Annotated in this window: 49 protein-coding genes and 3 pseudogenes (1 of these 52 only partly in view); 19 read left to right on the top strand and 33 right to left on the bottom strand. The window is 61.8% G+C overall.

Annotated features, from left to right (window positions below; translation table 11 throughout):
• Positions 1-45: 45 nt before the first annotated feature.
• The gene (locus tag OWC48_RS07390) at positions 46-510 is read right to left on the bottom strand and encodes a septal ring lytic transglycosylase RlpA family protein (protein ID WP_282519591.1); all 465 of its coding nucleotides are present in this window, start codon (positions 508-510) and stop codon (positions 46-48) included.
• A 454-nt stretch (positions 511-964) separates the two neighbouring features.
• Between OWC48_RS07390 and OWC48_RS07385 the strand changes: the two genes are divergently transcribed.
• From OWC48_RS07385 to OWC48_RS07375, 3 genes are all read left to right on the top strand, one after another.
• Complete coding sequence (locus OWC48_RS07385; protein ID WP_282519369.1) at positions 965-2,761, top strand: hypothetical protein; 1,797 nt, start codon at positions 965-967, stop codon at positions 2,759-2,761.
• A gap of 94 nt (positions 2,762-2,855) precedes the next feature.
• Positions 2,856-5,762, top strand: a complete 2,907-nt coding sequence (locus OWC48_RS07380; RefSeq protein ID WP_282519368.1) for a hypothetical protein — start codon at positions 2,856-2,858, stop codon at positions 5,760-5,762.
• Position 5,763: 1 nt separating this feature from the next.
• A complete protein-coding gene (locus OWC48_RS07375) occupies positions 5,764-6,225 on the top strand; it encodes a hypothetical protein (RefSeq protein WP_282519367.1) in 462 nt (153 codons plus the stop codon).
• Between the two features lie 548 nt (positions 6,226-6,773).
• On the opposite strand, the gene OWC48_RS07370 is transcribed toward OWC48_RS07375, so the two are convergent.
• From OWC48_RS07370 to OWC48_RS07340, 7 genes are all read right to left on the bottom strand, one after another.
• Entirely contained in the window at positions 6,774-6,983 is a 210-nt protein-coding gene (locus OWC48_RS07370; protein ID WP_282519366.1) for a response regulator, read from the bottom strand.
• Positions 6,984-7,109: 126 nt separating this feature from the next.
• Complete coding sequence (locus tag OWC48_RS07365; RefSeq protein WP_404979713.1) at positions 7,110-7,337, bottom strand: hypothetical protein; 228 nt, start codon at positions 7,335-7,337, stop codon at positions 7,110-7,112.
• A gap of 13 nt (positions 7,338-7,350) precedes the next feature.
• Positions 7,351-7,674: a hypothetical protein gene (locus OWC48_RS07360; RefSeq protein ID WP_282519589.1), complete on the bottom strand. Its 324-nt coding sequence runs from the start codon at positions 7,672-7,674 to the stop codon at positions 7,351-7,353.
• A gap of 65 nt (positions 7,675-7,739) precedes the next feature.
• Complete coding sequence (locus OWC48_RS07355) at positions 7,740-8,198, bottom strand: Hsp20 family protein (RefSeq protein WP_282519365.1); 459 nt, start codon at positions 8,196-8,198, stop codon at positions 7,740-7,742.
• 180 nt (positions 8,199-8,378) lie between these two features.
• Positions 8,379-9,299 (bottom strand): non-homologous end-joining DNA ligase, encoded by a 921-nt coding sequence (gene ligD / locus OWC48_RS07350; RefSeq protein WP_282519364.1) that lies wholly within the window; start codon positions 9,297-9,299, stop codon positions 8,379-8,381.
• A 3-nt stretch (positions 9,300-9,302) separates the two neighbouring features.
• Entirely contained in the window at positions 9,303-9,653 is a 351-nt protein-coding gene (locus tag OWC48_RS07345; protein WP_282519363.1) for a hypothetical protein, read from the bottom strand.
• Positions 9,654-9,901: 248 nt separating this feature from the next.
• Entirely contained in the window at positions 9,902-10,153 is a 252-nt protein-coding gene (locus OWC48_RS07340) for a hypothetical protein (RefSeq protein WP_282519362.1), read from the bottom strand.
• Between the two features lie 317 nt (positions 10,154-10,470).
• On the opposite strand from OWC48_RS07340, the gene OWC48_RS07335 reads away from it, so the two are divergent.
• The 3 genes from OWC48_RS07335 to OWC48_RS07325 all read left to right on the top strand — a co-directional run bounded on the left by OWC48_RS07335 (position 10,471) and on the right by OWC48_RS07325 (position 11,986).
• Positions 10,471-10,626, top strand: coding sequence for a hypothetical protein (locus tag OWC48_RS07335; protein WP_212110513.1), 156 nt, complete (start codon positions 10,471-10,473; stop codon positions 10,624-10,626).
• Between the two features lie 175 nt (positions 10,627-10,801).
• Positions 10,802-10,963 carry a hypothetical protein gene (locus OWC48_RS07330; RefSeq protein WP_282519361.1) on the top strand — a complete coding sequence of 54 codons (162 nt, stop codon included), beginning with the start codon at positions 10,802-10,804 and terminating at the stop codon, positions 10,961-10,963.
• 432 nt (positions 10,964-11,395) lie between these two features.
• Positions 11,396-11,986, top strand: a complete 591-nt coding sequence (locus OWC48_RS07325) for a hypothetical protein (RefSeq protein WP_282519602.1) — start codon at positions 11,396-11,398, stop codon at positions 11,984-11,986.
• Between the two features lie 608 nt (positions 11,987-12,594).
• On the opposite strand, the gene OWC48_RS07320 is transcribed toward OWC48_RS07325, so the two are convergent.
• Positions 12,595-12,867 carry a hypothetical protein gene (locus OWC48_RS07320; protein ID WP_282519360.1) on the bottom strand — a complete coding sequence of 91 codons (273 nt, stop codon included), beginning with the start codon at positions 12,865-12,867 and terminating at the stop codon, positions 12,595-12,597.
• The gene (locus tag OWC48_RS07315; RefSeq protein ID WP_282519359.1) at positions 12,864-13,028 is read right to left on the bottom strand and encodes a hypothetical protein; all 165 of its coding nucleotides are present in this window, start codon (positions 13,026-13,028) and stop codon (positions 12,864-12,866) included. Before OWC48_RS07315 ends, OWC48_RS07320 begins: the two co-directional genes overlap by 4 nt.
• Before the next feature lie 536 nt (positions 13,029-13,564).
• On the opposite strand from OWC48_RS07315, the gene OWC48_RS07310 reads away from it, so the two are divergent.
• Positions 13,565-14,545 carry a hypothetical protein gene (locus tag OWC48_RS07310; RefSeq protein ID WP_282519358.1) on the top strand — a complete coding sequence of 327 codons (981 nt, stop codon included), beginning with the start codon at positions 13,565-13,567 and terminating at the stop codon, positions 14,543-14,545.
• Positions 14,546-15,579: 1,034 nt separating this feature from the next.
• On the opposite strand, the pseudogene OWC48_RS07305 reads toward OWC48_RS07310, so the two are convergent.
• From OWC48_RS07305 to OWC48_RS07285, 5 genes and pseudogenes are all read right to left on the bottom strand, one after another.
• Positions 15,580-16,479, bottom strand: a pseudogene (locus tag OWC48_RS07305) (IS3 family transposase); the annotation flags it as partial.
• A gap of 22 nt (positions 16,480-16,501) precedes the next feature.
• Positions 16,502-17,845, bottom strand: coding sequence for an IS110 family transposase (locus OWC48_RS07300; RefSeq protein ID WP_282519357.1), 1,344 nt, complete (start codon positions 17,843-17,845; stop codon positions 16,502-16,504).
• Positions 17,846-18,078: 233 nt separating this feature from the next.
• Positions 18,079-18,333 (bottom strand): annotated as a pseudogene (locus OWC48_RS07295) (transposase); the annotation flags it as partial.
• A gap of 392 nt (positions 18,334-18,725) precedes the next feature.
• Entirely contained in the window at positions 18,726-19,280 is a 555-nt protein-coding gene (locus tag OWC48_RS07290; protein ID WP_282519356.1) for a hypothetical protein, read from the bottom strand.
• Positions 19,281-19,311: 31 nt separating this feature from the next.
• A pseudogene (locus OWC48_RS07285) lies at positions 19,312-19,494 on the bottom strand (hypothetical protein); the annotation flags it as partial.
• 125 nt (positions 19,495-19,619) lie between these two features.
• On the opposite strand from OWC48_RS07285, the gene OWC48_RS07280 reads away from it, so the two are divergent.
• Together OWC48_RS07280 and OWC48_RS07275 are read left to right on the top strand one after the other, a co-directional pair.
• Entirely contained in the window at positions 19,620-19,823 is a 204-nt protein-coding gene (locus tag OWC48_RS07280) for a CsbD family protein (protein ID WP_028154667.1), read from the top strand.
• Positions 19,824-20,125: 302 nt separating this feature from the next.
• Positions 20,126-20,629: a hypothetical protein gene (locus OWC48_RS07275; protein WP_282519355.1), complete on the top strand. Its 504-nt coding sequence runs from the start codon at positions 20,126-20,128 to the stop codon at positions 20,627-20,629.
• A gap of 101 nt (positions 20,630-20,730) precedes the next feature.
• On the opposite strand, the gene OWC48_RS07270 is transcribed toward OWC48_RS07275, so the two are convergent.
• Both OWC48_RS07270 and OWC48_RS07265 read right to left on the bottom strand, forming a co-directional pair.
• Positions 20,731-20,964 (bottom strand): hypothetical protein, encoded by a 234-nt coding sequence (locus OWC48_RS07270; protein WP_282519354.1) that lies wholly within the window; start codon positions 20,962-20,964, stop codon positions 20,731-20,733.
• Between the two features lie 467 nt (positions 20,965-21,431).
• Positions 21,432-26,723: a hypothetical protein gene (locus OWC48_RS07265; RefSeq protein ID WP_282519353.1), complete on the bottom strand. Its 5,292-nt coding sequence runs from the start codon at positions 26,721-26,723 to the stop codon at positions 21,432-21,434.
• An 815-nt stretch (positions 26,724-27,538) separates the two neighbouring features.
• Here OWC48_RS07265 and OWC48_RS07260 point away from each other — a divergent pair.
• On the top strand, positions 27,539-29,194 hold the full coding sequence (locus OWC48_RS07260; RefSeq protein ID WP_282519352.1) for a patatin-like phospholipase family protein: 1,656 nt from the start codon (positions 27,539-27,541) through the stop codon (positions 29,192-29,194).
• Positions 29,195-30,322: 1,128 nt separating this feature from the next.
• On the opposite strand, the gene OWC48_RS07255 is transcribed toward OWC48_RS07260, so the two are convergent.
• The 7 genes from OWC48_RS07255 to OWC48_RS07225 form a co-directional block, all read right to left on the bottom strand.
• Positions 30,323-30,778 carry a hypothetical protein gene (locus OWC48_RS07255; RefSeq protein ID WP_282519351.1) on the bottom strand — a complete coding sequence of 152 codons (456 nt, stop codon included), beginning with the start codon at positions 30,776-30,778 and terminating at the stop codon, positions 30,323-30,325.
• Positions 30,779-30,853: 75 nt separating this feature from the next.
• On the bottom strand, positions 30,854-31,237 hold the full coding sequence (locus tag OWC48_RS07250) for a hypothetical protein (RefSeq protein WP_282519350.1): 384 nt from the start codon (positions 31,235-31,237) through the stop codon (positions 30,854-30,856).
• A 367-nt stretch (positions 31,238-31,604) separates the two neighbouring features.
• Positions 31,605-34,043 (bottom strand): DUF3987 domain-containing protein, encoded by a 2,439-nt coding sequence (locus OWC48_RS07245; protein WP_282519349.1) that lies wholly within the window; start codon positions 34,041-34,043, stop codon positions 31,605-31,607.
• 147 nt (positions 34,044-34,190) lie between these two features.
• Positions 34,191-34,394, bottom strand: a complete 204-nt coding sequence (locus OWC48_RS07240) for an AlpA family transcriptional regulator (protein WP_282519348.1) — start codon at positions 34,392-34,394, stop codon at positions 34,191-34,193.
• Positions 34,395-34,594: 200 nt separating this feature from the next.
• Positions 34,595-35,965, bottom strand: a complete 1,371-nt coding sequence (locus tag OWC48_RS07235; RefSeq protein ID WP_282519347.1) for an integrase family protein — start codon at positions 35,963-35,965, stop codon at positions 34,595-34,597.
• A gap of 346 nt (positions 35,966-36,311) precedes the next feature.
• Complete coding sequence (locus OWC48_RS07230) at positions 36,312-36,533, bottom strand: RNA-binding protein (RefSeq protein ID WP_282519346.1); 222 nt, start codon at positions 36,531-36,533, stop codon at positions 36,312-36,314.
• A gap of 512 nt (positions 36,534-37,045) precedes the next feature.
• Complete coding sequence (locus OWC48_RS07225; RefSeq protein WP_282519345.1) at positions 37,046-37,204, bottom strand: hypothetical protein; 159 nt, start codon at positions 37,202-37,204, stop codon at positions 37,046-37,048.
• A gap of 304 nt (positions 37,205-37,508) precedes the next feature.
• Between OWC48_RS07225 and OWC48_RS07220 the strand changes: the two genes are divergently transcribed.
• Entirely contained in the window at positions 37,509-37,700 is a 192-nt protein-coding gene (locus OWC48_RS07220) for a hypothetical protein (RefSeq protein WP_028150987.1), read from the top strand.
• Between the two features lie 60 nt (positions 37,701-37,760).
• On the opposite strand, the gene OWC48_RS07215 is transcribed toward OWC48_RS07220, so the two are convergent.
• Complete coding sequence (locus tag OWC48_RS07215) at positions 37,761-38,939, bottom strand: OpgC domain-containing protein (RefSeq protein ID WP_282519344.1); 1,179 nt, start codon at positions 38,937-38,939, stop codon at positions 37,761-37,763.
• A gap of 256 nt (positions 38,940-39,195) precedes the next feature.
• Between OWC48_RS07215 and OWC48_RS07210 the strand changes: the two genes are divergently transcribed.
• The 3 genes from OWC48_RS07210 to OWC48_RS07200 all read left to right on the top strand — a co-directional run bounded on the left by OWC48_RS07210 (position 39,196) and on the right by OWC48_RS07200 (position 41,011).
• Positions 39,196-39,501 (top strand): ETC complex I subunit, encoded by a 306-nt coding sequence (locus tag OWC48_RS07210; RefSeq protein WP_014495449.1) that lies wholly within the window; start codon positions 39,196-39,198, stop codon positions 39,499-39,501.
• A gap of 312 nt (positions 39,502-39,813) precedes the next feature.
• Positions 39,814-40,305 (top strand): Lrp/AsnC family transcriptional regulator, encoded by a 492-nt coding sequence (locus OWC48_RS07205; RefSeq protein ID WP_282519343.1) that lies wholly within the window; start codon positions 39,814-39,816, stop codon positions 40,303-40,305.
• A gap of 406 nt (positions 40,306-40,711) precedes the next feature.
• Positions 40,712-41,011 (top strand): DUF3551 domain-containing protein, encoded by a 300-nt coding sequence (locus OWC48_RS07200; RefSeq protein WP_282519342.1) that lies wholly within the window; start codon positions 40,712-40,714, stop codon positions 41,009-41,011.
• A gap of 75 nt (positions 41,012-41,086) precedes the next feature.
• On the opposite strand, the gene OWC48_RS07195 is transcribed toward OWC48_RS07200, so the two are convergent.
• On the bottom strand, positions 41,087-42,115 hold the full coding sequence (locus tag OWC48_RS07195; RefSeq protein ID WP_282519341.1) for an AraC family transcriptional regulator: 1,029 nt from the start codon (positions 42,113-42,115) through the stop codon (positions 41,087-41,089).
• A 102-nt stretch (positions 42,116-42,217) separates the two neighbouring features.
• On the opposite strand from OWC48_RS07195, the gene OWC48_RS07190 reads away from it, so the two are divergent.
• The 4 genes from OWC48_RS07190 to OWC48_RS07175 are packed head-to-tail and all read left to right on the top strand — an operon-like array spanning position 42,218 to position 47,940.
• The gene (locus OWC48_RS07190; RefSeq protein WP_368860654.1) at positions 42,218-43,390 is read left to right on the top strand and encodes an isovaleryl-CoA dehydrogenase; all 1,173 of its coding nucleotides are present in this window, start codon (positions 42,218-42,220) and stop codon (positions 43,388-43,390) included.
• 24 nt (positions 43,391-43,414) lie between these two features.
• A complete protein-coding gene (locus OWC48_RS07185) occupies positions 43,415-45,019 on the top strand; it encodes a carboxyl transferase domain-containing protein (RefSeq protein ID WP_282519340.1) in 1,605 nt (534 codons plus the stop codon).
• Positions 45,020-45,023: 4 nt separating this feature from the next.
• Entirely contained in the window at positions 45,024-47,027 is a 2,004-nt protein-coding gene (locus tag OWC48_RS07180; protein ID WP_282519339.1) for an acetyl/propionyl/methylcrotonyl-CoA carboxylase subunit alpha, read from the top strand.
• 1 nt (position 47,028) lies between these two features.
• On the top strand, positions 47,029-47,940 hold the full coding sequence (locus OWC48_RS07175; RefSeq protein WP_282519338.1) for a hydroxymethylglutaryl-CoA lyase: 912 nt from the start codon (positions 47,029-47,031) through the stop codon (positions 47,938-47,940).
• A gap of 110 nt (positions 47,941-48,050) precedes the next feature.
• On the opposite strand, the gene OWC48_RS07170 is transcribed toward OWC48_RS07175, so the two are convergent.
• From OWC48_RS07170 to OWC48_RS07155, 4 genes are all read right to left on the bottom strand, one after another.
• The gene (locus OWC48_RS07170) at positions 48,051-48,977 is read right to left on the bottom strand and encodes a dihydrodipicolinate synthase family protein (RefSeq protein ID WP_282519337.1); all 927 of its coding nucleotides are present in this window, start codon (positions 48,975-48,977) and stop codon (positions 48,051-48,053) included.
• Positions 48,978-49,049: 72 nt separating this feature from the next.
• Positions 49,050-50,033 (bottom strand): TRAP transporter substrate-binding protein, encoded by a 984-nt coding sequence (locus OWC48_RS07165; RefSeq protein ID WP_282519336.1) that lies wholly within the window; start codon positions 50,031-50,033, stop codon positions 49,050-49,052.
• Positions 50,034-50,057: 24 nt separating this feature from the next.
• Entirely contained in the window at positions 50,058-51,323 is a 1,266-nt protein-coding gene (locus tag OWC48_RS07160; protein ID WP_282519335.1) for a TRAP transporter large permease, read from the bottom strand.
• The gene (locus OWC48_RS07155; protein ID WP_282519587.1) at positions 51,323-51,931 is read right to left on the bottom strand and encodes a TRAP transporter small permease; all 609 of its coding nucleotides are present in this window, start codon (positions 51,929-51,931) and stop codon (positions 51,323-51,325) included. The genes OWC48_RS07160 and OWC48_RS07155 overlap by 1 nt, the downstream gene beginning before the upstream one ends.
• A gap of 231 nt (positions 51,932-52,162) precedes the next feature.
• Between OWC48_RS07155 and OWC48_RS07150 the strand changes: the two genes are divergently transcribed.
• Positions 52,163-52,855: a GntR family transcriptional regulator gene (locus tag OWC48_RS07150; protein ID WP_282519334.1), complete on the top strand. Its 693-nt coding sequence runs from the start codon at positions 52,163-52,165 to the stop codon at positions 52,853-52,855.
• A gap of 128 nt (positions 52,856-52,983) precedes the next feature.
• On the opposite strand, the gene OWC48_RS07145 is transcribed toward OWC48_RS07150, so the two are convergent.
• The 3 genes from OWC48_RS07145 to OWC48_RS07135 form a co-directional block, all read right to left on the bottom strand.
• Positions 52,984-54,366, bottom strand: a complete 1,383-nt coding sequence (locus OWC48_RS07145) for a hypothetical protein (protein ID WP_282519333.1) — start codon at positions 54,364-54,366, stop codon at positions 52,984-52,986.
• Between the two features lie 484 nt (positions 54,367-54,850).
• Positions 54,851-56,209, bottom strand: coding sequence for a TRAP transporter large permease (locus OWC48_RS07140; protein WP_014495436.1), 1,359 nt, complete (start codon positions 56,207-56,209; stop codon positions 54,851-54,853).
• On the bottom strand, positions 56,206-56,610 hold the 3' portion of the coding sequence (locus tag OWC48_RS07135) for a TRAP transporter small permease (protein WP_282519332.1). Its footprint extends 150 nt past the window's final position; 405 of the gene's 555 nt are visible here — the last part of the coding sequence; its start codon lies beyond the right edge, outside the window; the stop codon is at positions 56,206-56,208. Before OWC48_RS07135 ends, OWC48_RS07140 begins: the two co-directional genes overlap by 4 nt.

Below are 56,610 nucleotides of genomic sequence, written 5' to 3'. Positions count from 1 at the left end.
ACCGGGCGTCGACGCATGCCGTCCTCGCAGGGCGCCGACTTGCGGCTAAAGCACCACTACGCGAACCTGGGCGACGCCACGATCGGTAATTCCTAAGCTGCGAGCGGCGCCAAGCGAGAGGTCGATGACCCGACCGCGAACCCATGGTCCGCGATCCGTGATACGAACGACCACCGATTTGCTGCTCTTAAGGTCAGTAACGCGAACATGGGTGCCGAACGGCAGATTGCGATGAGCTGCAGTTAGCGCATCCCGATCGAACGTTGTGCCGTTCGCTGTCTTCCGTTTCGAATACGAGTAGAAGGAAGCCTTCCCGGAAAACACTCGGTCGAAAGATCGAGTAGTTGAGCGGTCTTCCGAATTTCGCGGCGGTTCGATAGGAGACTGCGTTTGCGGGCTCTGATTGGTCTGCTCCGGTGCCTGAGGGACGGGCTCGGCGTGTGCTTTTGGAATGATGGACCACCTATCATTGAAGTCCTGTGCCGCAGCAGAGTCTACATGTAACCACATCCACGCTGGGACTGTTGCAATGGCAACTATTCTACAAAGAAGACGCATGGTCGGCCTCACCACAATTGTAAAGCAGAAGGACAATGCGATCTTTTGAGGCGCGTTCCTGAACACGCTTTCATGTGTTTGCAAAAGGTGAATGCATACCGATTTTACCGATCGCGAGACGCAATGCAGCAAGCAGCGGTCTCGTTTCGTTGCAGCGCATCACACCGCACCTCTGCATCGCTAGTCCCGCAGAAGGAAAGGTAGGGCGTGTCATCTGGTCGGGCGGGTGTGCGCCGAACGGTCTATTGGGTATTAAATCCGAGAGGGCCTCTGAGTGACGGAAGATCCTGCGCCGTAACTGTTTGCCAACCTCATTCCTCTACAGTCATCCCACGGACGTCTACGCCGCTTCGCCGACGGCACCCACCGCGCAATCCCGCGCATTTCCTCTCACCCCGTCGGCGAAATGAGCTATCCCACCAAATACACGCGCCAATACGACTACGTGGCGTATCAGAACGCCAATCCCAATCGGCCGTTGCCGGCCACGTCGATCCATGCAGATTTGAACGCCGTAGCGCTGTCCACGGTCGAAACGGCCGATTTCCTCAAGAAGTCGCTCCGCTCCGACGGTGCGTTGATGAATGGCTCGGTGGGTGTAGATCAGCTGGACCCGGATTTGTTGGCGGCAGGTATGGCGCCGGCGTACGCATGGGCAACAGGCACGCAGTACGCCGTCGCCGAGGCCGTTATCGCCAACAACGGGCTGTATCGTTGCGCGGTCGCGCACACTTCAGGCGTATTTGCTGCGGACTTGGCGGCCGGGAAGTGGGTTTTTATCACGGCGGTAAGCGCTGGCCCGCAAGGGCCCCGAGGCGCGCAAGGTCCGCAAGGTCCGCAGGGAAACCAAGGCGCCCCCGGTCCACAGGGCGTCCAAGGGCCACAGGGAATCCCTGGTATTCAGGGAGCGCAAGGTACGGCCGGTGTTTTAGGCTCGTACATGCAGACCGAAACGGGCGCTGTTTCTTCGCCGCTCATTCGGCGCTTGAACAACACGTTGTTTGCCTCAGAGTTCGGAGCGGTGGGGGACGACACGACCAATGATTACGCCGCTTTGCAGGCGTTTATCAATGCCGTCGCGTCTTCCGGTAAGGAAGGCCGTTTCGATTCCGGCAAGAAGTATTTTGTCTCAGGGGCCGATCTTACGATTACCAACGGCGCCGGCAACAACGGCTTCACCCTGATCGGTTACGGGGCGCAGCTTCGGACTGATCCGACGCAATTTAGGGTAGGGCTGCGGATTACTCGTCCAACCTATTTTGGGTTTCGCGTCGAAGAGGCGAGAATAACCCTGATTGAGGGTCTTTCGTTCAATGCCTTTCAGGACGCCAATGCGCAGTGGGGTATCGATGCGACAGGCGTCATCAATCTTGTCCTGCGCAATCTCACTTTCACTAGTGGCGCAGACGGCGGGACGGCTCCGAACGTAAACTATGCCGCAATCCGTCTACAACAGACGAACACGACAGACGGCGATACCGGGTGTTTCTGGATTGAGGTCGAGAACTGCCGCTTCAAGGGTGGTGGTACCGGTATGCCGAACGCCATTCGAATGGAGGGCGCAATCAACGCGGTTTCAATCACGAAGAACAACTTCGCGAACGTGGATACCCCTATTCGCTTCGTGGGTGCAGATACATCGGTTGATACTGCTGCTGGTGCCACAGTTGGTAACGGAATTAAAATCCTCGATAACTCGTTCGAGGGCATCATTGAAGGCATCAAGTTCAACGGCAGGACGACTGGAACTAACAAAACCCGGATCGTAGGCCTGATCATCCAGAACAATCGGATTGAGTCGGTCAACGCCCTCGGGGCGTTTTTCCAGTACAGCGGTCTCAATCTAGACAGCGAAACTCCGCCTATCCTCGGGCCCAATTATCTCAGCAGCGGGGATTGGGGCCGGTACATCCTCAACACGAACGCACTGACGATCGATGTGCGAGACGAGCTCGTCAAGAAGGTTACGATCGACCCTGTCAGTCTTGCGGCCAACTCGTCTGCGACCATCGGCACTGTCACTGTTTTTCCGGCGGCGGTGGGCGACCAGGTCAGAATAGAGCTTGGCGTAGACACTGGCTTGCTTGTGACAGGTTACGTCAGCGCCGCGAACACAGTCACCATCAGGCTGACGAACCCAACAAGCGGCGCGGTTGACCTCCCAAGCACTAATTTCTTTGTGCGGGTTAGGCCGCATTACTGATGGCGGGCCAGATCGAACCAGTCTCGGAGATCCTCGGAGTTAGAAAGACGCACCCGACTAACGAGGCAATGCACTTCAGCAATTGGAGCGATCGATGCCCCAGCTAGTCGATTTCGAAGGTCAGCAGCACGAATTCCCCGACGACTTCACGCCGGCAGACATTCAGCGCGCGCTCGCGAGCGTTCCGGCTGCGGCCGCGCCCCCGGCGCCCGGTCTCGGTGCGCAGAACGCGGCCGCAGCGGGGCGCCTCTACGTCACTCCCGAAGCGCCGCAGCCGATCGACCGCCCCGCGTCGCTCCTCCCGAGCAGCGTCGGCGGCGCCGTGCGCGACTTCACCGTTGGCGCCCAAGGTGTCGGCAAGGGCCTCACCGACATCGTCACCGGTCCGTTCGATCTCGCGGCCGGCGCGCAGAACCTCGTCACCGGCGGCATCAACAAGGTCTTCGGCACGAACATCGCGCCCGCGATCCCGGCGTCCAAGCTGGTCGAGAAGGCTACCTCGGTCCTTCCCGGCATCGATCCAGCGACTATGTCGCGAAGTGAGAAGCTTGCCTATGACGTCAACCGGTTCGGGACCCAAGCCGCCGGCACCGGCGCCATGCTGGCGCAGCGCGCGCCGCAGGTGGCCGAGGCCGCAGCACGTTCGGATACGGCAGTCGGCCGCGTCCTCGATCACATGGCCAGGCTATACACTGAGGCGCCAGCGCGAACACTCGTCGGAGATACCATCGGCGGCATAAGTGCCGGCGTCGCCGTCAATGCCGCGGACGACTTCATTCCTGAACATCCTGTTGGCGGAGATTGGATCAAGACCACAGCGAACATTCTCGCTCCTCTCGTCGGGGGCGCGGGTGCAAACACTCTCCAGGGCACCGTGGAAGGGCTTGCTGGCACGATCCGCAACTTGGCGTCCAAGACATTTGCCTCAGCGCCGGCGCCCATCCCGCTCAATCCGAACACCAAAGCGCCGTTCATTATGGCTGACGTCGATCGCGCGGCTACGAAGATCCAAGCCGCAGCATCGGGAGCACCGCGGGCATTGGCGCAAGATGTCCGCGAGAACGCGGCGGCTCTGGCGAGGCCGACCGAGGCAGGCGCCACGCCGTTGCAGAGCTCCGCCATGCCGACTTCCGGGCTGCTGTCCGGGGATCCGGGTCTGATAACGGCTGAGCATCGAGCTCGCCTCGAGACGTCGCCGGATTTCATCAAGCGAGACCAGAACGTGAAGGCCGAGGCCGCCGAGCGCGTGGAGTCCATGCGGGACCCGGAAGCGGACCTGAGCTCAGTCATGCGCCGCGCCGCGCAGGTGCGTGAAGAACGTATGGGCGCCGCGGAGAGCGACATTTTGCAGAGGGAAGATGCGACTCGTGCTGTTGATCGGATCCGGGCAGTTCAAGGCGAGCCGTTCGGCGCACTCGCAAACAGCGAGGTTAAAGCGAATGCTTCACGACGGTTAGACGAAGCACTTGTGGACCGAACCTACGTGCCGGCTCGCGCCGAGAAGAACCGCCTGTTCGATAGCGCCCCCGGCCGGGCCGAGGAGCTTCCGGCAGACAGTGTCTTCGCGGCCATCGATCGCATTCGCGGAAGCGCGAACAACTTGGCGCCGGGCACAGTTCCGGAAGACTTCATGCGACGTCTAAATGCGCTCCGGCCGCAGATAGTGGAACACCCGCCGGAAAGTGGGCAAATGATCAATGTTGGCGGGCCTGGCACAGCCCTCGGCGGCGATCTGGCCGACCTTCGCAAATTCATCGGTCCGGCGCATCAGCAGGCCCAAGCCCGCGGCAATTTCGACCTGGCCGACAACCTGCAAGTGCTCCGGCGCGCGGTGAACCGCACGATCGAGGAAGCTCCGGGCTACGCCGAGGCCAACGCCAACTATGGCCAGTTCGCCGAGCGTTTCCGTCCCGAGCGCAACGACGAGATGGCGAAGTTCACTAAAGAGCTAGACCGCGGCGGCCAGAATGCTGACGGCGAGCTCAATCGCGGCGCGAACCCGCCGAGCGACACGGCCGGCAGGTTCTTGGCGTCTCGGGAGACCGCGGCCACGGTTCCACGCGCGCTTGAAGGATCGCCCGCCGCAGAGGCCGGCCACGCCGCACTTCGCGATTATCTTCGTGCAGACTTCGCCAAATCAGCGCTGAATCCCGACGGAACGGTCAATTCGATCCGTGCAAACGCATGGTCCCAGAATCACGCGGATGTCTTGGCTCAGTTTCCCGCCGTGCGAGGTGAGTTCGACGACATCACCGCCGCCGCGCGGCGTGGAGAGCAGATGTCAGCGCAAGCAAGGGCGGATCTCGAGGCTGCCCGCACAGCACGCAAAGCAACGGAAGCTGAAATTGATCGATCGGCCGTCGGCACGCTGCTCCGCGAGGATCCGCGTAGCGTGGCTCAGAAGTTCTTGGGCAGCAAGTACGGCGCGGACGCAAAGCTCGACGAAATCAATGCGCTCATAAAGAGCGACCCGCAGGCTCTGAGAGGCTGGAAGGCAGCAGTGTCCGAGGTCCTCGCCGACAAGGTCCAAGGCACCCGCCAGATCGGTGAGACCCTGGAAGTCCAATTCGCTCGTCTCGCGAAGGAGTTCAAGGACAACGAAGCGCTGCTCGCGAAGACCTTTTCCCCTGAAGAGATGAACAACCTGCGCCAGGCACACAAGATCCTGTCGTACTTCAAGGAAGCTGAGAAGCGGGCTTCCGTCGGCAGCGATACGGCCGAGAAACTCAACATTCCCGGTTGGGCCCAACTTGCCGTTCGCCACTTCAAAGGCGATCTCGCCGGCGGTGGCTTGATCAAGCGGTTCAAGTTGCTCCTCGAGATGCTACCTTCGAACAAGCAGAATGCTGACGAGATCATTCACATGGCTTGGTTCGATCCAAACGTGGCTGCATTCCTCTTGGAGCGGCCCGTGAAGAATCCGAACCTGCCCCAGTACAACATCGACTTGCGCCGTCTGATCGCAGCTGCGAATGCGTCACGCGAGAGTCAAGGAGATTGAGATGCCTTCCATTGCGGCTTACGATCTTTCTGAACAGCAGCGAGCATTGGTGCGCCTTATCGTCAATGAGGGAAAACGCCCCGAGGAAGCCGCGGAACTGGCTGGCTATCATCCCAAGTCGGTCTATAAGACAATGCGGCTGCCCGCGGTCGCATCTGCAATTTCGGAATCGATCCAGCTCGATCTGGCTGTGGTCGGCGCGCCGCTTGCTTATCGAGTGGCGAAGTCACTTCTCCAGGATGAAAGCGTTAGTGCTCGAGTTCGGGCCGACCTTTCGATCAAGGTGCTGGACCGGGCAGGTCACATCGCGCCAACTCGCAAGGATAGCTCGTCACAACAGAAGGCACTTTCTGAGATGTCGCGGGATGAGCTCGCTGCCTTCATTGAGCGCAACCAAGCTGAGATCGACAAGGTGGAGGGTGAACTGGCATCGCGGGCAAAGGACGTCTCATATCTCGGATGATCTCAAGTCCGAACAGTCGAGGTTGAACACGGAAACGCGGAACCCGATGGCCCTGAATTAGCGATTGCTCGCGATTGCTAAAGAGATGCGGACCTCGATCGTCTCCAAAACGCCGTTACAACCACAAGCCATCGGCTGAAGCGCCGATACTATCTTGTCATCCAGGGCGGCAGCTCGGCGGCTGGCTTAGCCTAGAGGCCGGCCCCCAATACCAACAGAAGGACACCGATTGCCAAAAGGAGAATGCCCGGCCAGTTCGCTCCGACCCCCAAGAATCCCACGCCGCGCCGCGTCGGCTCCAGTGTATCGCCAGCGGGTCGACTAAGCGATCCCCGCCAAATAGTAGCGCGTGCCATGTACAAGATTCCGCCGAGAACAAGCAGGGCGCCAAGTCCTATCAGGACCATTCTCGCCTCCTCAATTCATAGTTGCCATGTCAAGCGCCGGGAGATGCGAGCCGCATCACGCGGATTTGGCCGGCATACGGCCCTTGCCTTCCGCACTTCACGCCACGGCCCGGATAGGTCCTAGGGCCGGGCTCGCGAACTTCAGTTTGGCGGCTTCAGTTCGCCGGCGAGCCAGCCAACCGCGTCAGTTTGCATCGGATCCACGGCGAAGCGGACCACTTCGGTACGCTCGCAAGTCGAGCACTCGAAGGTGCGCTCATTGAATCCGCTGGGGCCGGGAGAGATGCGCGCCAAGGCCATCCCGTGCTTGCACACAGGACACATCGGACGCTCGTTGGTCGAGATAGCCATCCCTGAAATCTCCACGGCCGATGATACGCCATCCGCAGCCAGAGTCTTCAATATTCGCGCACGAAGAACCTCCCGAGGAGCGAGGGAACGAGCCCGAGCCCGGTCGGCTCGGGTTAGCGGTCGTGCTCATGGCCTCACGTCTGCAACAGGCATCGGTGGACCAAGCCTTGGCTCCTTGAAGGCGATCGGGAAGGTCGAAGCGGAAAGGCTTTGCAGAGCGGCCTCCTCCTCGGAAAGTCGCCGTTCGATAAACTGGCGTTCCAAAGGCAGAAACTTGGTACGGAGGAGCCGGCGGTAGCGGCTGATGTTGTTGTGATGGGCACGAAGGCGTGCCAGGTTCTCGTCCATCATCATCTGGCCTCCGAAACTACGCCGCCGCAGCCGCACGTTCGGTCGAACGGAGACGGTAAGGCTTTCCGCCGGGTGGCGTTCGGGGGCCACCGTCTAGTGCGCACAACGCGTCCAAGATCTCGTCGATCGCAACCGGCTTCTTGAGGCCGGCAGGTGCGCGCATCGACGGGCAAGAGGCGATCGTGGACGCGTCGGACGCCCATGATGCCAGAATTGCGCGCTTCTCGGCCAACGTCAGGGCCGGATGATCCAGCACGTCTCTCGGTGCTTGAAACACTGCGCCGGGATGAAGAAGAGCGTTGAAATCGAAAACGTTGTCGTCAGCGGTCGTCGGCCGCATGGTCCTCTCCTTTTCAGTGACGAACGGATGGAGCCGCACGTCGCGCGGCTCCAAGGGCGACAGCGCTAGGCGGCGGCTTTGGCCTCCAGCTTTCGCATGTTGCCGGCCAAGGCGTCGCCGATCGCAATCCGACGGGGCTTCATGGCTTCCGGGATCTCGCGAACGAGTTCGATGGTCAGCAAGCCGTTGTCGAACGCGGCGCCTTTCACCTGGACATATTCGGCCAGGCTGAACTGGCGCCTGAAGGCGCGATGCGAGATACCGCGATAGAGAAAATCACGCTCGGTCTGGTCGGATTTGCTGCCTTCAACCGTCACCACGTTCTGCTCGGCGGTGATGACGATATCCTCGGGTGAGAAACCCGCCACCGCCAGCGAAATTTGGTAGCGATCGTCGGCGAGACGTTCGATGTTGTAGGGTGGATAGTTGTCGTCGCCGGCCCGCTGAGCGGTTTCTGCGAGGTCGAAAAGGCGGTCGAAACCAATGGTCGAGCGCCAGAGGGGAGCAAAATCGTAGGTGCGCATAGCCAAATCCTCCTAAGAGCAAGATGTCTACGAGCGGCACCGGACACAACCGGTGCCCGTCTCTTGGCCCGGGCCCTTCAGGCGCCCGGACGCCATCGTCAAATGGCAACAAAAAAATTAGCAAAGCTGATTTTAGTTTCAAGAGGGGGCTGAAAAATTTTACCACCGATCGCCGCGCCATTACAGGTCCTCGCGCAGCCCCTTGAAGAACGGATGCCGTACTTTCCCCTCGGCGGACTTCGCGCGGTACTCGATCTCTGCCAGCAGCTTCGGTTCGACCCAGATGCCTTTGTGCGCAATTCTCTTCGCGTAGGGCTGGGTCTTCCGGACGAGCGGTTGAAGCTTCTTACGCAGCTCGGCTGCGGATGTCTTGTCGAAGCCGTGATCGACCTTGCCGGCATAAACCAGATCCTCGCCCTTTCGCCGGCCGAGGTACATGCCGTCCCATTTGCCCTCGTCGAGCGCAAAGCCGGCGATTGTCAGCGTCTCGCGTTGGGCGCAGGTTTTCTTGACCCAATTATTGCTGCGGCCGACCGGGTAGACGCTGTCGCGCACCTTGGAGACGACGCCCTCGAGCCCAACCTTGCAGGCATGGGCAAACATCTCGCCCCCGTCGATCTCAAAACTCTCGCTGAACTGGACGTCGCTGCCGGTGATGATCTTCTTCAGCGCGGCCTTGCGCTCGAATAGCGGCACCTTCCGGATGTCCCTGCCGTTGAGATACATCAGGTCGAAGGCGACGAGTACGATCTTAGTCGAGGTGCCCTTTAGCTCGTTCTGCAAGACGGAGAAATCGGTGCTGCCATCGGCGGCCGGCACCACGATCTCGCCGTCGATGATGGCCGAGCTCGCCTTGATGTGCCAGGCGTCGTCGGCGACCTTCTTGAAGCGGCGGGTCCAGTCGTGACCGCGGCGGGTGAAAACCTTCACTGCTTCGTTGGCGAGATGAACGTGGACGCGATACCCGTCGAACTTGATCTCGTGAATCCATCGCCCGCCTGCCGGCACGCGGTCGATCGAGAACGCCAGCGCCGGCTCAACGAAGCCGGGGAAGGGCGCCTTGACGCCGAGCGCTTCAGGCTTCTTTCGTTGAAAGGCCATGGTCTACACCAGGCGCAAGCTGTACTGCCGGGTGTCCTGGGCAGCGTAGCGATCGACGAATTCCTGGAGATGCGAAGGAATGTCGGTGAGCTGCAGATTGCACCGGTGCTGGATTTCGCGAGCAACGTCCTCGGAAACGTCTTCTGACCAGTGCTCCGACGTGTTGAAGGCAATAACCCTGATCGGCCGTCGATACTCGCCGGTGAGTAGATCCTGAATGACGGTCTCGAGATCCGCCGTCTCCATGTCTGTTTCGCGCCACGCACTGCCTGCACGCCCGAAGTCGTCCGCCACCAGATACACGGTCGGTTCATCGGCCGGGACGATGGATGGGGTCCATCGGGACTGACGCATACGCAACTCCACGCAACAGAACCGCGATTCAATTTACTCTGAGCCGATTCGTTCCTCAGGTTGGAACTGCTCGTTACGCGGCGCCTTTAATAACGAGAGACAACCAGCGGAGGATACGTGGCAGTCAATAAACCGACCGGCGACAACGCCCGCAAGGGCGCAGTGAAGAAGCGGTCACAGACCAAGACGACAATTGGCGGCGTTACCGGCTATACAAAGCGGGACAGAACGTCGGGCGAGTTCATGGGCTACAGCCACCGAAGTGACCTCGAACCGGCTTCTCCTGCATGCCAACCCTTCTCTGTAGGCTGATAACGCTCTCCGTGTTTCACCAGCCAGCCACCTTCAACCATCTTCTCTGCCAAAGCCTTCGAGCATGCCGGCTGGTTGCTGCCGGGATAATACAGGCCGTCTCTGCGCTCGACCATAAAGCCGTAGACGCGCACCAGGCGAAGCGCCTTCAGCATGCCGGGAATGAGAACTACGGTCGTGCTAGTCATTGCTCTCCAAGCAACGCCACCACCGAACGTTCCCGAAGAAAATTCCAACGGCAGCGCAGCACTGTGCCCAAATTGGCCGTTCCGGGGCAGTGTTGTGGTTGGCAATTTAATGTGAATGTTCTTGCTCGTCGGATCTTCAGGCGTTTCGGCTCGCTCACCAATGTTCTATTCGCAATCAAGTGCATGTCGCACCCCATCCAGCAGGGTGGCGGCTCGGCGGCGAGTGGAACTGCGGCCACCGGCTCGAAAGGTTATGCGGCGGCACCCTATCGACCGGGCATACCATAAGCGGCACTGCGGGCTACTCCAGTCCCAACGTGGGCAACGCGCTCAGCCACGCAGCGACCGGCGACGTGGATGCTTCCTCGGTTAGTCCGGCTCCAACTTCCCACGACAACGCGGTGGATACGCCCGCCGCCGAACGCGCCATAAAGAACCTGGGCAACACCGACATCGGCATTCTCAAGAAGTAATACAGCTGCGCAGCCTGCGCGAGGCCGAGCGTTTTCTTCCCTGGCGATCCTGCGAGGCCGATCGCGGCCGGGCAGGAATATAGGTGGAGGCATGAGCAAGACGGTGCCTGTGTGTGTGTGTGGCCCTGACAACGCCGCTCCATTTGTCCGATAATCTCGCCCGGCGGTGCGCGGATTGGGGCTGCGGCGGTCGTATCGCCCGCATGCGCCTGCCGACGCGCGCAAGCTGTGCTTTGAATGCGCGCTGCCGTCCCTTGAAGAGAACGACACCGAGCTCGTCACCACCCCGCGCATGGTCGAGGATTTCCACCCCTACATGCAAAAGAAGCGGCACTGATGATCACGGAGGTGCTCGCCCAGATCAAAGCGCCGAACTTCACCGCCGGGATCGTGCTGTTCGACGACGTGGTGGTCGAGACGGCACCCATCGTCCGCTACATGCGGCGATAGCGACAGCCTGCAGACCGACGTCTGCGGGCCTGGCTTCAAGTACATGAGCGACGGCCGGCTTGTGCTGGAGAGCAAGGATGACATGAAGAAGCGGGGGATGCAGAGCCCGGACGAGGGCGACGCGGTAGCGCTGTGCTTCAGCGAGCCGGGCGGGGCGCCTGTAGTCGCCAACAGCAATTTCAACCGACGGCTTGAGTACTCACTCCCTGGATCAATCCCATGCATGGAAGGGGCGCACGGACGACCTGGAGCAGGATGATTGCGCCAGTGAGGACGATGATCTGGAGGAGGTGAAGCTTCAGCGGCCGGAGATGTGCCCATGCGATTGATCCGGCAGTATCTTGGCCGGGTCTGCTTCAAACTGAGCCTGAGCATCGCGTTCGCCGGCAAGAAGATCTCTGGCATCCGACGACAAGGCCCGCCGGTTCACGCTGGCGGGCCCTTCGCGCTAAAAGAACGACCCCAGGCCTGGATCAAGGACCCAGGGCTGGGGCCGCTCCGGCTAAGAAAGCTGTTTAGCCTGACGCGCCTAAAGCGCATGCAAATCAAAACCGGTGCACGGCGACGGTTCCTATTGGACAGTCGGCTTATCGTTCGCGAGCGCGCGTCGCAACAATTCCCTAACCGCGGCCGCCCGGCTCGGAAGACGTTCAGTGAACCAGAAATCGTCGATGGCTTGCTTGTCTTGCTCCGACAATTCCACTTGCAACCGGATGGTGCGATTTTGCTGTTGCATGAGCACCGAACGCAAAGCCGAAATCAGAGTTCCGATTGGCGCGAGTTAATCTTCAGCTTGCGGCGATCCCAATGCGGCGCCTTGCCCTTGGGGTTCAACCTTGGAATCAAAATCAATCATCGTGACAGACGAGCCGCCTTCCAACCTTGCTCGCAAACATTAACTACCGACTGATAGGCTGCAAGGCTTAGGTCAACGTACGCAACGAAAAACGAAAGCTGCAGGTCTATCAAGCTCGAAGGTGGCGTAGGACGCGTCCTGCGGTCGGATAACTTGATGATCTGGGCTGACATGTGAATTCCTAATGCTGGTCTCGGTGATCCCGGCGAATTGCAACCTAGCAAGAATAGCTTGGTTCCTCCATCGACCGTCCCACCCACCTCGCAAATTATCCATGCCTTGGGCCGCGGAACGAGCGCGAGCTACTGCCCGTCGTGGGTGTGGAAAGGCCGATTGCACAGGAAGCGCGACCGGCAACGGCTCACGACCTCAATTGTGGACTTATGAAGCTGGTTGGGTCTAGGGCGTTTGGGATGACGGGTCATTTGGTTCTCTGATAGGTCCGATTATCAGGCGGTAGCTTGGGACCAGAGCAGAATGCCATTTTTCAATTGTCTCGCCGCAGACGGCGCACTCGAAACTACTGAACTCTCGAACGGAGGCCATGCGTTCGGTACGGCGATAAACCGCACCGCACTTGCAACGGCTCTGGTCCTCACTTTCCACGCGCCGAATATGCGCCTTGAATCGATCCTGTGCCAGCCCACAGCGGCCCCGGCAACTCAGTCTTTTGCTGGGGCCGCCGTTGCGCTGGTGCCGATCAGCCGGACATAGGTCCCGCTCTCGTGCAGCTCGAGCCAGCCCTGGGCGACGGCGTGTTTGAGCCCGGCGCCGAACTCGCCGCCGGTGGCCTTCAGCGTGAATAAGAATGGCGCGTTGATCCGTTCGATATAGATCCGGCCATCCTGGACGGCTTCGATGCCGGCGGCGATCTCGACGAGCTTTCGCGCGGCGGCTTCCGGGTCGGCGTAGGGGCGTTCTTCGGTGTGCTTCATCGGTGTGTCCCGTTGGCCGCCTGCCCGGCGGTAATATGTGCGCAGTGCGGGTAGCTCTCGGCCGGCTTCCATTCGTCGAACACGTCGCCGCAGACGCAGCGCCGCAGCGTGCTCGGTATCTCGCTGTCCAGCTTCTCGCCCCGCGCCCGCTTGGCCTTCATTTCGGCGCGCCAGTCGCGATCGTGGCGCCATTCGGCAAAGGCGCTCGTGGGCATAGTTGGGCAGTAGCTGGGACCAGGCGAGATCGAGGGCTTCCCGCGTGGCGTCAAAGGACTCGGCTATTCCGCTTTGGTACTGGCCGGGATGGAGGCCGGGATAAAACCAGCACGACCAGGCCCACTGGTCGGCATGGACGGGCACGCCTGCGCGTTCTCCGATGGTGCCGACGCGGACGTCGTCGAAATAGACGTGCCAAGTCTCCTGGTGCGGATTGTCGCTGCGGCGCGGGTGAGGGCGGCATCATTAGTCATGGGAAGAGGATAAGCACTACTCGGGTGACGAGCCAGCCGCTGGGGCCTGCGCGTCGCGCCTGGGCCTGACCCAAGAGATAGGTCAATAGGCTGCCTGCTTAGGGGGGTGGGCGCACCATCGCCGACGCCAATAATCTTTCTGCATGTCAATTTGCCGCATGAAGCCCAACGAACCCTGCGGCAGATGTTGCTACTAACGACCGAGAGGCTCCGTCGTGGAGGCAATCATGCGCGACAACAAGCCGTTTGGTGAGCCAGGCATACCCCAAGGGGGACAACCTAGCTGGCTGGATGTCAATGCCGAATTGATCGTCTACGACAAAGCGATACTGAAGGTACCCTTCGAATTTGTCGGTTTCCCAATGAATGTTTTCAAGCCACTCCACACTCACTTCAGGTGGCAAACAGTTAAGGAAATCGAAGTCGCTATCGCTATTGACTATTACGTGTACGTCCCAACAGAGGGCGAAGGCAAAGGACATTATAAAATATCGGCCAAATGGTCCGTGGACTACGACGACGATGGGATAAAACTCACAACAATTCGATCAACGCCCGTAGAGATGAAGGGCGAAGGAGACTACGCAGTACATGCCGATGCCGAGTTATATCAGCCTTCGTTGAAAGGGGACCTGCAGAAAACCGTACTTCTGCTCAAATTGAATGGTGGTCTCGCGACCGATGGCGTCACTGTTTCTTATGGACCATTCTCTGCTCCTTTTGGTAAGGCTTCAAAGCAAAGTCTCCAGTCCTACGAATTTATTGTTGTCCAACTTGCGACCGAGCATCCAGACAAGCCGTTGCCTGGTCATCTACTGAAGTACATCGTCTCCTTCGAGAAGGAGGATCAGTCATTTGTGAGTACCGATCAAGGTAAGGAGCTTCGCAGTCAATGGATCGCTCCGCTGCAGAAAGAAGCTCCTGAACTCGCTGATGCAATTAAGGCTGGCAAGTGTCCTATGACGCTGACCGGACATGCAAGCGCGACTGGCCGCACCAAGGTATACAATGCAGGGCTCAGTGCAGAACGGATCACATCCGTCGCGAAGGAGATTAAGAAACATTTTGGCGACAAGATCGCCTACGTGCCTGTTCCTAGAGGACAGATGGACACGACGCAGCGTGGTCCATCGCCCCAGGAAAAATATGTCGAAATCGAGATTCATTCTGACGCTGCTAAGCCGTATATTTCCAAAACGAAGCCGTAGCGGTCTCGCGGCGCAGCTGCCCATCCCGCATGATTCCGCGGCCGGCGCGGGATGGCAAGTCCATCACTCAGGGACTGCGAAAGGCTGGCGTGAAGTCTCGCACACCGCGCGGACTGGATGGGCCTTGCGACCGGCCCGGTGACCACTCCCGGTTTTGCCCCCGTATACCGCAGACTGCCTCATCGGCCACCCGGTTCAAGTTTCTGGCAGGGAAGCGCGACGAACTCAGCTAAGGGGCCAGAAGCTGGGATTGGTATTGGGCCTAAGAGCATGGTCGAACTGAGGCTCTCCGTCCTGACTTAGGGTGATTGAGCTCGCGCCAAGTGTAATGCGGCATCAACGCCGCCATCAAAGATCTGCTGCGCTTCGGCAGCGTCGGGCACGGCGCGCGCAAACTGCTGGGTTGCCCACCGCGAGTCCGCGTTAGGGCCACAACCTGGCGTGCCGCCGTGGCTTGTCCGCGCCGGAGCCCGTTTACGCATTATAGCGCCTGGAGCTGAAGTCTCTAAGGGTGCGTTTTTGCTCGAGCGCTTTATTGGAAGATATCGGAGCTTGCAATAACCGAGGGAAACTCCATGGCAAACGCGCTCATCATCCATAAAGATAGATTACCCGTCGAGCAGAAGTCAAAGCTGGCTGCACAGTATGTCCGCATGTCCACAGACCTCCAGCGGTGCTCGATCGAAAATCAAGCCGCTGCCATTGCTGCGTATGCGCAGACGAACGGGCTCACCACCGTCCACCCGATGCCTCCTGGTAGATGATGCCGTGAACGTCGGCTTCGCCGTTGGCAAATGGCGTAAGTATGTCGGCCGGAGGGTCCGCTGGCCGCTGGTTCGCCGCGTACGACCAACCGCCGGATGGGTCGTCGCTATGAGGCTCGTCGAGGGAAACACTTCAGTGCTTGACTACCTTCTGGTGCCTGCCGCGTCCTTTACTTGCCGGCTGCTATGGCTTTCCGAACACAATCTCAAGAGACACAAGGTGGTCACCTTTCAGACCTTTGAGCTGCTGCCGGTTTGATGGACACCCGGTTAAGCTAATCCCACCTTGCGCTCGAACTCAACCGGGCTGAGATAGCCGATGGTCGAATGCCTGCGGGTCGTGTTGTAAAATCGTTCGATGTAGTCGAACACATCGGCGCGTGCCTCATCTCTGGTTCGATAAATCTTGTTGGCCGTACGCTCGGTCTTGAGCGAGGAGAAGAAGCTCTCCATCGCCGCGTTGTCCCAGACGTTGCCGGAGCGGCTCATGCTGCAAACGATGCCGTGGTCGGCCATCAGGCGCTGGAAGTGCTCGCTGGTGTACTGGCTGCCCTGGTCGGAGTGATGCAACAGCGCATCCGGCTTGCCGCGCCGCCAGACGGCCATCAACAATGCGTCCGTCACGAGCTGTGCCGTCATGGCGGCACTCATCGACCAGCCCACCACGCGGCGTGAGAACAGGTCGATCACCGCTGCGACATAGAGCCAGCCTGCGGCCGTCCAGAGATAGGTGAAGTCGGCGATCCACTTCTGGTTCGGCCGCTCGGCGGCGAACTGCCGGTCAAGGAGGTTCGCCGGTACGGTCTCGAGCTGTCGATCGCCGCTGTCCTTCGGCAAGCGCCGACGTCGCGGCCGCGCCCGCAAGCCTTGCAGGCGCATCAGCCGCTCAATCCGGTGCAGGCCGCAATCCGCCCCGTCGGCGAGCAGGTCACGCCACACCCGGCGTGCGCCATAGGTGCGGTCGCTGGCGGCGAAGCTGGCCTTGACCTTGCCGCCGAGCTCCTCGTCGCTGCGGGATCTGGCGCTGGGAGAGCGGTTCAGCCAGGCATGGAAGCCCGACCGCGACACTCCCAGCGCATCGCATAGCCATGCCACCGGCCAGATCGTCCGGTGCTTCGCGACGAAGGCGAACTTCATGTCGCTTCCTTCGCGAAGTAGGCTGCGGCCTTCCTAAGAAACAGCCATCTCAGCGTCACACGGAACAGCTTGCAAAACGAAAGCCCAGTGACTTGGCGCGCCGCTTCAGATTGGCGAGGACACGGCTGCGATATTGTTCCTCATAGTGGTCCGCACCGGGATCCCTGTAGGTCATGCCGTGCCTGAGGGTGTTGTAGAATAGGACCGCAATTTTGCGGGCGGTCGCCGTCACGGCCTTTGCCTTGCCCGCACGAGAGGACAGCCGTCGATAGAATGCTCCGAGCGCCGTATCGCTCCGCCCGATGGTCGTGGGCGCCAGCCGTAACAGCGCCGCTGCTCGACTGGACGATCTCCGCGTGCGCGAAGAGAGCACCTTGCCGCCGGAGATTTTGTTCCCCGGGGCCAGGCACAGCCAGGAGGTGAAGTGCTTGGCGGTCGGCCATGCCCTGAGATCAGTGCCGCATTCGCCAATGAGCTTTAACGCAAGTGAGGGACCCAACCCATGGATCTCGGTCAGATCGACGCCGAGGACACCGTATAGCGCGGCCCTGACATCGAACGACGGCGTGTTGACCTGCTTGGTCTTCACCCGCGGCCTGGATAGCTTGCCGACCGGCTTGGCCCCTCTGTCAGTCAGCGCCGCTATCAAAGATTCCAGCTTGCGGTCGCAGTCGAGCATCTTGGTCTGGTAGATGTCGTAGAGCTCCAACGACTGGGTCAGCGCGAAGACATGTTCGTCCCGATCGTTGCCGACCAGTGCGGCGCGGATCGTCTCGACGGAGGAATGGCAGCGAACATCGCGATAGGTCGCCAACACGTCGGGATTGCGCTCGCCCGCGACAATAGCTCGGATAATTCGCATCCCGGTCGCGCCGGTAATGTCGGAGACAACGTGATGAAGTTGCAGGTTCATCTCCATCAGGGCTTTTTGCATATGCTGGATATGGGCGGCTGCGTATTCCACGAGTCGCTCCCGCTGACGCAGATAGGCGCGCAGGGTTGCGATCTCGCCATCTGGGCGGAAGCTCCCGCGTAACAGACCGTAAGAATGGAGCTGGCGCAGCCATGCGGCATCGCTGACATCTGTCTTGCGCCCAGGCACGTTCTTGGCATAACGCGCATTGACGAGAATGACCTCGAACCCGCGCTGCTCAAGAATCTCGTAGGCCGGGATCCAATAGACCCCGGTGGATTCCATCGCCACACTGGTCACGCCACATGCCTTGAACCAGTCCGCCAGATCGTGCAGGTCCTGCGTAAATGTGCCAAACGCGCGCACCGGTGCGTCGGTGCAGGTCGGGTCGACCGCTGCCATGTGCATTTTTGATCCAATGTCGATGGCGGCCGCACCAACATTGACCGGCTTCAATTCCGGGCGATCGCCGGTCGTCTTGGACATCACAATCCTCCGTCAAAATATGAACGGGAGGGTCTGGGCTATGCCAATCGTCATCTTCCTAATCGGGATCGCCGCCGAAGCGGCGTCACCACTCTCAAGTTCGCATGCGCCCATGGACCACGTTTTTTAACGGGGACTAACCTCCAATAAGCCGACGGCCGCCACCCTCCGCAAGGCGAGGATAGCACCGGCAGTTTCTACCGCGCGCAGGCGGGCAACGGCCCGTGATAGTTTTTTAGGATATCCCGCTCGGCCTTCAGCTTGGCGACCTCACGGCGCAGCCGCTCGATCTCCTGCTGCTCCGGCTTCATCTGCCCGTGGCCGGGAAAGGCTTGCGCCGGGTCGGAGCCCAACTCCTTCACCCATTTGCGGAGAACATTCTCATGAATATCCAGGTCACGGCCGGCTTGCGCCACCGATACCCCACGTTCCCGCACCAGCTTGACCGCCTCGACCTTGAACTCGCGGCTGAACTTCCGTCTTTTCATCGCCACCTCCGGCTTCATGAAACACCTAATCTCGGTGTCCATCAAACCGGCAGCAGCTCACGATATCACGCTGGTCGCTTAGCGCTCGTTCCGCATATACGGACTGTTCTCCGACACCCAAAGCACTGACGGATCGGAGCTAGGCAGACCCTTGTACGAAGCTTTCGGCAAAGACACAGAGCAAATACTCGCGACCAGAGCCATTGAGGACAAAGCCCCTATCACAATCCATAGCTCCCTCTGCATGTCAGCGTTCCGAAGCAGAGTATCGATGGCAAGGCAAATGCAAGCCTTGACGAGTCGTTCCTATCTAGATGCAGACCCTCCTCGACGCTCAGCGCCGATGTCGGAAATTTTTGTGCTGACACCAAGCTGGGCGCGACGCAGCGCGGTTACTGTTTTGGAGAGCGACATGCTGTCAGCACGATGTATGGAGCGTTGGTTCCGTCTTTTAGCGGGGTAGGCTTGGAGTCAGAACCATCCGAAGTCTCCATCTTGGGATCGGCAAAGCCACCGCCGCCGCCGCCCATCATCCTATCTCGACCGCCATTCGCTTGAGGGACAGTGTTGACGGCAGTGTGGGAATGGCGACCAGCTGGGCGGTTTTCCAGATTATCCAGAGCTGCCCCAACGGTCTTGCCGAGGGTGTCCAAGTGGCTCGGATCGACTCCAACGACGTATCTACCCCGTAGTTCATCCGCGCGATTCCAGCCTTCAGGGCATTCGGCTGCGATGAAGTATGCAATCATATTTTGGGGGATTGAATTGACAACGATGAAATGCTGAAAGCGAGAATAATAGACGCCGGTGGCGAACGCTCCTCCGAGAAGCCCCAGCGCGATGCCGGCGACCCATTTAAGAATGTCGTATCTCTTTTTTAAAGTTTCCAGGGCTCCGAAGGCGCCACCATCGCTGCTTGTGGCTGGCCTGCCATCTCCAGTATTCATTTTGGTTTCCTTCTCAAAATGAAGGTACCGATTATTTACAACTGTTGCGGGCGTGCAAGCAATAGCGTCTGCGTTGGGCCGGGCCGAGGCCGTGCCCACCGGTTGGGGCTCGAGTATCGCCGCGGTCACGCGGGCCGGGGCGTTTGGACGGGTCGCGGCGGTGCTTGGATTGCAGCTCGACGAGATCGGTGAAGTCGTCGGCCTGGCGGCGCATCATACCGTCGGCGCGTCGGTCCACTTTTAGACACTGCGCCCGCGCCTGATTGACGCTATCGTCACCGAGGAACCAAGCGTCGGGGAGCTCCGTTGATCGATCTTAGTCGTTCAAGGAGGAGCGCCATGGACTGGAACCGCGTTGAAGGCAACTGGAAGCAGATGAAGGGCAAAGTGAAGGAACAGTGGGGCAAGCTTACCGACGATGATCTTGATGTGATCAACGGGAAGCAAGAGCAACTCGAAGGGAGATTGCAGCAACGGTACGGCTACGCCAAGGATCAGGCGCAAAAGGAAGTGGATGAATGGTACGGTCGCCAAAAATGGTGATGACGGACATTGCTGGTTGAAGTCCGAAGGGCCGCTGTCTTGGAGCAGCGGCCCTTGTTCATTACTAAAGCGCCCGGAGTAGTGGGTATAGCGAAGGTCGTGAATTGCTTTGCTGCACCATTACGCCTCGCATTCCACCGTGGAAGCAACCGCGCGCTCGCGGCCTCCGCCTGTGGATGTTCCGAAGGGCCGAGGACGCGCTGGCGAGGCTAGTTTGGTGTGTGGCGAGTGCACCCGCCACCTTGTGACTTGCGCGCATCTCTTGGTTGCTCTCAGTAGGACTGTGGTGGTATCGCTCGGAAATGAACCGAGCCATTGCAATTGCCTGCTTAGTGGTCGCTCTTGCCGGTTTCGGCTGGGCCTATGAGCGCGTGAACAGCATCAGCAGTAGGCTGAACCTGTTAGCGGACATGGTCAGTCTTCAGAATGATCGGATTCAGGTCAGAACATTCGCGATCAAGAGTCAGATCGCACAAGCAACTCAGCCGATTGTTTTTGTTGGCGATAGCCTTACCGAAGGCGCTTGGCTACCATCTGCCTTGTGCGGACATCTCGCCAATGCCGGCATAGGGGGCGCAACGGCCGTCTCGTACGCAAAAGTGGTGAAGGGCTTTTCGGCCTCATATTTCTTGTCGTCGTGGCGATCGGCGCCAATGACGCTCTCGCCATCAATCAGACATTTGAGTCTGACTATCGCAACCTACTTGACGCGATCCCAACCCGAAAACTCGTTCTGGTCGGGCTATCACCAATTGAGGGGAGAGCAAAAATTGCCTCTGAACGTCGCGTTCCATTTGTCAGCTTGAACTTTTCGGAAGACACCCCCACAAAGGACGGCATTCATCTTACAGCAGCCGGGTATCAACAATGGCTCCCAATATGGTGAGGGCCGTCGAGAAAGAGTGCGCTAAATGATTCTCGGCACCACGATCCACTCGCCGTCTGTGACCTGGTAATATTCGCCCTTCTTAGCCACGGATGAGGTCTCCAATTGGACGCTCTTGTCGTCCCAAACAGACACGAGTTCAGGCTGCATCAGGCGATACCGTCCTTGAACTTGAGAACGGCGAAGCCGCTCACCCGATTCTTCGGGCCATCTTCTGTTGTAATCGAGAAATGCCTTGTGGTTGGTGTCGGCCACGCACCAGTATCGATGCCGTACCGCGTGCCATTGTAGTCCGTGTATGGCGTAACCTTCTGGCTATGAAGGTGGCCTTGGCGGGCTTTTCTCCCGGGGTGATGCTTCGTGCTATAAGCCATTGCGTCAGCACTGTGAGGTGATAGCCACGTGCTCTAGGGGTGTTGCAATGCAATGCTTCCACCTTGTCTTCCCTCTGGCTGTCGGTGTGCTAGCTGGTCTGTTCTTTGTTGGGCACAGCTGCTTGCGATCTTCAACGCTATGGCGATGACGGAGGTAATCCTGTCGCTCTGAGGAGTCGAGGTTCCAGGCAATCAACCGAGTGGGGGCTCTCGGCATGTATCGTGCGGTCAGGTCTCAGTCAGGATTGCTCTTCTGGCCTGCGAGCCGCTGACAGCGACGGTGGGCGGTACGGGGCTGGACCACAGCGTGGCCCGGTTCGGCGATGCCCCACACTGATGGTTCAGAATTCAGCCGGCGCCTGCCTTTCGGCGAGCGGCGATGCGCTCCTCAAGCGCGCTCGCCAACGGCGTGCCGCATTGCATCAGGATGTCGACGATTGTGGTGAGTTCCGCACCGTCTAGCACCGCCGGCGAGACGGGCGCGCCGAACACTGCCTTGTCGATCCATTCGCACAGGCGCCGCCCGATCCCGTGATCAATCCAGAACTCGGAATTTGCGCCCTGAACCCGCCACCACGCCGCCACCGCACCGGCGATGAACGTCAGTCGATTCGTGTGCGACTCGATCTCCAGCAGTCCGAGGAACGCGACAGCGACAAACGTGGACGCCGCTGCCTGCTCGGTCAATTGCGTGAGCATAGGCAGGAGCGAGTCAGCGCGGGCGGCTCCAAGGGGGGTGACGTAGCAGCGTGGCCCTCGTCCAATTTCGTGCTGCCCCATGAACATCGCGGCAATCGCTCCAGCAATGTGAAGGCTTGCACCCGCAGACCGCTCGGATGCGAGGCGGCGCCATGACGAGGTCGCCACGAGCCGCTGCGCCAGCCCCTCACGGATCGATACGGCTGTGCTGTCCGATAACGCGCCGTCGTTCAGCCACAGCTGATCCAATGCATGCAGCACGGCCTCCGCTGCATCGAAGAAACGCTCTTCTGGCAATTGGGCGAGGGGATCGAGCACATACTCTTTGATGCCCGCGTCTCCGATCGAGACCGCGCACGCGAGTGCGGCTGCGAAATACGCGTCGTTCCATTCGAATGCACGCTCGCCAGGCTCCTGATCTGGCTCACAACCCGCACCATTCGCGCCGCCGGTCCAGGGCCAGCAATGCCGCACCAATGCGCACAGCAGATCGGGACGATTCACTCGCCAGAGTGCGACTGCGAGCGACAACCATGCAGCCGCTGCTGGCGCATGCAGCGCGAAAACGCGTGGTCGAGTAGGGGATCGTTTCTGTCGCGGCCGCGCGCTGCCCAGCGAGATTCTGCGTCGCTCTTTTGGCGGGTACGGATCGGGCAGTTCAGGCCATCCCGGCTCTGGCCCATCGCTTGCGAGCCAGCGCAGTTCTGCGTCGACCGCGCTCTGCAGCCTCGTCTGCTCGGCCTCCTTGCGGGCCGTCTCTTGCGCTTCATAGCGCGCAGGATAGTCGGCAATGTTGCCGAAGTCGCTGTCGTCTCGTTGTCGGAGGGCATGGATGGCGGATACCAAGCCAAGGCGAACCAGTGATCGTGTGAGTTCCAGGCGCAATTGGCGCGCCGCTGCCACCTCGGCGCGGAGCACCGCTGCCATACCCGTATCTGGTCTGGCGGCCAGGTGAAGCAGAAGAGAAAGGTCCGCGGGATCAAGACCGTCGCGGTATGCGGACAGGAACCCTACGGCCGCGATCGCGGCCGCGTTGAATTGCAGTTGCTGCAGGGACCCGCGGTCGTTCGCCTCGCGCTTCGCCGCTTGCGTCAACTGGGCGCGCGCCCAATCACCATGCGCGGCCTTCAGCTCCAGCGATCCATCGCGCATCACCAGTGCGGCGACGATGAACCGCGTGCGCTCGATCCGCTCCTGCTCGTCTTTGTCCGGATCGTCCTGCGACGCTGACGCGTCGCGTGTCGCCCAGCGTACACCCCGCTCAAGAAGCTCAGCGGAACAGGGGGGGTCGGTGAGGGCTCGCATGATCTGCAATTGAATCGCAACCGCGTCGCCTCCAAGCTGCGCCTGCTCCGCGAACTCGCGGGCTAGCCGTCCTTCGTCGGCAGGCGCCACGTACTCTATGATTGAGCGGCCGCTGTCGTCCGTACCCTGCACATAGTTCGCAGGATTGAGCTGATTCAGCGCGCTCATGGCGGCGAACTTCGGATCAGCCATTGCGCGGCTTTCACTATCCGGCGCCCCGATTCGTGCCGCCTCGTCCCCCAGCACCTTCTCCATCGCTTCGCGTACGTCTGCGGGCCCATATACCCCGTAGTGGCTGAGCAAGAAGTCGAGTGGCGTGCGTCGTGAAGGGCGCCGCAGCAAGCTGTCCAGCCGAACCGCGCTGGCGGGTTCCGGGTGCACCCAGCCGGCGGAGATGCCATTGGCATTGATGAAGTCGTGGCCGTACCGCTGACGATCCATCGCCAGCAACTCGGCCGATGCCGCGAACGGCCACAGGCACTCTCGCGTCTTGGGCCATTGCGACAGCATCACGTCGACCGCAACGAGTAGGTAGGCCGCCGGGGATCCTTCGGGGCCCAGCACGTCATCGATCACGGCCTGCGCGGGCTCCCCGCGTTCGATGAGCAGGTGCGCCCACGCTTCCAAGGCCATTAGCGCCGACGCGCCGATATAGGCGTCCTGCGAGCGTGACCACATGTAGGATTGGCGCCAGGGGAACGAGCGCCGGCCGCTAGGAAGTGGAATCTCGATGCGGTCGTCGCCTGGCTCTCTGCCGCGAGAGCGCTGCCGTACAGCGTGCGCGATGACACCGCGCACCAGCCGCAGCCCTTCCTCCTTGTTCGCCTGAAGCAGATCAAAGAATGGCGCGCGCGCCGGCGATGCTGGAAAATAATCCAAGTCCCATCTCGAGAACACGTCCCGCGACCGTTGACCGTCTTCGTCGGAGTCCCCTTCGGGTAGTGCTTGCAGGAATAGGTCAGCCACGGCTTGGGGCGCCGCATAGGGCGCAGTGCCAATAAACGACAGCAGCTCGCGGAATAGAGCGTGCCGATGCGGATGGGCGGCCACGCTCTGGAGATACGACCCGGCGTCGGTCGGGCGCAGCTTGCACCACGCAAGAAAGGTCATTCGAAGGTCGCGCTCCTGCGCCTCCGTCATCGACAATCCGGGTGCGGTTCTGGCAGCCATCCAAGTCTTGAAGTCGGGCCCCGTCGGGTGGTTCTTCGCCTCGACCTCGACCAGCCACGTATACAGGCGCTGAACCAGTAGTGGCGACAACGCATCACGGCCCGCATAAGCGATGCACCAGCGCCCGTAGAGGCCGACGAACAGCGGCACCGCGGCGTGGGGCAGCTGGTCTCCGATCGTGACCGACCAGATGATCAAGTTGAGCCACGCCGTACCGCGAGGCGCGACGATATCGTCGGTGAACTGAGTTGTGTCGACACCACTCGCTGCTAGGAGTGGCGCGGCCGGTTGGGAGTCGACGGTGATGGCCGCGCGGATCAGATCGGCAAGCAGCTCGGCGTTGTTCGCGGCCAGTGCCGGCAAGCAGCGATTCAGGACTTCGTCCGCGCGCTCCGAACGCGCAAGTGCGAGCAAGACAACACGTCTCCATGAGCCGTGCACGCCGGGCGCGCTCACCCGATCGAGCAGGGCACGCCATGCCGTCGCATCGCTGCCCAACTCTGTGTGCAACCGGGCAGCGAGTTCCACGCCGCGCAAGAGACGCACCGGCGCCGGGCTCCCCAGCTCGATTACGGTGACGTGCTCCGGCTCCTCATACAGCAGGCAACCGATCGCCCAGTCGCGCAGCACATCATGCTCGGGCTCGACGCGAACCGAGCTGAGCGCACGGAGTGATCCGCTTTTGGTCAGCGCTGTGACCGCCTCCGCCGGTGACGTGCTGGTGTCCATCGGAGCCGACGAAGCCAGCGAATGCACGGCCAGTGACCGAAGTGCACGGCGCCGTACCAAGCGACCTGTTGCATCCGCGCCATCACCCGTCGTCCACCACTGCCATGCCATCTGCGCTTCGCTGAACGGCGCGGCACCTCCAGCAGGCACACTGCGCGCCAGCCGATTCAGGCGATACAGGTTGCGTACGAGCTTCTTAGCTGGATGCCCGGGCCGTAGCAACGCGGCGAGCGCAGGGTTGGCCTCCCGAAGCCAAGTCACCTCATCGTCGTCGAGCTCCTCGATGACCAGCGGTGGCGCTTCGCCGAGATCCTGCAGTGCCTGCGCCGGCAGCCACGCGCGCGCATCGGCGTCGAAGTCCAATCGCGCCGTGACAACGATGCGAAAACCTCGCACCTGAGCCACGGCACCAATCAGATCCGCGACGGTTGCCCGCTGCCCGGGGTCGTCGAAGCGGTCGAGGCCGTCGATAAACAGCGTGCCGCCGCCGTCACCCGCTAGGTCGGTCAGGAACTCGCGCGCGTTCGCGTCGCAACCGAGCTGCGCCTGCAGCGCTGCCCATCCGCCGGCCGGGACACGATGCGGTGCGACGACCACAAGGCGGGACTCGACACCGATGCGCTGCGCTAGATCCTTCAGCACCCCGGACTTGCCGACGCCGCCGGCGCCTCGGATTTCGAGGTACCGGGCCTGCTCAAGCGCATCGAGTGCTGCGGCAACACGACCGCTACGATCGATAGCCACACCGTGCACGTGGGAGCCGATGGTGGCGAGCGTGTTCTCCGCGGCTTCGGCAAGCCGCTCGCGCGCTAGATGCAAGCGGCGGTCGCCAGCCAGCCGGAAGGCGCGCTCGGCGGTGAGTCGCTCGCGGAGCATGGTGGCGTCCAGGTCTCCGCCAGCGGCATCGACATGCAGCGCGATCTGTTGCAGCGAGTCCCATAGTTCGCCCGCGCGCCCCGCGTCCTGGGGCGCAAGTATCAGCGCGCAGCGCTCGCGGGCCAGTTGCGCGCAAGCCGAGCCGGGCTGCTCGAAGTCGAACGCCAACACCTGGAGGTGAGACAGCAATCGCCACACGGCCGCGTCGTCATGCGCCGCGCCGGCCGTGCGCATGTGACCGCGGAATGCTTCGACGAAATCGCGCATCTCCTGGTGCGCGGCACCGGGCTGCGTCAGTCGACCGAAAAATCCTTCGGCGTCCTGGTACTCGCGTGCCCACTTCAGCACATTCTGGACGTGCTGCTCGATCTTGGTGGACGTGCGCCCGATCGCCACCGCGAGCTCATAGCGCGTCGTGTTGAACTCCGGCTTGGTCGCTGTCTGGCAGGCCAGCGCGACCACGTCGGCGAAGACCGTGTCGCTGGCCGTGAAGGCAATCGTGCGCTTCGCCTGCAGTTCGAGTGTGGCCGGGCGTCCTTGACGGTCATGGCCGGTGATGATGACGTCGTCCATGGGGTGGCCGAGGCTGGCTCGTTGGAACGCCACGCGTGTGACCACGACGCCCGGAAGTCCGCGCGCCTCACCACCCGACAGCAGGGGCAGTAGATACTGCGCGCCGACGTGCCCCTCCAGCAGAGCGCCGGAAGGTCCGGCCGCGGCCGGACTGGCGACGGCGGACGCGTCATCGACACGGCGAGGCGTGCGTGTGCGCTTGGCCCCCAGCGCTTCGGATTTCTTGGCGGTGGTTTTCTTGCTCTTGGATGGAGACTTCGAGGACTGGGTCTTACGCGATCGCGCCATATGCGTGTGTCATTCCTGCGGCGCCTGCCGTCAGCGTCAGATTCGCTGGGCGCGCAATAAGTGCTTATAGGGTCAGTCGTAGGGTAGGGGAAGCGCGGGCGCTCGCACAACGTTTTGGGGCGGACTAGGCTATCCAGCCCCTTCAGCTGCTCTCGGACTAGGTCGACGGCATGGCGCAGCGGGTGCCAGAGTTGGCGTGCGCCTGGCGCAACGAATAGATTGGTGACAACCGACTTGCGGGAATGCGACCAGAGCGAGTATTTTGGGGGAGGGGTAAGTGTGAGCCTGGATAGCTCATTATGAAAAACAATCGAACCGTCAACGATGGGGTGCGATTTCGCTGGGAATATCTACCAGCAGTTGTGTGCGGCCTAGCGCGGTGTTGGCCCATTCTTCTAGTTCCAGTGCTTTTGGCCTTAATAGCGATCAAAACGGAGCAAGGCCGCGATGCTGTTGCCGCGGCGGCTTCTTACGTAGAAGTATTTGGAAAAGGTTATCACGCGTATGCGGCTCAAGCCGTAACGACAGTGCTAACGACCGTCACGGCCGCTATTGTCCTAACTCGATATTTGCCCACTCGCCCGGCTACTCGATACGCGGGTTACCACGTCCCCGGTTTGGTTGGCTTGATCGCCGGTTTCGCACCTATTGTTGTGCTTCAGGAAACGGGTGCCCTCGCGCATGAAGCGCCTGAGGCAACGCGGCTGTTCGTCATCGTTGGGTCACTAACGGTGCCAGCGTGGGTAATCGGCTCCCGCCACCTCTTGTGGGCTGCTAGTTGGGCTTCATGCTTGCATGCAGCAGGGTGGATGGTGTTGAGCGCCTTCACCGTTGGGTGCGTCGCCTGGATAACAGACTATTGGCCGATTCCGTTTCTTTTTGCCGTCGCGGTACTGATCTTTGCCGACTTGATTGAATGGCGTCATGCTCGGTCAGTGCCGAGACAATGGTTTGCCGTGATTGTGGCCTGCATTACACTTGTTGGTGCCGCACTGGTAGCAGTTGGTCCCGTAAATTGGGGCTTGGCGATCGGGTCATACGCCGTACTTCAGGTCGCACTCAATTTTTGGCTTGGAGCGGCCTTTCTACTTTATCTCGTTGCGCGGACACTCGCTGGGAGCCGCAAAGTCAGATCAGTAAGAGGTGTTCTCCCAGCTTCAATTACAATGCTTTTACTTTGGCTGTTCTTTACGGGTCCCTTCGACCTTCGCGAAGTTCGGCTGCTGGACTCTCAACGGATCGCGTCACCAGCAACAGGATTGCGGCAGCAGGCGACGGCATGGCTTGAAGCACGTCGTAAAGAAATCTCAGAATCTAGTGCCTGCTATCCAGTGTTTGTCGTGAACGCTGACGGAGGAGGCGTTCGGGCCGCGTGGTGGTCCGCGACGATCCTCAGTACATTGCAGGATCGTGAAGGGAAGTTTTCTGAGCATGTATTCGCAATTAGTGGAGTGTCCGGTGGAAGCTTAGGTGCTGCCGTTTTCGCCGCTCGCGCCGCGCACTCGCCGAGCCCAGGGAAACCTTGTGCGCAGACTTGGCGGTCTTGCACTGACGCCGTTCTCGCTCGTGATTTGCTTGGACCAGCGGTAGGCTCCATGATCATCAGTGATGCGTTCGGCGCTATCACTAGATTAGACCTACTACAGGATCGCGCCACGGCGCTTGAAAAAGCATTCGAGAGCGCTTGGCTAGACGCTTCCGGGCACGACACATTCGGCGAACCCTTCGAGATGCTTTGGGGTGGAGATGGCGCCACGAGAGTGCCATCGTTGATGCTCAACGCGACGGATGCGCCAAATGCGAGGCGCCTTGTGTTGAGTCCAGTTCCGCTTTTTCGAGGCGATACCGATAAAGCTGATCTGGGCGTCCTGCTCGGCACGCGCGCGCTGCGCCTAAGCACGGCGGTTTTACTTAGCGCGCGATTTCCAGGGATAAGCCCGGCGGGCTGGTTGCCTGCACCCGAAGGACCCGCAGGGCATGGCACGGCGATCGTCGATGGCGGATTCGTTGACAACTCGGGCGCAAGATCCGCGTCCGAAGCCGTTGCAGCGCTGCATGCGGCAGCCGAGACGCTTGGCTTGCCAAAAGTGTTACCCGTTGCGTTGATGATTGGAAATACACCGGTATCTTCGAATAGTCCGCCCGATGTGTCCGCTCCCGGAACTCGGTCGGCATTTGCTGCAACAACGTTCGGCTCTCTCATTTCACCTGTGCTTACGCTCGAAGGGCTGCGCCAGCTTTCGGCGGTGCAAGCAAAGCGGGAGTATCGCGCCACTGTCGCGGCTGCTGGGGGATTAGTGCTCGACGGTTTCGATCTGAGGGCCGACGGGGGGACTTATCCCCTTGGGTGGATGCTCGCTGAAGGGACGCGAAAAGACATGGGGCGGCAAATAGACGAGATGACCCAAGATTCGTCGAGCCATTTTGCGGTCGCGGCTGGCCTCTTGCGTCGGTGCCGGCGAGATCGTTGATTGAAATCGGGGCGAGGGTTTTGCGTTCGAGCGAAGGAAGCGGCGGCTTCAGCTCTCATTTCGCCGGATCAATTTAATTGAGACGGCCGTGGGCGCGACTGGGTATAGCTTGCAAAGGAACCACGGGCTCAGTGATGCCGAGACCAGCGCAGGCGCGGTTCATCGGTACAGTGCGATCGACGCGATGCCCGGCCTGGTTCGCGTCGATCTAGATATCTCAAGGTACGTATTTTATGCCGTGAACATCCGGATGCTCCGGCGGTCTGGTCGGGTTGACCAATAACCTTGAGCTGGCGTGGGAACCTTGTAGAGCGTGCAAATGCGCTTTAGCGCGCGAGCGTCGACGCCGAGCCTCGGCGCGACCTTGACCATCGGAGACTGCCAAAGCATCACGCAAAGCGTCGCCCTCGAAACGCCTACTAACTCGAGAATGGCATCGCTTTGGAGCTGTTCGAGCGCGGCGATGATCTTACGAGCTTCGGAAGCCTTCTCCATTGACTGGGCCAATTGAGGTGAAACTCTGCGAGAGGTCTCGCCAAGTACACGCTTGGGGGCGGGGATGTCCCCCCGAGAGCGGACGCCGGTGCTTCTTGTGTTTCTACCCACCCCGCGAAATGTCGGCAGCCGATGATTTGTACCCCATGAGACAGGAGGAGTGACGCGGCGTTCTGACGACGTGTGTCGCTGCAAGCGGTCGTGACCATTCTTCATGGTTGGCTCCTTGTGATGCCCCCGCATGCAATTTGGAAACATCGAATGAGCTCGCAGTCAAAATTTAAGCTTTTTGCATTTTGTCGGTTGCCAGGAAGCCATTCAGTTCTATTGCGATTTTTCGGCCCTGTCTGGTTTGCGCCGACGGGGCGTATTGTTGCGTCGTGAAGCCGTTTCGCGCGGAGAGCGATTCGAGTCGCGAATTCATATGGCGTCGAACGGGCGCTCTGGTTTCTCGATTTTGTGCGCTTTAGCGGTTTCAAGCGAGTGACTTTGGTGACTGAAAGCTGGTGTTTTGCGCGATCTTTGACACGGCGGGCTACTCTTTCTCGTCGCAGCCCCGACAGATGACTTTTGGGCCCACTGTCTCTCGTGGCCGCTCCGGCGCGAAACGCGCGCTGGCACCTAGCTGTTCGATCAAACCGGCGGTCGGACGTGGACACCGGCGGCGGACATTGCGTGCAGCATTTTCTGTCCCCCGAAGAGATTGAACGGCTTGCCTTTGCTCTCATCGATCATGGCTTGCGCCTGCAGTCTCATGAACTCGTCGGCGTACTCGCGGCCCTGCGTTTGTGCGATCGCGGTGTATTGTTCATTGAGCCTCGCAATCAGCCGATCGCCGGACCGGCGGACAATTGCCTGTTGGATCCGCACGATCCAATAAGCCGCTAAGACTGCCGCGCCGGCGACAAACAACGCGATGTAGCCGGGCTCGAGCCAGTCCTGTGGAATCTGGTGGGCGTTGAGGATCAGGTATGCCCAGGCCCAGGCTTCGCCCGAGAAGAAAAGAAGAATGCTGAGCGATACTCCCAACAGCCCGATCGCCGTGGCAAATCCCAAGGTGAACACGGTGTAGAACTGGCCGCGCGGCATCCGAAACCTCCGATCTTATACTCAACGACAGATTGCCGTAGCTGCAAGGCCCCTGCAAGCCCGTAAGACGGCCCCTCAGTCGAGATACGAGGGTCGCTGGACGCGTTGCATGGCGAGGATGGCCTGATTGACCGCCCGCTCTCTGCGAGCCGCCAGCTGGGCTGCCGCAGTTGGCTTTTTCACGCGCGCCTTTGGCCGCTTCTTCTGGACCTTCTGGATGGGGGCGGGCACTCCAGGCGAGTGGTGGAGCTCGCACCGCTTGTTGAGTTGGCCTTTGCGGATCCGGCTCTTGGTCGACAGAGCCCTGAAGGTGCGGTCGCAACCAGGTTCGGCACAAATGGACTGGTAGCGGATCATTTCGACGTAGCGGCCATCCCGGGTCCAATGATCTTTTGGGCCGACGATCTGGTACGGCCGGCCTCGAGACTTGAAGAGGCGGCCAGGGGTGAACTTGTTCATTGGAGCCTTCTTGTTTTGTGGGTGCATGCCGGAGACGTGGATGGACCACAAAAGCCGGCGCGGGCCCCTTGATCGCGGTGGGGCGGCCAGCGGTGGGGTGTCAGCGGTGTCAGCGGATTCCGCCTAAACGGGCTCAGGGGAAAATAGAGGGAGGAGGGGGTAAAAAGCCTTGGTGTTCTCGTGCGCGCAAGTGACACCGCTGACACCCAAGCGCTGGCGAAGACTACAAAACGGCGGGGACTGTCAGCGGTGTCAGCGGTTGTCAGCGCCGTGCGGCCTCCGCGCTCCGCCGTTTCGGAATGCAACGCGCGGGCCAACAGCGCTGACAGCGTTGACACCCGCTGACACCGCTGACGGGGCCGCGCCATCATGCCGGGCCTCCTTGGGCCGCCCGCCGACTTGCTGCCGCGACTGCGATTTCACCGCGGACGGCATCACGGCGTTCATTTTCGGCCCGCCGAATGTCCTCGAAGCGCCCATCGTGAACTGTCGGATTTACCCGCCAGCTGGCAGGATCGGAGCTCGTCATTCGGAGCCACCCGTCGGCCTCGAGGCGGCCCATCACCGCGAGAAGCTGCTTGCGGTTGCGACCCAGGCTGCGCGGCCGCGCTCTGCTGACTTCTCTGGCCGTTATCCGCTCCATGTTGCGGGTTAGGACGTACCCCGCGACCCATCGGGCCTCGTGATCGTTGCCGGCGCCGTCGAGTACGGTGGTATGGATGAACAGGGCGTGGGCATAGAGAAACTCTTCGACGTATCGTCGAGCTCTCCTGGCGGTGTCGGCTGAGATCAGCCCTTCGGGCGGTGTTTCCAATGCTTCCGCGATGATGGCCCATTCGATGAGATGAAACGCCAACGCGTAGCGGCCGAATTCCGCGTCCGCCTTGGCCAACCAGGTTTTCAGACCCGAGGGGACGTCGGGCCGGGCCATCTCGCGCAGCTTGAACGCCTTGATGGCCCACAGTTCTTCCGCGGCCCGCTGGTCGAAGCGGTAGGTCGCCTCGTCGAGGCCAGCAAGCGCCAACGCGACGCGCGGAACAGCTGCCTCTATGGCAGGGACCTCGGGATTGTCTTCGCCGAGCCCGAGCTGCCGAATGGCGATCAGGGCAAACCGTTGCAGCAAACCGTCGGTCGCGAGGTCGGGTGCAAGCCTGGCTATGAGGTCGTCTTGAATGCCTCCAATGATCGATACCGCCAGATTTGGCGCCTCGACAGAACCCCGACCTTGTCGGTCCACCCGGTAGGGAGCACCTTCCTTCGCCTCGAGCCAAAGCGCCCGGTCTTTGGAGCCTTTTGATCGGTACGCGTCCATGCCACCCAACCATCCCGACAGCTCGTCGGAATACTGAATCAACGGTGCGACTTCCGGCGTCTCGGCAAGGCGGGTGACAATCGCCTCCGTCGTGCTGTCGTTCGAGATTTTCGATCGCGCCTTGGGCGGCAATGGTTTCACGACGACGTCTGCCGGATGCGGCTCATCCTCGGCCGGCTCTTCGCTCTTTTTCTTCCCCGGCTTCTGAGCCGCAAAGGCAAGTTCTGCTCGATCGTAGTCAGACAATTCCTTGGCGAAGGTCGTCGACCAACTCTTGTTGACTGGATTGGCAAAAGCGAGCGCAGCCTTCACCGCGGCCGATTTGGCTGAGCCTGGATCGCCGACAAGCGCAGTCCACAAGACGCAGAGCACCGACCAGGAGCTCCGGTTTTGATACATTTGCAGCCGATTGGTCGCCGGAATGAGGGAGCCCACGACAGCTACCGCAGCGGCGGTGATCGCATCCGAGTTTACGCCTAGCGATCGCGCCCGATCTTTCCCGAACGCGTTCAGGAAGGGCGGAACAATGCCTTGGAGCATGTCCGCGGGCGGCTTCTCCTCTTTCCAGAGGTCGGCCGGTTTGTCCCAGTCGCCGGATGGCTGGGGGCGCCCGTTCACTTCAACGGCCTCGAACTCCACTTCGGCGCAAGCGATGCCGGGAGGATCTTGGGCGTATGTGTAAGCGTTGGCCACGCGCGTTTCGATGTGCTCGTAACTCTTACCTTCGGCGCCTGGCCAATGGTCCACGATCAACTCGAGGCAGTTTTCTTGGCTGATGCCGAAATCGCGAACATGGCACGACACCGAATAAGTGCCGTGGGCCGGCGCGCTGTAAGAGAGGTACGAAATAGCGCATTCGATATTGGCCGGTTGATCCAACTCGACCAAAGGAATTGCTCGGTCGAGGGCCGTTCGCTGGCGAGGTCGGCCGCAAGCAGTGGCCCATGCCTCGGGAAGGGCGGCAAACTCTTCTCCCCCGATCAGGCCATACTCGTTGCCGTCGACGGTGCTGCCGCCGCCGACAACATAGCCGCCAACCCCTCGAACATCGATTCCTGGACTGAGCTTCGAGTTGCTGTTGCCCAGCGGCCAAGGCGCAACAAAGTAGCGATGCTCGCCGCCCGAGGCGGTGCGGAACGTCATTGTTGGGGGAAGTTTGCCTAGATGCTGCTCGAGCTCGGCGAGCGATTGCTTCCCTGGCTTCCCGTCCTTGATGTCGATATCGATAACAGCAAGGAAACCGTTCAAGAAGGGAAGACCGGTACGCAGGCCCACATTGCAAACGCGATAGCCGCCCGCCCACAGCCTCTTTACGCGATCGGTGTCATGGGTCGCGAGGTCTTTCCAACTATCCTCAAAGACCGGTGTTTTCCGATTGGGCGACAATGGGAATACGTCGAATCCCAACTCGGCAAGACCGAGCGCGATGTCGAGTTTCGGCTTCAGGTCGACAAGGGGAGTTCGTTGTTTCGTAACGGTGTTTGTGATATCCATCTCTTGGTTTCGATTTTTGGCCCCGTTCGACCTGGCAGTCGGCGGGGCCATTCTTTTTGGCGCCCGCGGGGACGTGACTGTCTGGCCCTCATTATCGGGTGAACGTTGAATGTTCGGCCGGCGAAAGCGCGCGTGCGCGCGATGTGATCAAGCCGCAACCGCTGCTTCTGAGGTCGACTTACGTCGACGGCTCCACATCCACGCGTCCAAGTCGACGACGTCGTAAAGCACGCGCCCAGGCACAGGATTGAGAAAGTCGGGGCCGCCGCCCTTTACGCGCAGACGCTCCATCGTCGCTTTCGACAAGCGAACGTGGCGCGCGGCTTCCGTGGTGGTTAGAAATCGAGACATGTCATATCCTTGGATGAGGGCGGTTGCCTCGGTTCAAGCCGTCTATCCAAGGAACGAGAGAAACAACGCGCTGCCCGAAGCGCGATACCTTGGCTTGAACACTAAAATGCTATCGCAGATTGTCAGGAAGTCAACGGCAGCACGCAAGAGCCCGCTGCCGTCGTTTTTTGAGCCACCCAAATAGCTGTACCCAGCTGAATTTAGCTAGCTACAGCAATTTTCGGCTCCTCAATCGCGACGACATTGTCGCGCTCGAAGACAATTTCCGGCCTACAATAATTTGGCTTAGTGCCGACAATCTTGCGCAATTCGGCTTCCAGGATCGAGGCGACCAGTCGCTTTTCGGGGAGCATGTCGTACTTGTCGTATGTCGCAGTCACATCGCCCTCGAGATGATCGAGCAGCGCTTTGACGTCCTCGCGCTTTGCGCCCCCGCGGCGCGCGATCGTTGCGGCCGTGCGCCGGAGGTCATGCGGCGTGAAGTGCGCCATCCCGAGGTGCTCACGGATACCTTTGCGCGCGGGGCGCTTGCCCTTAGCCGGTCGGCCATTCAGCGCCGCCGACAGAGCGTCCCGAGTGATCGGCAATAATCCGGGTTTTGCATCTGTTTGGTCGTCGCAATCGGCTTTCGGATCGGGCTTCGCCCAAGAAGAGAAAACGGCGCCTTGATCGTTGCGCGCAATTGCCTCCCGCACGGCCGCAACGGCAAGTGCATTCAACGGGACAATCACTTCGCGGCGCTTCTTCACCCGATTTTTGGGGATGTGGTACTGCGGTTCTTCGCCGGTGAAGCCCACCAATTCCGGGATGAGTAGGCCCGCTGACTGACCTGGCCGGACCATGGTTGCCAGAATGAACCGCAAGGCGAGGGCAATGGGTCGGCTTGCTGGCAAGTCGGGATCATCCAGGCCCCACCAAAGCGTCCGGATTTCCTCGTCGGTGAGGACGCGTTCCCGTGGCGATTCCTGGTAGCGCCGGCGCATGTCCGCGACCGGATTGGTCGGGACGTGCCTTCGGCCCGGTTCTTTGGCCCAGGAGAACAGAGTGTGCAGGACTGACTGCGTTCGGTTCGCCCCCACGGGCGCTGTGGCGCCGATCTCCTCGAGGAGCTCCGCGACATCATCATCCGTGATCTCGGCCGCGATTCGGCGCTTCCACTTCGCCCGCGGTTTCTTGAGGTAACCCTCATCGTTCTTCCATGAAGATTTCCGGACCTTGGCGTATTGGTCCAGATAGAGCTGGGCGAGCTCATCGAATGTCAGCCTGTCGCGCTTGGGACGATTAGCCCGCTTCTCCGCGGCCGGGTCGGCGCCGTTGGCTATGTTCCCAAGCAGGATCTTGGCTTGCGTTCGGGCGGCCTCCGGCGCCAGCTTGCCGACGGCGGCCACGGTGTAGCGCCGTACTGGCGCTGTCCGACCGGTTCCCGCTCGATAGACTATGATGAACGACTTGGCGCCGGTGGGACGGACCCGCACACCGAAGCCGGGTAGCTTGGAGTCCCATACCGTGTATTCGGAAGCTTGCTTTGCCAGGCCGTCGACTAGCGTTTTGGTGATGGTTTGACCGCTCATTTGCCCTCCGGGAAGCACGGGGGAAGCACCGCGGTGCCAATCACAGCAGGCGAGGGATAGCGGTAGGTTATGGCCTGAGAGGTTTTCCTCGCAGGCTTAGGACCCCTGATAGTGCCTGAGGGCAGGTGAGGGACTAGCTGATATGTTTTGGGTACTGCAGGTCGTTGGTTCGAATCCAGCTGCCCCGACCAGTCCCGAGGTTGAAGCCCCTTCAATTCTCTCGATATTGCCCCGCGCTCATCCCGTTCCGTTGCCGCCGGCGACAGTGAAGTCGGCGAGGCGATCTCCGCGAAATTACACCAGACGCAACTTTTGCGTGCATTGGCGTTGCGACGGCGTTTCAATTTCAGAACAACAGCCAATCGACCAGGCGCCAGGCGATCCAGGCGAGGGCGCAGATCCAGCCCAGCATTGCGATCCCGGCGACGCCAAGCCCGCACAGTGCGAACAGCGAACTTTCAGTCTCCGGCGTGCCCGAGAGTTTCTCGGTCGTATCGATTTGACTCAATGCATCCCCTTGGTTTGCGGCCTGCTGTTCTTTGGTCTCTGCTCGCTCGTGAAAATTCACCGGCCGCGCTCCAGCTCACACGGTCGTGAGACGAGATGACCGTCCGTCCATCGCGCGGGCATGGATCGCAGCCACGCGGCTCCCCCGGACGGACGGGAAGAACCTGCAACTCTTGGCGCGGTGATTGGTTGCGACCGCACGGGCGGGAACTGTGCGCCGCAGCGACGGACCGACAATGCTCAGGGGCCGCTTGGCGCCTATGCGCAGAGCACGTCGCGCATCTGAGCCGGCGGGAGTGTTGGGGGGCAGGCGGCCTATAGCGATCTGAAGCGCGCGCGAACCTTGCTGAAGCCTTGCTTGAAGCTTTGGCGCTTGTTCTTCACCCAACGCCACTTCCGCGCGATTTTTCAAGGCATTGCGCCGGCCGGTCCGGCGCAGAATTCGCAAAATTGCTTCGAACCTTTGGCTGTCGCCATAGACATATGAGCATTGGGGATTTCAGCGCCCAATGCCTAAACGGACGCCGCCAAGCGATGATATTCCGCTTGAGCGGCGTCGCGCTATTCCGGGGATCAGTTCGTCGCGTACCAGCCGAGCGGAAACGGCAGGAACGGCCACGCCAGATGATTGTCGTTGGCCGCCTTCGGCGGTTCAGAGACGGATATCTTGACGCGCGGCGCAGGCGGCTCCGAGCGTACCGCCAGGCGCAAACGTCCACATTGCAAATTCATTGTGGTGCCCCAGTCAGCAAGTCATTTGAAAAATGAAAATCAGTTCGCAATTGCCACGCGTCCAGAACGGTACGCTCATTCTCAAATTGTGCATGCATCATAGAAAGATCGGCGCCGGCTTTCAACGGGTCTTGGCGGGTACCCACGAGGGGTAAGGTTGACCGGTTAGGTTAAGGACGAGTGGTTGTTGCGGCCGCATCCGTGGCTGATATCAGGTCGGCAAGGCTCGCGATGGGCTGCCTGCAATCGGTGCTCACACAGGTCACAGTTCGTCGCGGCGCTCATATCCTGTGAGTTTTGCGTCATGTCTTTCGATCGCAACGTCCGAACCGTCCATCCGCAGTCGAGCTGGACCGAGATCTGGCACCTCTGGACCGTGATCGTGCCGCGCCGCTCGATCAACGGGCAGCTGGTCTATGGAAAGGTCTGGCGCCGCCACGACGGCCGCGACTGGATCTACAAGAAGTTCACCGAGTACGACAGCGAGGCGGCCTGAGCCGGCTCCGCTGCCGCACCTAGAATCTAGCGCCCCGTTCCGATTTCGTCTGAAGTGGCTCTAGGCGGCCTTTGCAGGCGAGGCGGCCGCAGGCTTGGCCGGCGGCGGCTTGAGCGGCTTGTCCTGCTTCTTCGACCACGAGATGTAATAGGCCACCGTCGTCATGATCGCGATTCCGGCGATGCTGACGAAGATCTGTGCGAACAGCGAGCCCGAGCTCATCGACAGTTCGAAATGGCCGACGAAGGACAGGAACACGCCGACGCAGAACACGGCGAGCGACTGCTGGCCGCAGACGATCAAGGGATCGAACACCTTCCACTCCAGGCCCGGCCATTCCTTCGGCACGAAGCGGATCACCAGGATCACGATCACGACGAAATGGAGGAAGCGGTAGGGCGCAAGGTTGGTCTTGTCGTTGGGGTTGAAGGCCGAGAACAGCCATCCCGGGAACATGCCGCCGAGGGTGGGGAAGCGGCCGGCCATGGTCATGACCAGCGCGAAGGCGAGATAGCCGAGGCAAAGCCACAGCGTAACAGGCGAATTGATCACGGCTCCCGAACGCCGGGCGCCGCCCATCGCGCACCAGGCGCCGAACACGAACAGCACCTGCCAGGCATACGGATTGAAGTACCATTGGCCGGCCGGATAGGCGGTCAGGTTCAGGCCGTAATGGCGGGCGGCGAGCCACAGCACGATGGACAGCGCCATCGTCAGGTCGGGCTTGCGCAGCATGAACCACAGCACCGGCGGAAACAGCCCCATCAGCACGATGTAGAGCGGCAGCACGTCGAGATTGAGCGGCTTGAAGCGCAGGAACAGGCCCTGGCGCAAGGTCTCAGTGGCGTTGTCGACGAGGCCGGCGACGTTGAACTCGTTGATCATGTCGGAGTCGCCGAACCGCAGCGCCAGATAGCTGATCGAGGCGATGTAGATCACGAACAGGATGATGTGGGCGACGTAGAGCTGCCAGACCCGCTTGGTCAACCTCGTGGCGCCGACGATGAAGCCGCGCTCGAGCATCATTCGCGCATAGACGAAGGAAGCGGTGTAGCCGGAGATGAAGACGAACAGGTCGGCGGCGTCGGAAAAGCCGTAGTTGCGGGTGGTGATCCAGTTCACCACGTTGTCGGGGATATGGTCGAGAAAGATCGCCCAGTTCGCGATGCCGCGAAACAGGTCGAGCCTGAGGTCACGGCCCTTTTCGGGGAGCGTGGCGTTGATGTTCAGGAAGGCCATGCGACGGAAGCTTTCGGAGGGGGCGGATACGCTGGTGTCGGCGAGACAGGGCCGCCGGGCGGGATCCCGGCGCGGACAGCGGGTACGCAATTGTCACGGTGCAGCATAATGACTATACCCGTCGCCAAGGCACCCCGGGGACCGGAATCACCGATCAGTTCCCAAAAGGTGTCTCTATACTATGCCCGCGGTTTCGACCAACTGCTACCGTGACGCATCGGAATCGAACGAAAAGACGAAGAGGCCCGGACCACCCATGACCGCACGCATTTTCAAGCCCGCCAAGAACGCGATGCAATCCGGCCGGTCCAAGACCAAGGAATGGCAGCTGGATTACGAGCCGGAGCAGCCGCGTTCGGTCGAGCCGCTGATGGGCTGGACCTCGTCCGGCGACATGAAGCAGCAGATCACGCTGCGCTTCCACAGCAAGGAAGAGGCGGTCGCCTATTGCGAGCGCAAGGGCATCGCCTACCAGGTGATCGAGCCGCAGGATTCGATCCGCCGCCCGGTCGCCTATGCCGACAATTTCTCGTTCCGGCGCGGCGAACCCTGGACGCATTGAGGGGCGGCTGGCTGCTCCAACGTCATACGACGTGATTTACTCGTCATGCCCGGGCCTTGTCCCGCCTGCGCGGCCGAAGCCGCTTTCGCGAGGCGAAGGCCCGGGCATCCACGTCTTTGGCGCCGCGTGATAGAGCGCGGACGGCCGCGACGAGCCCTGGCATGACGGCGGGGGTACCCGCCCGCAGACATGACGTCGGGTCCGATGACCCCGGATCCACGGATCAGCTATTGCGCGGGGCTCCGGCCCCTTGGCAGCGATTCCGCCGCGTGCTTCGCTGACGTCATGACGGGGATCATGGCGAGGTGGGGGATGGCCGGGCGTGACCAGCTCGACGGCGTCGATCTGAAAATACTTTCCGAACTGCAGCAGGACGGGCGGGTGCGCAACAACGAGCTGGCGCTGCGGGTCGGCGTGTCCGCGCCCAACTGCCTGCGGCGGCTGAAACTGCTGTTCAGCCGCGGCGTGATCCGGGCGGTTCGCGCCGTCATCGACGAGCGGCTGCTCGGCTATGAGGTGGTCTCGTTCGTCTCGATCCAGCTCGGCAGCCAGGCCCAGCCGGTGCTGGAGGCGTTCGAGAGCTCGATCGCCGCGATTCCGCGCATCCAGCAGTGCTGGCGGATTTCGGGCGACACCGACTACCTGCTGAAATGCGTCGCGCCGAACGTCGAGAGCATGCGGCAGCAGCTGCTGCATTTCGCTGCGATGACTGATGTGAAGAACGTCCGCAGCTTTCCGGTACTGGGTGTCGCAAAGGACGTGCCGCTGCCGTTGCAGGAGGTCGTGGCGGCGTCGGCGGGCTAGGCCAGGGCAAGCACGTGGCAGGCGGTTTCGTTGTGGCCATCCTTCGAGACGCCCGCCTTTGGCGGGCTCCTCAGGATGAGGACTCGTTTCGCGGCGAAGCTCTAAATCCTCATGGTGAGGAGCGCCGCCTTGCGGCGCGTCTCGAACCATGAAGGCCGAGCATTTTCACATCATCCAACGCGATGGCGACACGGCTCGACCGGGCGGCGATTCACAAAAGCCGAATCAGCGGTTCACCATATAGCTTAGTAACTCACCTAACTGTGACATGTGATTTACGAAGCTCTGCAATGCGCTGAACCGTGATTGCCGGGATGGGGCGCTGGCCTACATGCGAGGTGTGAGCCTCAGCCTGCGTCGCACGCTGGGGATGCTTTTGTGGGACCCTGAAGCAGGAAAAGACAACATGACCTCGACCTCGAAGACGTTCGTCGCATCCGCTGCGACGCTGTTCGCCTCTGCGTTTCTCATGATCACCGCGCCCGCCGCGAAGGCGGACGACTACTGCATCACCAACGGCGCCCAGGCTGCGCACGGCTGCGGCTTTCCGACGATGGAAGCCTGCCGGGCCGCTTCCGGCGGCATCGGCGGCATGTGCTCGCAGGCCGCCGGCGCGAAGACCAGCAACGATGCGCTCGCCTTCCAGCCGAAGCAGACGCAGTCGCGTACCAAGGCCCGTCCGGGCAAGAATGCGTCCTCGAACTAAGTCACGATCGCCAATTCCGGCGTAAATGGTGCGGCCTCTGCGTTCGATCGCGGAGGCCGTGCTTGCTTGCAGGCCTCAGCGATACCGGTCGCGAAATTCGCGCGGGCTGGCGCCGGTCCAGGTGCGGAAGGCGCGCGAAAAGCTCTTCTCGTTGCGGAAGCCGGCGATCTCCGCGATCCGCTTGATCGGGGCGCGGCCGCGCATCAGCTCCTGCTTGGCGAGCTCGAACTTTGCCTCTTCCTTGAGATCGCGCAGCGAAGTCGCTTCCTCGCGCAGGCGCCGATGCATGGTGCGGGTGGAGAGTGCCAGCTCGCTTGCGACATCCTCGGCGCCGAGAAAGCGTCCGCGTGCATTGCGCAGCACGCGGCGGACCCGCTCGACCAGGAGCCGGTCGCGCCGGTAGGGCAGCACGGTGAGCCGCAGCGCGCCCTTGAGCATGCTGTCGAGATCGGCGGGGCTGCGGGTCAGCGGCAGTGAAAGATAGTGCTTGTCGAACACGATGCGGGCGCCGCCCGTATCAAAGCTCAAATGCCTGCAGAAGATCGTCGGATAGACCGAGACGTGGCCCGGCTCGGAATAGGGAAACTCGGCCGCACGCAGCGCGATCGCGGAATCGACGGCCCAGCAGGAAAAGCCGAGGACATAGCGGAGCAGGGTGACCAGGCAGAATTCACGCAAGGGGCCGAGGTCGCGCTGCTCGCGAATGGAGATGGTCGCGGTCTCATCACCAAGCGAGAGCTCGAACAGCACGTCCTCCGTCAGCAGGCGATGATGCCGGCACCAGCGTTTTAGCGCGACTTCGAGATTGGGGGCGGTGATCGAGGCGCGGCACAACATGCCATAGGTCCCCCAAGGCAGCCGGCGCGAGAACCAGCCGAGCGCCTCGTCGTCGAGCTCGCGCATGGCGTGGCCGGCCAGCGCCTCGAACTGGGCCGCCGTCACCCGTCCGTCCCGGGATCGAACGAGGTCCCCGGTGACCTGCCCCTTGCCCAAGGCTTCGGCCGGATCCCGTCCGTAAAGGGCATAAGCGGCAACCACGCCGCGCACGAAGGCGGCGGGGGTCATGGCGCGGCGGGGTGTCGCGGTCGCGGCTTGAAAAGGCATGAAAAATCCTCGCCAAACTTGGCGGAAAATGCAACCTTTTCGACCGCCAGGACGCCCGGGCAGGGGTAGGTTCGGACCCGACAAGAATACGGAGGAATCGCCTTGAACATCCCGAGCATCGATTTCGACCTGGGCGAAGACATCGGCATGCTGCGCGACACGCTGCGCGCCTTCGTGGAGGCGGAGATCGCCCCGCGCGCCGCCGAGATCGAGAAGGCCAATCTGTTCCCGGCCGACCTCTGGAAGCGCTTTGGCGATCTCGGCCTGCTTGGCATGACTGCGCCGGAGCAATATGGCGGCTCCAGCATGGGCTATCTCGCCCATATCGTCGCCATGGAGGAGATTTCGCGGGGCTCGGCCGCCGTGGGGCTGTCCTACGGCGCGCATTCCAACCTCTGCGTCAACCAGATCGGCCGCAACGGCAACGACGCGCAGCGCGCGCGCTATCTGCCAAAGCTGATCTCCGGCGAATATGTCGGCGCGCTCGCGATGTCCGAGCCCGGCGCGGGCTCCGACGTCGTTTCGATGAAGCTGCGCGCCGACAAGCGCGGCGACCGCTACGTCCTCAACGGCTCCAAGATGTGGATCACCAATGGTGGCGACGCCGACGTGCTGGTCGTCTATGCCAAGACCGATCCGGAGGCGGGCCCGCGCGGCATGACCGCGTTCCTGGTCGAGAAGGGTTTCAAGGGTTTCACCCACGGCCAGCATCTCGACAAGCTCGGCATGCGCGGCTCCAACACCTATCCCTTGTTCTTCGACGAGTGCGAGGTGCCGGAAGAGAACGTACTCGGCAAGGTCGGCGAGGGCGTCAAGGTGCTGATGTCCGGGCTCGATTACGAGCGCACGGTGCTGTCGGGCGGCCCGCTCGGCATCATGGCGGCCTGCATGGACGCTGTGGTGCCCTACATGCACGAGCGCAAGCAGTTCGGCCAGCCGATCGGCGACTTTCAGCTGATGCAGGGCAAGCTCGCCGACATGTATGCGACCTGGCAGTCGGCGCGCGCCTATGTCTATGCGGTCGGGCGCGCCTGCGACCGGGCCGACCACGCCCGTACGCTGCGCAAGGATGCGGCGGCCGCGATCCTCTATTCCGCGGAGAAGGCGACGTGGATGGCCGGCGAGGCGATCCAGGCGCTGGGCGGCGTCGGCTACACCTCCGAATTCCCGGTCGGACGTCTCTGGCGCGACGCAAAACTCTACGAGATCGGCGCCGGCACCTCGGAGGTGCGCCGCATGCTGATCGGCCGCGAGCTGATGTCCGAGACGGCCTAAAACCTTCACCTCATTGGAATCAACATGCCGCTCCATTCCAGCATCGATACGTCTTCATCGGACTTTGCGCGCAATTCCGAGGCCATGCGCGGGCTTGTCGCGGACTTGCGCGAAAAACTGAGCCAGGTCGCCGGCGGCGGTGGTGAGGTCTCGCGCAACCGCCACACCTCGCGCGGCAAGATGCTGGCGCGCGAGCGCGTCGACCTGCTGGTCGATCCCGGTACCTCGTTCATGGAGCTGTCGCCGCTGGCGGCGTACGGCCTCTATGGCGGTGACGTGCATTCGGCGAGCGTCATCACCGGTGTCGGGCGCATCGCGGGCCGCGAATGCGTGATCGTTGCCAACGATGCCACCATCAAGGGCGGCACCTATTATCCCATGACGGTGAAGAAGCATCTGCGCGCGCAGGACGTGGCGCGGCAGAACAATCTTCCCTGCGTCTACATGGTCGATTCCGGCGGCGCCTTCCTGCCGCTCCAGGACGAGATCTTTCCGGACGAACGCCATTTCGGCCGCATCTTCTACAACCAGGCCCAGATGTCGTCGCAGGGCATCCCGCAGATCGCGATCGTGATGGGCTCCTGCACCGCCGGCGGCGCCTACGTCCCCGCGATGTCGGACGAGAGCATCATCGTGCGCAATCAGGGCACCATCTTCCTCGGCGGCCCGCCGCTGGTGAAGGCCGCGACCGGAGAGGTGGTGAGTGCCGAGGAGCTCGGCGGCGCCGACGTGCATTCGCGGCAATCGGGCGTGACCGACCACTACGCCCAGAACGATGCCCATGCGATCGGCATCGCCCGGCGCATCGTCGGCACGCTGAAGCCGTCCACGCGGCCGAACCTCAACATGCACAAGCCGCGAGATCCGCTGTTTGCGGCGGAAGAGATCTACGGCGTGGTGCCGGTCGACGGCCGAAAGCCGTTCGACGTGCGCGACATCATCGCCCGCATCGTCGACGGCTCGGAGTTCGACGAGTTCAAGAAGCTCTACGGCACGACGCTGGTCTGCGGCTTCGCCCACGTCTGGGGCTATCCGGTCGGCATCATCGCCAACAACGGCATCCTGTTCAGCGAGAGCTCGCTGAAAGGCGCGCATTTCATCGAGCTGTGCTGCCAGCGCGGCATTCCCTTGGTGTTCCTGCAGAACATCACCGGCTTCATGGTCGGCAAGAAGTACGAGGCCGGCGGCATCGCGCGCGACGGCGCCAAGCTCGTCACGGCGGTGGCGACCGCCTCGGTGCCGAAATTTACCGTCGTGATCGGCGGCTCTTACGGCGCCGGCAATTACGGCATGTGCGGCCGTGCCTACTCACCGCGCTTCCTGTGGATGTGGCCGAACGCGCGCATCTCGGTGATGGGCGGCGAGCAGGCCTCGATGGTGCTGAGCCAGGTCCGCCGCGACAACATCGAGGCCAAGGGCGATAGCTGGTCGAAAGAAGAGGAAGACAAGTTCCGCGAGCCTATCCGCGCGCAATATGAGAGCCAGGGGCATCCGTATTACGCGACCGCGCGTCTGTGGGACGACGGCGTGATCGACCCGGCCGACACCCGCCTCGTGCTCGGCCTCGGCCTTTCCGCGGCGTCGAATGCGCCGATTGAGCCTACGAAATTCGGCCTGTTCAGGATGTGATGCGATGGACCGCTCAATGCTCTACCGCCGTTTCCGCACGCTCCTGATCGCCAACCGCGGCGAGATCGCCTGCCGCGTCATCCGCACCGCGCGAGCCATGGGCCTGCGCACGGTCGCGGTCTATTCCGAGGCCGATCGCGACGCGATGCATGTCGCGCTCGCGGATGAGGCCGTGCTGCTCGGTCCGGCGCGGGCGCGCGACAGCTACCTCAGTGTCGAGCGGCTGATCGAGGCCGCGCGAAAGACCGGCGCGGAAGCCGTGCATCCCGGCTACGGTTTCCTGTCCGAAAATGCCGAGTTCGCGCGGGCCTGCCTGGAGGCGGGCCTGGTGTTCGTCGGCCCCACCGCCGCAATGATGACGGCCATGGGCTCGAAGTCCGGCTCCAAGGCGCTGATGGAGAAGGCCGGCGTGCCGCTGGTGCCCGGCTATCACGGCGAGGCCCAGGACGATGCGACGCTTTCGAAGGCGGCGGACAAGATCGGTTTCCCGATTCTCGTGAAGGCGTCCGCCGGCGGCGGCGGCCGCGGCATGCGCATCGTGCGCTCGGCAGACGAACTTGGACCGGCGATCGTCAGCGCCAAGCGCGAGGCCAAGGCCGCGTTCGGCGACGACCGCATGCTGATCGAAAAATATGTCGACAATCCCCGTCACATCGAGGTGCAGATCATCGGCGACAGCCACGGCAATCTGCTTTCGCTGTTCGAGCGCGAATGCACGTTGCAGCGCCGGCACCAGAAGGTGATCGAGGAGGCGCCGTCGCCGACGCTCAATCCGGCCCAGCGCGAGACCGTCTGCGCCGCCGCGCGAAAGGCGGCGGGCGCGGTGAACTATGTCGGCGCCGGCACGATCGAGTTCGTCTCCGACGGCAAGGACGTGTTCTTCATCGAGATGAACACGCGTCTTCAGGTCGAGCATCCAGTGACCGAGCTGATCACCGGGATCGACCTCGTCGAGTGGCAGCTGCGCGTCGCCTTCGGCGAGGCGCTGCCGCTGAAGCAGGACGAGATCAAGCTCAACGGCCATGCGGTCGAGGCGCGCGTCTACGCGGAAAATCCGACCAAGAACTTCATGCCGTCGGTCGGGAGGATCTCGACCTGGCGCTTGCCGGCGGAAACCGGCGGCTTGCGCATCGACGCCGGCTATCGCGAAGGCGATATTGTGTCGCCCTATTACGATGCCATGCTCGCAAAAATGATCGCGTGGGCGCCGACGCGGGATGTCGCGATCGAGCGGCTGAACCGCGGGCTGCAAGAGTCGGACGTCCGCGGCATCGTCACCAACATCCCGTTCCTGTCGGCGCTGATGACGCATCCGAAGGTGCGGACCAATGCGATCGACACCGGCTTCATCGAGCGCGAGCTGGCGGCCCTGACGCAGGCCTCGCCGGCGCCCGGCGAGCTCGAGCTTTGCGCAGCAGTCGCCGGTGTTATCAACGACGAGCGGCAGGCCGCGCAAGACGAGGCGAGTTCGCCCTGGCAGACTTTTGGCTGGATGCCGGTCGGCCGCCGCCAGCGCAGCTTTGCCTTCCGCGTCGGCCATGGGCCGGAGCAGAAGATCACACTGAACTACGGCAGTGGCCCGTCGACGCTGGTGATTGGCGAGCGCGAGCTGGCGTTCACGATCGCCCCGCGCGACGGCGGCTTCGATCTGACGCTCGATGGCGTCAAATCGCAGGTCGCAGCCGTGATCGACGGTCATGAGCTGTATTTGCGCACACGCAACGGCCGCTTCGACCTGCATTGGGTCGATCCGTTCGGCGGCGAGAGCGAAGAGCATGTCGGAGAGGACAAGATCGCGGCGCCGCTGCCGGGCACGGTCGTCGCCGTGCTGGCCGAGGAGGGCGCCAAGCTCGACAAGGGCGCGCCGATCCTCACGCTGGAAGTGATGAAGATGGAGCAGACGCTGCGCGCGCCCTATGCCGGCGTGCTGAAATCGATCAAATGCAAGGTCGGAGACATCGTCCAGGAGGGCGTCGAGCTCGCCGTGGTCGAGCCATCGGGAGAGTGACATGAGCGATCCCGTTCGCATCATCGAAATGGGGCCGCGCGACGGCCTCCAGAACGAGAAGACGCCGGTCAGCGTCGAGGCCCGCATCGCCTTCGTCGAGGCGCTCGTAGCCGCTGGCCTCACCACGGTCGAGGTCGGCGCCTTCGTCTCGCCCAAGGCGATCCCGCAAATGGCGAGCTCGGACGCCGTGCTGCGCGGTGTTGCCCACGTGAAGGGCGCCGAATTCCACGTGCTGGTGCCGAACGAGAAGGGCTATGACGCCGCGCGCACTGCCGGCGCGCAAGTCGTCTCCGTGTTCGCGGCGGCCTCGGAAGGCTTTTCGCGCGCCAATATCAACTGCACGGTCGCGGAGTCCATCGAACGGTTCAAGCCGGTGCTGGCGCGCGCCAAGGCGGATAGCGTCAGGGTCCGCGGCTATATCTCCTGCGTGCTGGGCTGCCCGTTCGACGGCGAGATCAAGCCAAAGGCGGTCGCCGATCTCGCCAACACGCTGTGGGAGCTCGGCTGCTACGAGATCTCGCTCGGCGACACCATCGGCGTCGGCACGCCTGATAAGGCCAAGGAGATGCTGCGCGCGGTGAGCGCCAACATCCCGCCCGCAAAACTCGCGATGCATTTCCACGACACCTACGGCCAGGCACTGGCCAATCTCTATGCCGGGATGGAGGAGGGCGTCCGCATCATCGACGCTGCCGCCGGCGGCCTTGGCGGCTGCCCCTACGCGCCGGGCGCAACCGGAAACGTCGCGACCGAGGACGTCGTCTACATGCTCGAAGGCATGGGCGTCAGGACCGGCGTGGATATGGAGAAGCTGCTGGCGGCGACGAACGAGATGAGCGGCGTGCTGGGCAAACCGCCTGTGAGCCGCGTGGCATCTGCGCTGAACGCGAAGAAGAAGCGGGCTGCTTCGTAAGCTTTCGTAGGGTGGGCAAAGGCGCGTAGCGCCGTGCCCACCATCCTTCCGCGATCCAATTTGCGAATGGTGGGCACGCTTTCGCTTTGCCCACCCTACGAGACCTTCGCTTAGGCCGCCTTCAGCCCGACATCCGGCAGGAGCGGCCGGTTCTTGAGCGCCTTCACCATCATGGCTTCGACCTCGGCCTTCTCCTGCGGCAGGAGCGCGAGGCGCGGCGGGCGGGTCAGCGCGGTGCCGCGGCCCATGATGTGCTCGCACAGCTTGATGCACTGAACGAGGTCCGGGCGCGCGTCCAGATGCAGCAGCGGCATAAACCATTCGTAGATCGGCATGGCCTCGGCAAGGCGGCCGGCCTTGGCCAGGCGAAACAGCGTCTCGCCTTCGCGCGGGAAGGCGTTCGACATGCCGGAGACCCAGCCCACCGCGCCCATGGCGATGCTCTCGACGATGACGTCGTCCAACCCTGCGAACAGCACGAAGCGGTCGCCGACCATGTTCCTGGTGTCGATGAAGCGCCGCGTGTCGCCCGAGGAATCCTTGAAGCAGACGACGGTCTCGACGTCGGCGAGCGAGGCCAGGATGTCGGGGGTGACGTCGTTCTTGTAGATCGGCGGGTTGTTGTAGAGCATCACGGGCAGGTCGGTCGCGCTGGCGACGGCGCGGAAATGCGCGGCGGTTTCGTGCGGCTTCGACGAATAGACCAGCGCCGGCATCACCATCACGCCGTCGATGCCGACGCGCGCGGCTTCCTTGGCGGTCTCGACCGCAAACGCCGTGGTGAATTCGGCGATGCCGCACAGCACGGGCACGCGGCCGGCCGCAACGGATTTCGCCGTCTCCATGATCGCGACCTTCTCCTTGCGCTCCAGCGAGGTGTTCTCGCCGACCGAGCCGCAGACGATCAGGCCGGAGACGCCGTCGCGGATCAACCCGTCCATCACCTTGGCGGTGGCGTCGATGTCGAGCGAGAGATCGTCGTGGAATTGCGTGGTGACGGCCGGGAAGACGCCTTCCCAGGAAACGCGGCGGCTCATGAATTGACGCCGAGTGAGTTTGCCGGCGGGGGGCTGGATCCGCCGGCTGTGGTGAAGAGGGTAGCGGATGGATCAGAGCGTCGCGCCGACCTTGCGCAGCTCGGCGAGGACAGGTGCCTTGGGCAGCCAGATCTTGTCGAACTCGGCGATGACGGCCTCGGTGTCGCCGGCCGGGACCTGGCGGATCGGGATCGGCGCGTTCTTGAAATTCTCGATCAGGGCGGGTTCGTTAGAGGCCAACTCGTCGATCTGCGCGTCCAGCGTCGACTTCACCGTCTTGGCGATCAGCTCCCGGTCGGCTGCGGGGAGCGTCTGCCAGACCCGGCCGGAAACGACCGCGGCCATCGGCATGAAGACGGCATTCATCTGCAGGATCACCTTCGACACCTTGTCGAAGCGCTGGTTCCAGGAGAATTCGAGATCGGCCTCGAGGCCATCGACCTGGCCGTTGGCCATCGCGTCGAACACCTGCGGGGTCGGGATCGGCGTCGGCGCGGCACCGAGCGAGGAATAGAAGTCGCGATAGACCGGCGTCGGGTTGATGCGGAGCTTCATGCCCTTGATGTCGGCGAGCGAGTTCAGGTCCTTGGACGAGAACACCGCGCGCATGCCGGTGATGCCCCAGCCAAGGCCGATGGTGCCGGTCTCCTGCGGCAGCACATCGAACAGCTTCACCGCTGCCGGATGCCGCACGAATTTCGCGACCGCAGGCGTCGAGCGGACGATGTAGGGCGCGTTGATCGCGGCGATGTGCGGCACGCGCGAGCCGAGCTCGGCTGCCTGGATGAAGCCCATGTCGAGCGCGCCGGACTGCAATTGCTGCATCATCGCGGGCTCGTTGCCGAGCTGGCCGGAATGGAACACGGTCAGGGTCAGGCGGCCGCTGGTGGCGGCCTTCAGCTCGTCGCCGAACTTGAGCGCTGCCTTGTTCCAGGAATGGCCGTTCGGCGTGATCAGGCCGAGGCGGAATTCCTTGGCCTGGGCGAGCGCCAGCGACGGCGCGAACACCGATGCGGCGGCGCTGGCGGCGAGAAAGCGGCGGCGTGAAAGCGGCATGGTCGGGCTTCCTTTTGAACGGGCCTATTTGATGAGGATCAGCGAGAGCGACGGGTAGAGCGAGAGCAGCACCAGCAGGACGCAGGAGATGACGAAGAACGGCAGCGTCACCATGAACATCTTGCCGGGCTTGGCGCCGGTGACGGCGGCCGCGACGAAGAAGCAGAGCCCGACCGGCGGTGACAACAGGCCGAGCACGAGATTGATCACCACCACGACGCCGAAATGCCGGGGATCGATATGGTAGACGTCGGTCGCGACAGGCAGCAGGATCGGCACAGTCATGATCGGGCCGGGAATGCCGTCGATCACAGTGCCGATGATCAGCAGGATGACGTTGCAGATCAGCATGAAGCTGACCGGGTCCTTGGCGGCGGACTGGATCCAGCCTGCGGTTTCCTGCGGCACCTTGCCGAAGATCAGGACCCAGGAGAACACCGCCGCGGCAGCGACCAGGAACAGCACGATCGCCGAATAGATGGCGCTGCGCAGCATCATCTGCGGCAACTGCGAGAATTCGAACTCCCTGGTCCAGTATTTCCCGACAAGTGCGGCGGCGACCGCGCCGACCGCAGCGGATTCCGTCGCATTGGCGAGGCCACTGAGGATGGTGCCGACGATGACGATCGGGATCAGCAGGGTGGGTGACGTCCGCAGGATCGTCATGACGCGCTGGCGCGGCGTCTGATAATCCGCACGGGGATAGTTGTAGACGTATCCCATCAGCGCGATGACGAGGCAGAACATCACCGTGAGGATGACGCCCGGCACGATGCCGGCGATCAGCATGTCGCTGACCGACACTTGTGCGAGCACGCTGTAGACCACGAACATCACCGAGGGCGGAATGATCGGGCCGAGCATGCCGCCATAGGCGGTCAATCCCGCTGCGAAGGTCTTGTCGTAGCCCTTCTTCTCCATCTCCGGCACCATGATCTGGGCCATGATCGCGACCTGCGCGGTGGCAGATCCCAGGATCGAGGAGATGAACATGTTGGCGAGGATGTTAACGTAGGCGAGCCCGCCCTTGAGCGAGCCGACGAAGGCCATCGCCATGTCGACGATGCGCCGCGTGATGCCGCCGCCGTTCATGATCTCGCCGATCAGGATGAAGAGCGGAATGGCGATCAGACCGTAGCTGTCGACGCCGCCGAACAGCTGGAGCGGATAGGACTGGAACAGCACGGGATTGCCGGATGCTGCGATGTAGACGAGGCCGGCAAGGCACAGGCAGAGCCCGATCGGCACGCCGACCAGCATAATCGCGACGAAGGCGGCTGACGTGATCATCAGTTGACCCCGTCGAGCTCGGAGAGCGCAAAGCCCTTCGGCGGCGTGCGCGGGACCAGCTCGAGATCTTCCAGCAGGTTGGCGAGACCGTGGATGGTCATCGAGACCGCGAAGATCGGCAGCGTCAAATAGAGCACCCAGGTCGGCCAGTTCAGCGTCTGGGTGTGCTCGGTGTAGAGGAAGTTGAAGGTCTCGGCCGCGAGCTTGCGCCCGTCGAAGCCGGCGCGCGCAAGGCCAATCGGGTCCATCCAGAGCACGCAGGTCACGATCAGGGCGACGCCAAATACGACGACGAGGCCGGTCGAGATTACCTTGGCGATCTTCTGGTGCCGCGGCGAAAGACGTTCCGTCAGCATGGTGACCGCGAAATCGAGCCGCAGCCGCGTCATCGCGGACGCCCCGACGAAGGTCAGCCAAACCACGCAATAGACCGCGGATTCATCGATCCAGTAGATCGGGAAGCGCGCGTAGCGGGTGACGACGTTCACCAGGATCAGGCCGGTGAGCAGGTACATCAGGCCCATCAGCGCGACGCGCTCGACGGCGAGCAGGCCACTGGACGCGCCGACGACCATGCGTCGAACGCTGAATGCGCGCGTGGCCAGCATCGTCTGCTCGATCATGAAAGAGGCCCCAACCCCTGAGAAATCTCGTGCTATCGGCAAATGTATAATTTATACATTTTGGGTGTCAAACGGAGATTGCGGTCATTTCGACGGCAGGACGCGCTTTTGCTGGGCACTGGCTTTTGCCGGGCCGCGCACTTTTGTTGGGCCGCTCAACATGCAAGAGAAAGACCGCTTCGGCCGGATGAGTCGGGAAGGACAACAGAAGGTCAGATGAAACAGCCTCTGAAGCATCGCACGCTGTCGGCCGCGATCGTCGACCAGCTCCGGCAGGCGATCCTCGACGGCACCTATCCGGCCGGCTCGCAACTGCGTCAAGACGCGCTAGGCGAGGCCTATGGAGTCAGCCGCATCCCGGTGCGCGAAGCGCTATTCCAGCTCGAGGCCGAAGGCCTGGTGCGCATCGTTCCGCAGAAGGGCGCGATCGTCTCGGAGCTATCGCTCGACGAGATCAACGACGTGTTCGAGCTGCGCGGCATCCTCGAGCCGCGCCTCCTGGCGCAGTCGGCGCCCCGCTTCACCACCGATGATTTCGAAGGGCTCGACGACATCCACAAGAGTTTTGAGAAGGCGATCAAGGCGCGCAACGTCAGCGAATGGGGGCAGCTCAACGCCGACTTCCACATGGCGCTCTATGTTCACGCCCCGCAGCCGCGTACGCGCGCGATCGTGCTGTCGCTGCTGCAGACCAGCGACCGCTACACGCGCCTCCAGCTCTCCAACACCAAGGCGATGGGAACAGCCGAGAAGGAGCACGCCCATCTGATCGCGCTCTGCCGCGCGCAGAAGGTCGAGGAGGCCTGCCGGTTTCTGGAGCGGCACATCGAGGCCGTGCGCAAGGATCTGTTGCAGGTGGTGGCCGGCAGCACGATCGCGACGAAGGCACGGCGCAAGGAGAAATCGTAGGGTGGATTGGCCCCGCGCTGCGCGAAGTGCAGTCGCCAAGCGTAACCCGTCATTGCATGCGCCCGCGGGAGCGAAGGACGTAGAGCACGCCTCCAGCACCCCGGCCGTGTGATTCCGGTCCGGTTATCCTACCGGTCTCCACTTTGCGTTAACGCGGAGGTTTTGTCGTCGCAGGATTTCGCATTTCCTCGCACGGCGCTACCAGTACGATCCAATTCGGTCAGTCGATCATTCCGGTAATCTATCGCCTTGACGACCTGGAATATCCATTCCGAAAAGACCTTGCCCTTCCAGATGCCGCCGTGGTTGTCGATGACCTCTTTCGTTGTATGGACGACAAGGAATGGGTTGAACATCTGCCGTTCGGGGTTGACGCTGGACCAACCATAAGGGTCCTCCGCCTGCATGGCATCAGTTTGTTGGTGCCAGTCTGTCTCGCGCTTCAGGCAGAGCCCGGAGGCAAAGAACTTTTCCGTGATGTTGGATGGATTCGAGATCGGGCATTCCCGCTCGTCCGACGGCAGCAGCGAGTGAGTATAGTATCTGTCGTAATTCCCAAGGGTGGTTCTTGCGCGCTTGTCGAATGAGAGGTCAAGAACCTGCCCGGCGGGAAACGCGGTTTCGGTGGCCCAGTCATTGTTCGTCGAAATCGTAATGAGCAGCGGAGGCTGTAGCGGCGAAAAGACCTCTTCATTGCGGATCAATCCGTTGATCGCCGTATATCTTGCGGCCTCGAACGCCGGATTGAGCAGGAGCGTGGCATCCGCCGGCCCCCGGGCGATTTGATACGTATCACTATTGGACCGGGGATAGGCCCTTGCGACGTCTATCACCAATGGCGCGTTGACCGCCGAAAAGAGCATGCGCGCGCCGAAGCTGTGTCCGATTGCAATGAAGTTGTCGTGCTTTCCGGATCTATCCCTGGTGTTTCCGATCGTGCCGACAATCTTGGCAACCACAGCCGACTGAGTTATTCGATCTGCGATCCGCTGTCGGGACCAGAATGAAAGATAGTCCAGGGGCCAGTACCCGGTCGATGCGTTCCAGGTAATGTAGATCCCAACGGTTTGCTTCGTGTGATCCGAGCACGCAAGAGATGCGATCAGCCTGCGGAATTCTCGGTAATTGGAATCCTGGTCATCCGAGGAGTGCATCCAGCCGTGGATGTAGAGGACGATGAGCTTCGGCTTGGATACGGCATCCGGCTTGATCGTAACTTTTGAGTTGAAGCAGTTCTCGGCTGCTGGCGCGCAACGGGCGTCCGGGTGGTCCCATACGAGTTCGTCAAGGACATCGGTCAATTCGCAACGGTCGATGAACTCGCCTTGATTGCTCAGTCGTATCACTTTGACTACGCCTGACGTCGGCCTCGCCACCAAGGCGGGATCAGTTTCGTCGTGCTTCGTGCACTTATTCTGAATGCCGGCTGTTGCGTCGGAAGCATTGATGAACTCGGTCGCCAAGACCGGAACTAAAATCAGCAATGCAAGTCCAGAAATAATCTTGAACACGATAGGCGCTCCGAAATAATGTTCGGACTGTCGCTTGCTCGTCCCATTATCAGCGGCCGCAAGGGGATCGAGGACGTGCCGCAATCCGATGAAAAATATCAAGTGAATTGAAGTATAAGATCACATTTCCGTCAGGTTGTAAATTGACGCGCCTCTGTTTCGCTCGTCGAGCTGGTCGACGCTGATCTATCCTGCGCCCCATTAGCAGCCAGATTGGCCACGTGTAGAACAGGGCTAGCGCCAGCCCGGCGAACAACGCGAACGGGTGCAACTCCACCATCGCGAAGATGGCGACGGCGCAACGACATAGGTCAGCGTTCCGAACATTACCGAGATCGGCCGCACCGAGATCACCTGGGCCGCCAGCGGCGACGCTTGATGAGACGAGTGAACGCGACGCCTGTCAATGAGCCGAGGACTTACGGCGCCAGCACGACGAGAGCGAAAATGCTAATGCCCAAGCCCTGCGCCAACGGTTCTCCCGTCACCTGCTCCCGTCCGGCCCCATCACCAGGTCCGGCAGGCCGGTCGAGATTCCCGGGAAGAAGCACAGCAGCAGCACCGCGAGCATCATCAGCAGCACGAAGGGCAGGGTGCCCCAGATCACTTCGCGCAAGGGAATGTCGGGCGCGACGTTGCGGATGACGAAGATATTGAGGCCGACCGGTGGATGGATCAGCCCCATCTCCATCACGATGGTCATGACCACGCCGAACCAGATGATGTCGAAATTGGCGGCGCGGAGCGGCGGCAGGATGATCGGCGCGGTCATGAGAATAATGGAGACCGGCGGCAGGAAGAAGCCGAGCACGACGACCATGACCAGGATCGCGAACAGCAGCTCCCAGCGCGGCAGGTGCATCGCGACGATGGATTCGGCGACCGACTGCGAGATGTGCAGATAGCTCATCACGTAGGAATAGAGCAGCGACATGCCGATGATCATCATCAGCATGGTCGATTCCCGGATCGTCGACATCATGATCGGCGCGAGGTCGCTCGGCCGCCACACGCTGTAGATCGCCGCAATCAGCGCCAGCGCGAGGAGGCCGCCGAGGCCGGCGGTTTCCGACGGCGTGGCGTAGCCGCCATAGAGCGCGATCATGACGCCGGTGAGCAGCAGCACGAAGGGGATCACCCGCGGCAGCACGCTGAAGCGTTCGGCGAGCGTGTATTCGTCGCGGGCCAGGATCGCGGCTTCAGGGCCGCCTTTCTCGTAGATTGCCTGGGCCGCGGCATATTCCTGGCGGAAGCGGATCACCGCATAGGCGCCGAACAGGGACACCAGCAGCAGGCCGGGCCCGATGCCGGCGAGGAAGAGACGGCCGAGCGATTTTTCCGCCGCGACCGCGAACAGGATCATGGTGATCGAGGGTGGCAGCAGAATGCCGAGCGTGCCGCCGGCCGCGATGATGCCGGCGGCAAAACCGCCGGAATAGCCGCGCTTGCGCATCTCGGGGATGCCGGCCGACCCGATCGCCGAGCAGGTCGCGGGCGAGGAGCCCGCCATCGCCGCAAACAACGCACAGGCGAACACGTTGGCGACGCCCAAGCCGCCGGGGACGCGATGCAGCCAGGCATGCAGGGCCGAATAGAGATCCTGACCGGCGCGCGATTTGCCGATCGCGGCGCCCTTCAGGATGAAGAGCGGGATCGACAGCAGCGTGATCGAGGCCATTTCCTCGTAGACGTTCTGCGTCACCGTATCCAGGGACGCGGCGGGCATATAGATGCCCATGAACACGACCGCGACCGCGCCGAGCGCGAACGCGATCGGCATGCCTGAAAACATCACGACCAGCGTCGCGATACCGTAGGCGAGGCCGATACCGAAAACGCTCATGGACGCCTGGCTCCTGCAAAAGGCAGCGCAAGCTGCACGAGGATCTGGATGCAGAGCAGGCTCATCCCGAGCGCCATCAGCGAATAGGGAATGGCGAGCGGCGGCGACCACATCGAGTTCGAGACCTGGCCGTCGACATAGGCTTCATGGGTCAGCGTCCAGGACTTCCAGGTGAAGAAGGCGCAGAACAGGAACGTCGCGGCATCGACCAGCCAGAGCCTGATCCGGTTCGCGAGCGGCGACAGCAGGCCGACAAAGGCCTCGATGCCGATATGGCCGCGGTTCTGCTGCACATAGGCCGCCGTCATGAAGGTGGCGCCGACCAGGAGGAATACGGCGGCCTCGTCCTGCCAGTAATTGGCGGCCTTGAACAGGGCGCGGCTGAGCACGCTGTAGCTCAG

Source organism: Bradyrhizobium sp. Arg816, from assembly GCF_029989365.1.
In the GTDB taxonomy this organism is placed as follows: Bacteria; Pseudomonadota; Alphaproteobacteria; order Rhizobiales; family Xanthobacteraceae; genus Bradyrhizobium.
Note: the sequence above shows the minus strand (reverse complement) of the source record. Positions and strands in the feature narration are given on the sequence as shown.

What these genes read in the sequence shown, in the direction of transcription:
- OWC48_RS07390 (WP_282519591.1), bottom strand. Translation starts at nt 510, where the DNA reads ATGTGGTTACATGTAGACTCTGCTGCGGCACAGGACTTCAATGATAGG.
- OWC48_RS07385 (WP_282519369.1), top strand. Translation starts at nt 965, where the DNA reads ATGAGCTATCCCACCAAATACACGCGCCAATACGACTACGTGGCGTAT.
- OWC48_RS07380 (WP_282519368.1), top strand. Translation starts at nt 2,856, where the DNA reads ATGCCCCAGCTAGTCGATTTCGAAGGTCAGCAGCACGAATTCCCCGAC.
- OWC48_RS07375 (WP_282519367.1), top strand. Translation starts at nt 5,764, where the DNA reads ATGCCTTCCATTGCGGCTTACGATCTTTCTGAACAGCAGCGAGCATTG.
- OWC48_RS07370 (WP_282519366.1), bottom strand. Translation starts at nt 6,983, where the DNA reads ATGGCTATCTCGACCAACGAGCGTCCGATGTGTCCTGTGTGCAAGCAC.
- OWC48_RS07365 (WP_404979713.1), bottom strand. Translation starts at nt 7,337, where the DNA reads ATGATGATGGACGAGAACCTGGCACGCCTTCGTGCCCATCACAACAAC.
- OWC48_RS07360 (WP_282519589.1), bottom strand. Translation starts at nt 7,674, where the DNA reads ATGCGGCCGACGACCGCTGACGACAACGTTTTCGATTTCAACGCTCTT.
- OWC48_RS07355 (WP_282519365.1), bottom strand. Translation starts at nt 8,198, where the DNA reads ATGCGCACCTACGATTTTGCTCCCCTCTGGCGCTCGACCATTGGTTTC.
- ligD (WP_282519364.1), bottom strand. Translation starts at nt 9,299, where the DNA reads ATGGCCTTTCAACGAAAGAAGCCTGAAGCGCTCGGCGTCAAGGCGCCC.
- OWC48_RS07345 (WP_282519363.1), bottom strand. Translation starts at nt 9,653, where the DNA reads ATGCGTCAGTCCCGATGGACCCCATCCATCGTCCCGGCCGATGAACCG.
- OWC48_RS07340 (WP_282519362.1), bottom strand. Translation starts at nt 10,153, where the DNA reads ATGACTAGCACGACCGTAGTTCTCATTCCCGGCATGCTGAAGGCGCTT.
- OWC48_RS07325 (WP_282519602.1), top strand. Translation starts at nt 11,396, where the DNA reads ATGCGATTGATCCGGCAGTATCTTGGCCGGGTCTGCTTCAAACTGAGC.
- OWC48_RS07320 (WP_282519360.1), bottom strand. Translation starts at nt 12,867, where the DNA reads ATGAAGCACACCGAAGAACGCCCCTACGCCGACCCGGAAGCCGCCGCG.
- OWC48_RS07315 (WP_282519359.1), bottom strand. Translation starts at nt 13,028, where the DNA reads ATGAAGGCCAAGCGGGCGCGGGGCGAGAAGCTGGACAGCGAGATACCG.
- OWC48_RS07310 (WP_282519358.1), top strand. Translation starts at nt 13,565, where the DNA reads ATGCGCGACAACAAGCCGTTTGGTGAGCCAGGCATACCCCAAGGGGGA.
- OWC48_RS07300 (WP_282519357.1), bottom strand. Translation starts at nt 17,845, where the DNA reads ATGTCCAAGACGACCGGCGATCGCCCGGAATTGAAGCCGGTCAATGTT.
- OWC48_RS07290 (WP_282519356.1), bottom strand. Translation starts at nt 19,280, where the DNA reads ATGAATACTGGAGATGGCAGGCCAGCCACAAGCAGCGATGGTGGCGCC.
- OWC48_RS07280 (WP_028154667.1), top strand. Translation starts at nt 19,620, where the DNA reads ATGGACTGGAACCGCGTTGAAGGCAACTGGAAGCAGATGAAGGGCAAA.
- OWC48_RS07275 (WP_282519355.1), top strand. Translation starts at nt 20,126, where the DNA reads ATGAACCGAGCCATTGCAATTGCCTGCTTAGTGGTCGCTCTTGCCGGT.
- OWC48_RS07265 (WP_282519353.1), bottom strand. Translation starts at nt 26,723, where the DNA reads ATGGCGCGATCGCGTAAGACCCAGTCCTCGAAGTCTCCATCCAAGAGC.
- OWC48_RS07255 (WP_282519351.1), bottom strand. Translation starts at nt 30,778, where the DNA reads ATGCCGCGCGGCCAGTTCTACACCGTGTTCACCTTGGGATTTGCCACG.
- OWC48_RS07250 (WP_282519350.1), bottom strand. Translation starts at nt 31,237, where the DNA reads ATGAACAAGTTCACCCCTGGCCGCCTCTTCAAGTCTCGAGGCCGGCCG.
- OWC48_RS07245 (WP_282519349.1), bottom strand. Translation starts at nt 34,043, where the DNA reads ATGGATATCACAAACACCGTTACGAAACAACGAACTCCCCTTGTCGAC.
- OWC48_RS07240 (WP_282519348.1), bottom strand. Translation starts at nt 34,394, where the DNA reads ATGTCTCGATTTCTAACCACCACGGAAGCCGCGCGCCACGTTCGCTTG.
- OWC48_RS07235 (WP_282519347.1), bottom strand. Translation starts at nt 35,965, where the DNA reads ATGAGCGGTCAAACCATCACCAAAACGCTAGTCGACGGCCTGGCAAAG.
- OWC48_RS07225 (WP_282519345.1), bottom strand. Translation starts at nt 37,204, where the DNA reads ATGAATTTGCAATGTGGACGTTTGCGCCTGGCGGTACGCTCGGAGCCG.
- OWC48_RS07220 (WP_028150987.1), top strand. Translation starts at nt 37,509, where the DNA reads ATGTCTTTCGATCGCAACGTCCGAACCGTCCATCCGCAGTCGAGCTGG.
- OWC48_RS07215 (WP_282519344.1), bottom strand. Translation starts at nt 38,939, where the DNA reads ATGGCCTTCCTGAACATCAACGCCACGCTCCCCGAAAAGGGCCGTGAC.
- OWC48_RS07210 (WP_014495449.1), top strand. Translation starts at nt 39,196, where the DNA reads ATGACCGCACGCATTTTCAAGCCCGCCAAGAACGCGATGCAATCCGGC.
- OWC48_RS07205 (WP_282519343.1), top strand. Translation starts at nt 39,814, where the DNA reads ATGGCCGGGCGTGACCAGCTCGACGGCGTCGATCTGAAAATACTTTCC.
- OWC48_RS07200 (WP_282519342.1), top strand. Translation starts at nt 40,712, where the DNA reads ATGACCTCGACCTCGAAGACGTTCGTCGCATCCGCTGCGACGCTGTTC.
- OWC48_RS07195 (WP_282519341.1), bottom strand. Translation starts at nt 42,115, where the DNA reads ATGCCTTTTCAAGCCGCGACCGCGACACCCCGCCGCGCCATGACCCCC.
- OWC48_RS07185 (WP_282519340.1), top strand. Translation starts at nt 43,415, where the DNA reads ATGCCGCTCCATTCCAGCATCGATACGTCTTCATCGGACTTTGCGCGC.
- OWC48_RS07180 (WP_282519339.1), top strand. Translation starts at nt 45,024, where the DNA reads ATGGACCGCTCAATGCTCTACCGCCGTTTCCGCACGCTCCTGATCGCC.
- OWC48_RS07175 (WP_282519338.1), top strand. Translation starts at nt 47,029, where the DNA reads ATGAGCGATCCCGTTCGCATCATCGAAATGGGGCCGCGCGACGGCCTC.
- OWC48_RS07170 (WP_282519337.1), bottom strand. Translation starts at nt 48,977, where the DNA reads ATGAGCCGCCGCGTTTCCTGGGAAGGCGTCTTCCCGGCCGTCACCACG.
- OWC48_RS07165 (WP_282519336.1), bottom strand. Translation starts at nt 50,033, where the DNA reads ATGCCGCTTTCACGCCGCCGCTTTCTCGCCGCCAGCGCCGCCGCATCG.
- OWC48_RS07160 (WP_282519335.1), bottom strand. Translation starts at nt 51,323, where the DNA reads ATGATCACGTCAGCCGCCTTCGTCGCGATTATGCTGGTCGGCGTGCCG.
- OWC48_RS07155 (WP_282519587.1), bottom strand. Translation starts at nt 51,931, where the DNA reads ATGCTGGCCACGCGCGCATTCAGCGTTCGACGCATGGTCGTCGGCGCG.
- OWC48_RS07150 (WP_282519334.1), top strand. Translation starts at nt 52,163, where the DNA reads ATGAAACAGCCTCTGAAGCATCGCACGCTGTCGGCCGCGATCGTCGAC.
- OWC48_RS07140 (WP_014495436.1), bottom strand. Translation starts at nt 56,209, where the DNA reads ATGAGCGTTTTCGGTATCGGCCTCGCCTACGGTATCGCGACGCTGGTC.